Origin of the sequence: Desertivirga arenae, assembly GCF_017355785.1 — a bacterium.
Classification (GTDB): domain Bacteria; phylum Bacteroidota; class Bacteroidia; order Sphingobacteriales; family Sphingobacteriaceae; genus Desertivirga; species Desertivirga arenae.
In genome coordinates this window covers 173,015-230,685 of record NZ_JAFEWE010000001.1, presented here as the reverse complement: position 1 = coordinate 230,685, position 57,671 = coordinate 173,015, and the positions used below count along the sequence as shown (strand labels likewise).

Annotated in this window: 31 protein-coding genes (2 of these 31 running past the window's edge); 26 read left to right on the top strand and 5 right to left on the bottom strand. The window is 41.8% G+C overall.

The features are described 5' to 3' along the window. From J4N24_RS00915 to J4N24_RS00905, 3 genes are all read left to right on the top strand, one after another. Positions 1 to 927, top strand: the final stretch of a protein-coding gene (locus tag J4N24_RS00915) for a SusC/RagA family TonB-linked outer membrane protein (protein WP_207531761.1). Its footprint begins 2,316 nt before the window's first position; 927 of the gene's 3,243 nt are visible here — the last part of the coding sequence; its start codon lies beyond the left edge, outside the window; it ends in the stop codon at positions 925 to 927. Positions 928 to 967: 40 nt separating this feature from the next. Further along, entirely contained in the window at positions 968 to 2,740 is a 1,773-nt protein-coding gene (locus J4N24_RS00910; protein WP_207531760.1) for a RagB/SusD family nutrient uptake outer membrane protein, read from the top strand. A 400-nt stretch (positions 2,741 to 3,140) separates the two neighbouring features. Continuing rightward, complete coding sequence (locus tag J4N24_RS00905) at positions 3,141 to 4,805, top strand: trypsin-like peptidase domain-containing protein (RefSeq protein ID WP_207531759.1); 1,665 nt, start codon at positions 3,141 to 3,143, stop codon at positions 4,803 to 4,805. Between the two features lie 85 nt (positions 4,806 to 4,890). Here J4N24_RS00905 and J4N24_RS00900 read toward each other — a convergent pair whose 3' ends face one another. The 5 genes from J4N24_RS00900 to J4N24_RS00880 all read right to left on the bottom strand — a co-directional run bounded on the left by J4N24_RS00900 (position 4,891) and on the right by J4N24_RS00880 (position 8,804). Next, positions 4,891 to 5,577: a pirin family protein gene (locus J4N24_RS00900; RefSeq protein ID WP_207531758.1), complete on the bottom strand. Its 687-nt coding sequence runs from the start codon at positions 5,575 to 5,577 to the stop codon at positions 4,891 to 4,893. After that, positions 5,574 to 6,065, bottom strand: coding sequence for a hypothetical protein (locus J4N24_RS00895; protein WP_207531757.1), 492 nt, complete (start codon positions 6,063 to 6,065; stop codon positions 5,574 to 5,576). Before J4N24_RS00895 ends, J4N24_RS00900 begins: the two co-directional genes overlap by 4 nt. A 24-nt stretch (positions 6,066 to 6,089) precedes the next feature. Further along, positions 6,090 to 6,821 (bottom strand): dioxygenase family protein, encoded by a 732-nt coding sequence (locus J4N24_RS00890; protein ID WP_207531756.1) that lies wholly within the window; start codon positions 6,819 to 6,821, stop codon positions 6,090 to 6,092. Between the two features lie 100 nt (positions 6,822 to 6,921). Then, on the bottom strand, positions 6,922 to 7,659 hold the full coding sequence (locus tag J4N24_RS00885) for a LytR/AlgR family response regulator transcription factor (protein ID WP_207531755.1): 738 nt from the start codon (positions 7,657 to 7,659) through the stop codon (positions 6,922 to 6,924). Further along, on the bottom strand, positions 7,659 to 8,804 hold the full coding sequence (locus J4N24_RS00880) for a sensor histidine kinase (protein WP_207531754.1): 1,146 nt from the start codon (positions 8,802 to 8,804) through the stop codon (positions 7,659 to 7,661). The genes J4N24_RS00885 and J4N24_RS00880 overlap by 1 nt, the downstream gene beginning before the upstream one ends. A gap of 334 nt (positions 8,805 to 9,138) precedes the next feature. Here J4N24_RS00880 and J4N24_RS00875 point away from each other — a divergent pair, with 334 nt between their 5' ends. From J4N24_RS00875 to J4N24_RS00765, 23 genes are all read left to right on the top strand, one after another. Then, positions 9,139 to 9,990: a PAS domain-containing protein gene (locus tag J4N24_RS00875; RefSeq protein WP_207531753.1), complete on the top strand. Its 852-nt coding sequence runs from the start codon at positions 9,139 to 9,141 to the stop codon at positions 9,988 to 9,990. Between the two features lie 357 nt (positions 9,991 to 10,347). Then, complete coding sequence (locus J4N24_RS00870) at positions 10,348 to 13,470, top strand: glycoside hydrolase family 2 TIM barrel-domain containing protein (protein WP_207531752.1); 3,123 nt, start codon at positions 10,348 to 10,350, stop codon at positions 13,468 to 13,470. A 284-nt stretch (positions 13,471 to 13,754) separates the two neighbouring features. Then, on the top strand, positions 13,755 to 17,870 hold the full coding sequence (locus J4N24_RS00865) for a hybrid sensor histidine kinase/response regulator transcription factor (protein WP_207531751.1): 4,116 nt from the start codon (positions 13,755 to 13,757) through the stop codon (positions 17,868 to 17,870). A 43-nt stretch (positions 17,871 to 17,913) separates the two neighbouring features. Then, positions 17,914 to 19,962 carry a DUF2264 domain-containing protein gene (locus J4N24_RS00860; RefSeq protein ID WP_207531750.1) on the top strand — a complete coding sequence of 683 codons (2,049 nt, stop codon included), beginning with the start codon at positions 17,914 to 17,916 and terminating at the stop codon, positions 19,960 to 19,962. 211 nt (positions 19,963 to 20,173) lie between these two features. After that, positions 20,174 to 22,525, top strand: a complete 2,352-nt coding sequence (locus J4N24_RS00855) for a beta-galactosidase (RefSeq protein WP_242691452.1) — start codon at positions 20,174 to 20,176, stop codon at positions 22,523 to 22,525. A gap of 511 nt (positions 22,526 to 23,036) precedes the next feature. Further along, positions 23,037 to 26,192, top strand: coding sequence for a SusC/RagA family TonB-linked outer membrane protein (locus J4N24_RS00850; protein WP_242691451.1), 3,156 nt, complete (start codon positions 23,037 to 23,039; stop codon positions 26,190 to 26,192). A 13-nt stretch (positions 26,193 to 26,205) separates the two neighbouring features. Next, positions 26,206 to 28,206, top strand: a complete 2,001-nt coding sequence (locus tag J4N24_RS00845) for a RagB/SusD family nutrient uptake outer membrane protein (RefSeq protein ID WP_207531747.1) — start codon at positions 26,206 to 26,208, stop codon at positions 28,204 to 28,206. A gap of 85 nt (positions 28,207 to 28,291) precedes the next feature. Further along, positions 28,292 to 29,410, top strand: a complete 1,119-nt coding sequence (locus tag J4N24_RS00840; RefSeq protein ID WP_207531746.1) for a glycoside hydrolase family 43 protein — start codon at positions 28,292 to 28,294, stop codon at positions 29,408 to 29,410. A gap of 170 nt (positions 29,411 to 29,580) precedes the next feature. Then, a complete protein-coding gene (locus J4N24_RS00835; RefSeq protein ID WP_207531745.1) occupies positions 29,581 to 30,963 on the top strand; it encodes a DUF6055 domain-containing protein in 1,383 nt (460 codons plus the stop codon). A gap of 165 nt (positions 30,964 to 31,128) precedes the next feature. Further along, complete coding sequence (locus tag J4N24_RS00830) at positions 31,129 to 34,143, top strand: SusC/RagA family TonB-linked outer membrane protein (protein WP_207531744.1); 3,015 nt, start codon at positions 31,129 to 31,131, stop codon at positions 34,141 to 34,143. Between the two features lie 13 nt (positions 34,144 to 34,156). Continuing rightward, on the top strand, positions 34,157 to 35,542 hold the full coding sequence (locus J4N24_RS00825) for a SusD/RagB family nutrient-binding outer membrane lipoprotein (protein ID WP_207531743.1): 1,386 nt from the start codon (positions 34,157 to 34,159) through the stop codon (positions 35,540 to 35,542). Positions 35,543 to 35,621: 79 nt separating this feature from the next. Further along, positions 35,622 to 36,572 carry a bifunctional Delta(1)-pyrroline-2-carboxylate/Delta(1)-piperideine-2-carboxylate reductase gene (lhpI, locus tag J4N24_RS00820; RefSeq protein ID WP_207531742.1) on the top strand — a complete coding sequence of 317 codons (951 nt, stop codon included), beginning with the start codon at positions 35,622 to 35,624 and terminating at the stop codon, positions 36,570 to 36,572. 179 nt (positions 36,573 to 36,751) lie between these two features. Further along, positions 36,752 to 39,154: a glycoside hydrolase family 127 protein gene (locus J4N24_RS00815; RefSeq protein WP_207531741.1), complete on the top strand. Its 2,403-nt coding sequence runs from the start codon at positions 36,752 to 36,754 to the stop codon at positions 39,152 to 39,154. Between the two features lie 15 nt (positions 39,155 to 39,169). Beyond that, on the top strand, positions 39,170 to 42,715 hold the full coding sequence (locus J4N24_RS00810) for a family 43 glycosylhydrolase (RefSeq protein ID WP_207531740.1): 3,546 nt from the start codon (positions 39,170 to 39,172) through the stop codon (positions 42,713 to 42,715). 308 nt (positions 42,716 to 43,023) lie between these two features. After that, complete coding sequence (locus tag J4N24_RS00805; RefSeq protein ID WP_207531739.1) at positions 43,024 to 46,785, top strand: DUF6055 domain-containing protein; 3,762 nt, start codon at positions 43,024 to 43,026, stop codon at positions 46,783 to 46,785. A 119-nt stretch (positions 46,786 to 46,904) separates the two neighbouring features. Next, positions 46,905 to 47,804 (top strand): PorP/SprF family type IX secretion system membrane protein, encoded by a 900-nt coding sequence (locus tag J4N24_RS00800; RefSeq protein ID WP_207531738.1) that lies wholly within the window; start codon positions 46,905 to 46,907, stop codon positions 47,802 to 47,804. Positions 47,805 to 47,852: 48 nt separating this feature from the next. Then, entirely contained in the window at positions 47,853 to 50,993 is a 3,141-nt protein-coding gene (locus tag J4N24_RS00795; protein ID WP_207531737.1) for a SusC/RagA family TonB-linked outer membrane protein, read from the top strand. A 10-nt stretch (positions 50,994 to 51,003) separates the two neighbouring features. After that, complete coding sequence (locus J4N24_RS00790) at positions 51,004 to 52,497, top strand: RagB/SusD family nutrient uptake outer membrane protein (RefSeq protein WP_207531736.1); 1,494 nt, start codon at positions 51,004 to 51,006, stop codon at positions 52,495 to 52,497. Positions 52,498 to 52,507: 10 nt separating this feature from the next. Next, positions 52,508 to 53,158, top strand: a complete 651-nt coding sequence (locus J4N24_RS00785) for a hypothetical protein (protein ID WP_207531735.1) — start codon at positions 52,508 to 52,510, stop codon at positions 53,156 to 53,158. 21 nt (positions 53,159 to 53,179) lie between these two features. Continuing rightward, the gene (locus J4N24_RS00780; RefSeq protein WP_207531734.1) at positions 53,180 to 54,121 is read left to right on the top strand and encodes a hypothetical protein; all 942 of its coding nucleotides are present in this window, start codon (positions 53,180 to 53,182) and stop codon (positions 54,119 to 54,121) included. A 103-nt stretch (positions 54,122 to 54,224) separates the two neighbouring features. Continuing rightward, positions 54,225 to 55,160: a dihydrodipicolinate synthase family protein gene (locus tag J4N24_RS00775; protein ID WP_242691450.1), complete on the top strand. Its 936-nt coding sequence runs from the start codon at positions 54,225 to 54,227 to the stop codon at positions 55,158 to 55,160. Between the two features lie 73 nt (positions 55,161 to 55,233). Further along, positions 55,234 to 56,814 carry an aldehyde dehydrogenase (NADP(+)) gene (locus J4N24_RS00770; protein ID WP_207531733.1) on the top strand — a complete coding sequence of 527 codons (1,581 nt, stop codon included), beginning with the start codon at positions 55,234 to 55,236 and terminating at the stop codon, positions 56,812 to 56,814. Position 56,815: 1 nt separating this feature from the next. Next, positions 56,816 to 57,671 carry the 5' portion of a 4-hydroxyproline epimerase gene (locus J4N24_RS00765; protein ID WP_207531732.1) on the top strand. The gene runs 146 nt beyond the window's last position, so 856 of the gene's 1,002 nt are visible here — the first part of the coding sequence; its start codon is at positions 56,816 to 56,818; its stop codon lies beyond the right edge, outside the window.

Below are 57,671 nucleotides of genomic sequence, written 5' to 3'. Positions count from 1 at the left end.
AAAACCAATATCGGGCATTTACGCGTATGGGGTTGGGACCTTTCTTTAAACTGGAAGGACAAGATTGGTAAGTTCAAGTATTCGATAGGAGGAACCTTGTCTGATAATGATAATAAACTTGTTTCCATCGGTGGCCAGCTATTAACCAAAGCAGGATTTACAACGGGCTCTGCGGCAGATCCTCATGTTGAAGGCTATCCGATAGGGTCCTATTTCGGACTGGAATATGCCGGCCGTATTAAAGATGAAGCTACGCGTACCGAATATAATACACGTTTGCAGAAGGCAAACAGCAATATTGCCGTGCCGATACCCACAACAGGGGGAGGTGCGCGTATAGGGGATAACATGTTCGTGGATCAGAATGGTGACGGGGTTTTAACTGTCCCGGATGATATCATCTACCTGGGAAGGAATGATCCAAGATATACTTATGCAATAAATTTAAGTGCAAGTTATGGACGGTTTGATTTCCTTGCAATCTTCCAGGGAGTGGGCAAAAGGACAATTTTCAGGGATGGAAACTGGAGAGTTCCTTTTGGAAACATTGGTCAGGGCGTAACAAACCAATGGGTGGGAAAAACATTTACCCCTGAAAATCCTGATGCTTACTATCCATTACTGTCAGTTGGGACGCCTAACAATCCGAATTATAACGGGTATAACTACCAGATCTCTTCCTGGTCTGTGGAGAACGGAGCTTACTTGCGCCTGAAAAATATCTCCCTGGGATATACCTTCCCGAAGGCTTTAACCCAGCGAGCCAAGATTGAAAATTTGAGGCTTTATGTTTCTGGAAGCGATATCTGGGAATGGAGTAAGATAAAAGATGGATGGGATCCTGAACAAACCAGAACTATCTCAGGTGGTATTCAACGTTATCCATTTTACCGGCTGGTAAACGTAGGTGTTAATCTTACATTGTAGTGTTTGAGGCAATTGCAAATCTTTTACTGAATCAAATCAGATGAAAAAATCACTTTTAAATCATATAATAATACTTACTGGAGCATTCATTGCAATAAGTCAGTATGCATGTAACAAAAGTCTGGAGCTTGAACCGCTGGACCGTATCTCTGACGCTACTTTTTGGAAATCGCCAAACGATTTCAAGCTGGGGGCCAACAAGTTCTATACTTATTTAAGGACTTTTGGAACGGAAGGACATCACGGCCCTAATGACCTGGGGACCAGTCTGGATAACGTGAGCAGAGGTATAAATACAAAAGGGGTTATAGATGCAAATTTCGACAGCGCATATTCCTATACCCGGTCAATCAATTACCTGTTGGCCAAGGCTGAGGCCTATCCCAACCGTGAAGAAATAAAACTTTATGTAGCTGAAGCAAAGTTTTTCAGGGCTTATGTTTATTTCGAATATCTGTTAACTGCTTATGGGCCGTCCGTAATTGTTGAGAAACCCTTGAATCTCGGTTCGCCAGAGCTCAATGCAAGTCGTAATTCAAGAAGCGAAGTAGTAGATTTCATTATTAAAGATTTGGAGGAGGCCATTCCAGATCTGCCTGTCGAATCAAAAGTTACTGAAAAAGGCCGTATTACCAAAGGAGCTGCACAAGGCTTCCTAAGCAGGGTAGCCCTATATGAAGCAACCTGGCAGAAGTATACTGAAGGGAATCTGAAGGAGGGTAAGCCTGAGGGAGCTGCAAGGGTATCCTTATTACTTGATAAGGCAATTGCCAGTAGTACTGAGGTTATTGCCAGTAACGAGTACGAGTTATTTGCACCACCTGCCTTGGGCGATTCGGCCCAGAAGTATTTGTTTATACTGGAGAATCAAAAATCAAACCCCGCCAGTATTGGAAAATCAGCTAATAAGGAGTATATACTTGCAAATCGGTATGATCAGACCTTAAGACAGATAAGGCGGAATGTAAGTTTCGCCAACTTTGGATCGGATGCAAGTAAGAAATTTGCCGACCTGTTCCTTGCTCAGGATGGTTTGCCCATAGAAAAATCGGCAGTTTTTAAGGGCTATGGTACTTTGAAAAGCGAATATGAAAACCGTGATAACAGAATGAAGTATCAGTTTCATATGGACGGAGGCTATTACTGGAGTGGTAATGCGAATTGGCAGATAAATTGGAATTGGAGCCCTCAGGATAAACAGAATGCGCGGGAATCCCCTTTTGATCCTTTTAACAACAGTACTTCAGGTTATAATACCTACAGGTTTGTAGCGGAAAGGCAGGTTCCGGATAATCAGGAGGGGTTCGATTATCCGGTTATTCGTTATGCTGAAGTTCTTCTAAATTACGCTGAAGCAGTTTTTGAAAAGAACGGTGCTATTGCTGATGCCGACTTGAACAGATCATTGAACCTGGTGCGCAATCGGGTTAACAAAACTATGCCGGCACTGAGCAATGCATTTGCTGTGGCGAACGGCCTAGATATGTTGACAGAGATCAGAAGGGAGCGAACTGTGGAGCTGAATGCAGAAGGATTCAGACTCGACGATCTTAAAAGATGGTTTAGAGCTCATATCGAATTGAAGGAGCCTGTATTGGGGGTAAAGTTTAAAGGAACTGAATTTGAAACAACATATACTGGTGCTGCAGGAAAAAGGAAAAAGCTGACACCCGTTGTAGATGCGAACGGATTCATAATAGTGGATCCCATTGCAAACAGGAAATTTGATAAAGACAAGAATTACCTGAACCCGATCCCAACAGGGCAGATCCAACTAAACCCAAACCTCGGACAGAACCCGGGTTGGCAGTAGATCAGGTGGATTCGAATACATATATCTGATACTTTAGGGAGGAGAGTCAATATTTAATGCGGTTTCGTAATGTTACTTTGTAATACCCACTTCTTAATCTAATTGAGGCTTACCCTCCCGTTTTTTTCGGCGGGAGGGTAAGGCCATAAAAGGGTTATTTTTATAATGGAAGCCTGATTTGGAAGACAAATTTAGGCTAGACTGATACAGAAAATGAACTTTAGGAGCATAATGAATATCAATGCGCTTTTGGAAGTGAACATGTCGAGTGATTATTAAGCGTATAAGGATATGAGTAACATGTGCCGGGCGGAGGGTAGAGCCAATTGTGCAACATAAATGATTGCAATGTCCAAGTTATAATCCAGTGTTGTTGTTATGTTTGTAACCGGACCAAACTGTGATTATACTAATGCTTGCTGCTAAGAAACTTCTTTTTTCGTTAGTTTTTGTTTTTCTACAACTCGGCAATGCTGAATTTGTAAAAGCACAAACGGGTGATATTCAAAGCGTAATTTACAAAGCTATTGAAAAAGCCAGACCTGCGAGTGTAAGGATTTGGGGCTTTGATACGGTTTCAAAACAACAGAATAGCGCTCAATTTAGTGGAGTAGTAGTTTCGCCAGAGGGCCATGTTCTTACCGTTGCACATACGGTTAAACCTGGGAATACCTATAAAATTTTATTTCCGGATGGGCTGGAAGTGTTAGGAGTGGCACACGGACGAATAGGTATGACTAATGATGCCAACCGGCCCGATATGGGAATGATTAAAATTCAACAGAAAGGAACATATCCCTTTGCAGAAATGGCTTGGTCCGGATCTCTTAAACCTGATGAGCCTTGCTTAAGTATTGCTTATCCGGAGAAGCTGAATCAGCTTTTTCCAACAATAAGATTTGGCGTGATTGCAGATACTCAACTTCATTATGGATTTCTTCGTTCTACTTGCAAAATGGAACCTGGTGACTCCGGCGGCCCGCTTTTCGATTATTTGGGCCGGGTGATTGCATTACATAGCCGAATTGATACTCTGGAGAAGGATAACTACGAGGTGCCGGTGGATCTCTATAGAAAGTACTGGACCGCCCTGAATGAAATTAAAGATTACGAAACTTTACCCTCAACCTTAGATAGCATTGGAACGGATTCTTTGAAAGATGAGATTCTTACCATGGCAGAGCTCGGGCCTTTACCAGCTTTTAAGCATTCCGCCAGTGTGGTTAGTATCCGTACTGTTGCCCATGGAAAAGAGACAGCTATTCTGGGAACAGTTATTCAATTTAAAGGATCCTTGTACGTCCTAAGCAAAAGTTCTGAAGTGGGTGACAAGGGATATATCCTTGCCGCTGGTAGAAAAAACAACTTTAGTATCGTAGCGAGGGACAAGGATAAAGACCTCGTACTGTTAAAGGTTAAGGGGAGCTTGCATCGTTCTATTTCAGCCCTGCTGCCAGGTGCACTAAGACAGGTGGAGCTTAAGTCCGGAGCACCATTATCTGCTCAGGTAGGAGGACATAAGGTAATGACCGGTGCTTTAAGCAGTGGAGCATTCGATCTGCCCTTAATGTTTAGTAGGGGATTTTTTGGAGCAAACGCTGTTTTTAGAAACAGTAAAGTTGAATTGTCAAGTATTTACCCGGGCAGTCCGGCTGAAACAGGAGGCCTGCAATTAGGAGATAAAATTCTGGAAATAGGGGGTGTTCCCATGACTGCCCCTATCGATTATGGGAGAACACTAGGGGGATATATTCCAGGAGAAGATGTAAAAATTAATTTGGAGAGAAATGGTGCGAACCTTGTTAAAGTAATAACAATGAAAAAAGTGCCTGAAACGTCGCACCCGGCAGGCAAATTCGCCGGAGGTAGTAGTACACGTTGTGATGGCTTCAAAAATGTGTTTGTTCATGATATTGCAGTGCGGGCGGATGAATGTGGGAGTCCAGTCTTTACGAGTGAGGGTAAGTTTATGGGCATCAATATTGCAAGGTTCTCCCGTACCGCAACTGTGGTGATCAAAACATCAGATATTCAATCCTTTTTGGAAACTTCTGTAAAAGAATAAGGGTTTCCGTGTGCAAAATTCTAGTATTTCCCAGGTTGTTTCAACCATGCCCTTTGGTGCAGAACGAAGTATTAAATTTGCCTGGTCAATTAAATAGCTCTAAAATTATCAAGACTGCGTTATTACTTAAAGCCTCCACCTCCACCGTTTCGCAATCCCAAAGAGAAAGTCCGTCCCCAACCTCTAATAATCTTCCTTCAAACTCAAATGCGCCTGCAAGAACATGTGTAAATAGCAAAGAGCTTGAAGACTGCAGGTCATAGTCTACTTCCTGCCTACCTGCAAAACTTCCAATACTTAATTTAAAAGGTGCTGACGCGTCTTCATTTAATTGAACCAATGGAGAGGCAACAGGAGTACTAAAATTAAATCTCCTGGCAGAGGGCGGGAAATGAGTAGGCTCCTGTGCTCTAATTCTAACGTGCAGATAATGGATTAAATGCTTATTTTTATTTCTGATGGAATAGGTTTGCCCTTTTTCGAGACACATCATGATGATCTCTTCAGGACCTATATTTACTTCTGTCGTTTCCTGTACAAGGCCCAGATCCCCGGTAACCGGTAAGAGAAGAACCCAACAGGACTCATTTAATTCCACCTCAAGGTTAGCGTCGCTATTCAGCATCTCCTCGCTAAAAAACGCTAATTCAGATGAGGAATTTACCTCATCTTTTTCTCCAGTACAATCGAAAGTATGGATAAATATGCCGCTATTGGTCTCTACAGTTCTTCTGTTACCTGCAATTAAGATTCTCCCAGGTGCTGTTTTCATACTTTCAAGGTGTCAATAGATAAAAAAGGGATTAACTTTAAAAGATGTGTTTGAAAGCTCTCGTCCTGTTGAATTTCTTCTGATATTAAAAGCTGATCTGCTACAGTATCGTGCCATACCAGCTTGTTAGAAAAGAAATTAATGGCCACCTGATGTTTCGAGATATCCTTCATACTTGAATTAATGATCTCGAAACGGTAATTATGAAATTTTAGAAAACGCCTGCCTTGATTATCCAGAACATCAGGAATAAGGCTGTTTAGCTGGGTAATATAACCGGTAACAGAAGCGCTAACTAAAAAGTGTAATCTCTCAGCACCTGGTACGTTCTGGATTAACTCACCAAAGTGCTGATATTTTTTCTCTTGATCAAAATATTGCGATTGCATTCTGAATTCGGCGTAGGAGTCTTCAAAAACCATTTTTTCCCAAAGGGTCTCAGAAGAGCTATCTATAACTTTTCGGTAACAGAGAGTAATTACTTTCATTGATTTTTGGTCCCCATAGTTTTATTACGCGCTTACGCTTAGTCTGATTGATAGTTCGAATCCCTCTGCTTTACTGCCCGTTACACTAGCAATTTGCAAACCCGTAGAATCATCACTAAACACATTGTCCGACTTATTATAGGTGTATCCGCTCATTCCTTTTGAATAACCATTCACCAATGCAACGGCACTTCCAGAACCTTCAGGGAAGGCTATTTGAGTAACTTTTAGTGAAGTGCCGTCAGCTTTATAAATATGCACATGAATATGGGTGGCCCTGCCTTGATACCAGCCAGGGAAAATGCTTTTGAATGTCACCAGCCCATTCGTATCAGTTACCTGACGTCCACGAAGAAAATGTACAGATTGATAATTAGTTGACTGCATTTGAGTTCCACCGTATTCTGAGTAATTTCCTTCTGCATCACAATGCCATATATCTACCAGTGCACCAGCCAGTCCCAAACAACTGTTGTTTACATTCGCAATGGTAATTTTTGCGGTCATTGCGTAACCGGTCTTGCCATCGGTGATGTCGCTGCGTAGGTAAGAAGAAGGACTTTTGGTAGGAAATGGACCTTCGGTTTCGGTAGGGGCAACCGTACATGAAGAAGTGCTGGTTCCACTACCTGTATTAGTGGCCGAGGCGGTATCCTCCGCTAATTCGGCTGCTGCATCTTTTTTACAAGCTTCGAACACAACTGGAGCTGAAACGGCCCCAACTAGCAATGATTTAATAAACCCTAATCTTTCCATTCTTTGATCTGTTTGTTGATACAAAAGTCTGTATCGCTTAGGAAATTTAGATCTATTTATCGACGAAGGTTAAAAGAACGCCGGAGAAGGAATGCGATTATTAAAGGCAGCCTTCGTCTAAGATTTTCAAGCTAAGCACTTTCGTCAGATCTTTTACAGAATCTACATAGCTTTTACCTATCGGCAGCTCTATGCCTGAATTTAAAACAAGCCTCTTGCTGAAAATAAATTTAATATGAGCAATGGGGACCATATAGCTACGGTGAATCCTTATAAATCTACCCATGGGTAATTTTTCTGATAAGGCTTTCATTGTTAAAAGTGTAAAGATGGTTTTTGATCCCTGCAGGTGTATTTTAATATAGTCTTCCATGCTCTCCAGGTAATCGACCTCTGAAAGATCTATTTTAACCAGTTTATATTCCGAAGAAACATAAATAAAGTCATTAGCTGTTTTCCCCACTGCATAATTAGCATCCTTTTTTGTCTCAACTGCTCTTTCTATGGCTTTTGCGAATCTGTCAAATTCAAATGGCTTCACGAGATAATCAAGCGCATTTAATTCAAAACCCTCCACCGCATAGTCCCTATAGGCGGTTGTAAAAACAATCAAGGGTTTATCATTAAGCGAAAAGGCAAAATCGATTCCACTGATGTCTGGCATATTGATATCTAGAAATATCAGGTCGACCTTTTGACTTTTAAGGAACTCTTTTGCCGATAATGCGTCCTCAAAGGTTTTTACCAGGTTGATTGCAGGAAATTTGGAACAAAAGTCTTCTATCAAATCCAGAGCCAGTGGTTCATCATCTATCGCTATACATTTTATTGCTGCCATTATACGCTCAATACTAAATTTACTTTATACAAATTATCTTCGGTGTTAATTTCCAGACTATGCCTGTTGAGATAGAGATGTGTTAATCGTTTTCGCGTATTTGATACACCAACTCTTGTACTGCTTTGTTCTATATTTTTAAGATTATCCGAAATCTTATTCTCGCTATAGAACAAAATTGATTCCTCATTAATCGTCACCCTGATAGTTATGGGATAGGGGTCTGATTTACTTATGCCGTATTTAAAAGCATTTTCTACAAAAGTCATCAATATCAGAGGGGGAATAGATTTACCATGGGGCTGCCCGATCACGGCAAAGCTGGTTTCGATCTTTGGACCCAGACGCAGCCGTTGTAAATCAATATAATTGGAGACCGATTTCAGTTCCTGTTCCAGGGATATAAAATCTTTAGAAACATCTTCCGTTAGATATCGCATGATATTAGAAAGCTTTACTACCGTTTCTGCAGTTTTATCACTTCTCATAACCGCCAGAGAATAGATGTTATTTAAGGTGTTGAACAAGAAGTGTGGGTTAATCTGAGCCTTTAAAAACGAAAGTTCAGCCGTTACTTTATCTGCCTCTGCATTTGCTTTTTCAGTTTCCGCTTTAAGAATTCTATTTTCAATTTCCCGCCAACGATCTGAAAGACTTAAGGTAATAGCGCCTGCTATAACGGTGAGAAATAGATAAATGCTGATAATATCAAAGTGTTGGATGGGTCTAATCTTAGGAGGATGTTTTTGAAATAGAGAAGGCTCGTTAGTTGTTGTTGTGGGAGGCGGAGGCCGCCTTAAAACTTCTGGTCCTGGGCCTGCCCGCAAACCCGAATGTACTAATCTATCATAGGGGCGCAAAACGATCACGAAAATTAGCATTACAAAAACAACCGAAAAGAATAGTCCTTTCTTTTTGCCGAAATATAAAACCGGTATCAAATAACGCTTTATAATTAAAAAAAGCAGGATGTAGGTAAGGCAGAATAGAAGGTAGGGGATTGACAGGGCTATTAATACTAGTTCCTTTAAAGTCATTTCGGAACTTTGGAAAGCGAGAGGAAGGGCCAAAAACAGAGTCCAGCCAGCAGCCTGAAAAAGCCTATCTCTGTAAGAGGAGTTCTTTGCCAAATCAATATTCATCATCGTTACGTGATACCTTTTATTAAACCAGTTTCTTTATATAATAATGTTTTCATCATAAAACCATCTTTGTCGCATGTTAAATCTCCGTAATTAATTTAAGACCTTTTAGACTTTATCGTTAAACAGTAGATTCATATCGTTAAAAGGACTTTCCGGTTTAAGAATAAAACCATGAACGACTAAAAAAACATGGTTCTAAAGAAGGTTATTTCCATTCGTCGGTTTTCATAGCACATTCACTCGTTGTTCAGGTCAATTGATTAAGAAGAGAGTGAGTTCTTTTTTTGAAGAACTAGATTCCTAAAGAATTGTTACCTACGTAAATATACTTGCTTTGAATAGATTTGATTTTGAGGACTTTTTTAATGCTGCTCCTCCAACGGTTATACTAAGGGCAAATGTACCTGACTTTACTGTAATCGATATCAATAGGGCGTTCTTGGAGGTATCCGGTGCCAAACCTTCGGATATCCTGGGAAAGGGGATTTTCGAAGTCTTTCCTGAGAATCCAAAGGATTCTAATTCTAAAAAAAATCTGGAAGCGCTTAGGAATAGGTTAATCGAGACTGTATTAAATAAAAACAAAACAGAACTGCCTTTGCAGAAGTATGATATTCCTATTCGCGGGACTAAAGAATTTGATATTAGATACTGGCAAGCTAGTAATTCCCCAATTCTAGGTGAGGACGGAGAAGTAGAGTTCATCGTTCACGTAACTACAGATATTACCAAAGCCATTGTACTGGCAAAAAAAGAACGGATCTCTTTTGAGGTGGCAGAGGGAAAAAGACGTGAACTGCATACGCTGTTTATGGAAGCTCCTGGCGCTATCTGTATTTTAAGCGGTCCTACATTTGTATTCGAGTTGGTAAATCCCACTTTCCAGGGAATTCTTCCTGGACGTGACCTTTTGGGAAAGCCTGTGTTAGAAGCTTTGCCTGAAATGGGGCAACATCCTCTCATAGAAGTATTAAAAACAGTCTATGAGAAACAAGAAACCTTTGAAGGAAAAGAAGTCTTAACCCGCATATCCCGCCATGCTGATGAACCTGTAGGAAATATTTACTGGAATTTTATTTACAAGCCCAGGTTCGATTATAAGGGTAACGTTGATGGCATAATGGTATTTGCCCATGATGTAACAGAACAGGTTGTTTCAAGAAAAAAACTTCAGGAGATTGAATGACCGGCATCGCTACATCTGTTTGCTAGCAATTTCTATATAGAAAATCATTATCCAATAATGTGAACGTTTAGCTGATGATGGAAGGAAGAAATGAGATATTAGAGGTGGACAGGGAAATTGGTTATTAAAACACAACTATCTCTAATACTCAGAATTTGTGCGTTTATCATGAATGTTGAGATCTATTTAAGAAAAATGGTGATGGAGGGAGTTGAGCAGCCTTACTCCCATGTGGTCGGTTAATTTATGGGCACTTTTCGTTAAGATCCGGCTAAAACTCAAAAATTACGTCTGCTACCTTTAATCGCAAGTCATTTGCCCTTTGCTCATCTGGCGTACTAGTAATAATATTTGTATATGAGGCTCCTTCCGATCTTTTTTCTTGTATTGATCCTTTCTTATAAAACATTTTCTCAGGTTCCTATGTGGCTGGATGAAACCAGGAACGAGGAAAATCGCTTGCCAATGCATTCTTCATTTTTTGCCTTTAAGTCCGAGAATGAAGCTCAGCTAAATGACTGGAAGCAAAGTGAGAACTACTATAGTTTGAATGGCGACTGGAAGTTTAAATGGTTCGGATCCCCTGATTCCCTTCCTGCTAATTTTCAATCAGCAGAGTTTAATGACAGAACTTGGGAAAACCTGCAGGTGCCGGGAAACTGGGAATTAAAGGGCTACGGTTTTCGATCCTACAACACCTCAGGTTTTGAATTTACCTATCTGCTGAAAGGCGAACCTCAACCTCCTATGGTTCCAACCCATTATGATCCAACCGGAATTTACAGACGAGAAATACAGATCGATACTAAATGGAAAGATTGGAAGAGTAAAGAATTGATCTTGCACATCGGTGCGGCCAAATCAAATCTTACCGTTTATGTTAACGGACGATATGTAGGGTATGGCGAGGATAGCAAACTTCCTTCAGAATTTAATATCAAACCTTTCCTGCGGGAGGGAAAGAACACTTTGGTTCTTAAGATAATGCGCTGGTGTGATGGAAATTATCTGGAAGACCAGGATATGTGGAGGTTAAGTGGAATTACACGCGATTGTTATATCGTTGCCCGGAATCCAACTCATATCTACGATCTTGAGATTATCCCTGGTCTTGACAATGCTTACATGAACGGCTCGTTGAACCTTAAGTTGAAACTTAACAGAAATCCTGAAAAGGTATATAAAGCATTATTTCAATTAAAGGAGAATGGCCACCTCATTGCAACTAAAAGCATTTTTTTCAATAACGTGTCTCAACAGTCGCTTTCATTAGATGTTCCTGCTCCGAGATTATGGACTGCAGAAACTCCTAATCTGTATGACGCGGTGATCCAGCTTATCGACCACAAGGGGAAGCTGATAGAGGTGATTCCCCAGCAGATTGGATTCAGAAAAGTTGAAATTAAGGATGGTAAATTTCTCGTGAACGGAAAGCCGATACTTATTAAAGGGGTTAACAGGCATGAAACTGATCCTAAAACCGGTCATGTTATCTCTAAGGAAGCTATGATAAGGGATATTAAACTTATGAAGCTTTTTAATATTAATGCTGTCCGGACCAGTCATTATCCTAACTCTGAGCTTTGGTATGAGCTGTGTGACCGCTATGGCTTATACGTGGTAGGTGAGGCTAATATTGAATCTCATGGGTTGGGCTACGACATTACAAAAACGCTGGCGAATAGGCCTACCTGGGTAGATGCGCATTTGATGCGGGTACAACGAATGGTGGAGCGGGATAAAAATCATCCGAGTATTGTGATCTGGAGTATGGGAAATGAGGCTGGTAACGGTTATAATTTCTATTCCTGTTACCTCTGGATGAAAAAGCGGGATCCTAGCCGGCCTATACAATACGAAAGGGCAGTGGCTGACTATAAGTCTTTGAGCTGGGACTGGAATTCTGATATCGTTTGCCCGATGTACCCTTCGCCGGCCGCCATGAACAATTATGCAAAAAATAATCCTCATCCCTCGCGCCCCTTTATTATGTGCGAATATGCCCATGCAATGGGTAATTCTCTAGGCAATTTTAAGGACTACTGGGATGCTATCCGAAATAACAAGCATGCTTTTCAGGGGGGATTCATATGGGATTTCGTCGATCAGTGTTTTCAGGAGGTGAATTCCAAAGGAGATACTGTTTATACTTACGGAGGAGATTATGAACCGAAGGAAGCTATTACCGACTGGAACTATGCATCGAAGGGGATATTTTATGCTAACCGCAGCCCCTATCCCCATGCATGGGAGATGAAAAAGGTTTATCAGGATATTCATACGAGCCTTGTTGGCAGCCAGAAAATAAGAATTTTCAATGAAAAGTCCTTTACGGATCTGTCGAATATCAAGCTTTCATGGGAACTTGTTTTTAACGGGCAGAGGATGCAATCAGGAGAGCTAAGCTCTTTGTCTGTACCGTCTCTGGACTCTGCAACTATTCTGATTCCCTATAAAATTATCGATAACGGTGAAAACTATTTGAACCTCACTTATTCTTTAAAATCAGATGAGCCACTTTTACCTAAAGATCACATTGTGGCTACTGAACAACTTAAGGTGGGAGGCGATTATAAGTTTGAACTGGCTATTCAGAAAAGCGGAGATTTGAGAAAGGTGGAGACTTCAGAGAATGTAGACTTCACTTCTTCATCGCTTCTTCTTCAATTCGAGAAAAGCAGCGGTTGGATTCGTGCTTACCGTGTTGGTGGAAAACCTATTGCGGATGAAGGTTTTAGAGTTCGTCCAAATTTCTGGCGGCCTCCAAATGATAATGATTATGGTGCCCAGCTACCGCAGAAGCTGGAGGTTTGGAAAAATGCTGGACTTAAACCTGAATTGAAAAAATTTGAAACAATTCTTAAGGACGGGATTGCTTACATATCGGCTACATATAAATTGTTAGGGATAGGGGCTTTCCTTAATTTGAAGTATCAGGCCAATGCTAATGGCGAAATTCTTATTGAAGAGCAATTGCAAATAAGGGATACTACAAAGAAAGCTGAAATTCTTCCCAGGTTTGGGATGCAAGTAATCCTTGCGCCTGGTTTCGAGGATGTTGAATACTATGGGCGTGGTCCTCATGAAAACTACCAGGACAGAAATTTTAGTGCGCATTTTGGGAAGTATAGCCAGACCGTAAATCAACAGTACTTTCCTTATGTAATGCCCCAGGAAACTGGAAATCATACTGACATCAGATGGTTTAGAGTTAAAACGTTAAATAGTGGTTTGGAAATAAGCTCTGATGTTCCCTTGAGTGTGAGTGCCCTGCATTATTTCGATAGTGATCTTGATGACGGGATAAAACGTCAGCAAAGGCATGCAGCTGAACTTTGTCCCCGCAAACAGACACAGGTTAATATTGACTACAAACAAATGGGAGTAGGGGGGATAGATAGTTGGAGATCAAGGCCCTTAGAACAGTATCAATTGCCACTTAAGGAATATTCTTTCCGCTTTAAAATCAAGCCCATATAAAATATTAATGAATTTACCACCCTATAACAGTTAATACCCCCCTTGGGGATCTGAAAATTTTATTCGAAATTGCGGGCTTTAACCAATTTGCGTTAGTAGTCTCCAAGAAATGCTTTAACTTTCCAGATTTTCCTATTGCTGTTTCGGTACATATTCATATGTCTGATAGTGCTTGTTTCGCCCTTGATATTTAATTGGAAGGAAAGTTCAGGATGTCATAAAAGACGGGAAATTAAAGTATAATAAGAGGTGCAGTTTTTGGCAGCAAATGGTTTTATACGATAATGATAATTCAAACCATTAAGGTGAATAGTTCAAGGGGAGTACTTACGTTAATTTTTACATTGTTAATAACTGTTATTGGTCTTAAAGCCTTTACAGCAGAGACTCCTCAACTTACATATTTGGGAATAGAGGATGGACTTTCCCATAACTCTGTGCAGAGCATAGCCCAGGACAGTAAAGGCTTTTTATGGTTCGGTACCTATGACGGATTAAATCGATTTGATGGGTATGATTTCAAAGTTTACCGGAATAAGCTGAAGGATTCGAGCTCATTACCCCATAATTATATATACTGTTTACATACCGACTATCAAAGAAACCTTTGGGTCGGCACTGGGCAGGGCGCCTGTTTATATAACGAACGTTCGGATAGTTTTTCTCCTTTTTATTACTACGACCTAAGTGTGGACGGGCGTCGGAAATTATCAGTAAGCATTAGCGAAATTACAAGTGATAGACAGGGAAATGTATTTATTGGAACCAATGGAAGGGGATTAATTGTTAGATATAAAGGGAGCAAGGACGGCTCTCATATTCCTCTTTTCGATAGACATGGAAAAGAGTTACTAAGCTACAATGTCCGGGCGATCTGTGTGGACAAAAAGGGGCGGGTATGGGTATTCGTGAGCGGCATGGGTCTATATCTTTTCGATAAAAGCAAGAAGGTTTTTCGACAAATCCCGGGTTCCCCTGAAATTGTTTACGAAATTGTTGCCGATTCAAATGAAGGTCTTTGGATTGGGTCAATAAGCGGGCTTTATAAATATCAAATTTCTTCAGGAACCTGGTCTAGTCCCTATAATGAGGAAAACAAAAAGCTAACTGCAAATATCGTTTCCAGTCTTTCTCTTGACAAGCAGGGAAGTTTATGGATTGGTACTAAGGGGGGAGGTGTAAATGTTTTGAACCTCACTTCAGGCAAACTTATCTATATCCGCCCAGGGAAAATAAAAAATTCCTTGTCCAGTGAATATATAGCGGCAATTTTTCAAGATCGTGAAGGTCGTAATTGGATTGGAACAGTGAATGGGGGGCTCAATATTGTAAATCCCGGAAAAGCAAGGTTTCGTACGATATCTCATGATCCCCTTAACAAAAATAGTCTTGTTCATAATTTTGCTTCTTCTTTTTGCCTTGACCAAAATGCGAATCTTTGGATTGGTACTGACGGTGGAGGAATTAGCGTTTGGAATCGTCGAAATAACAGGTTTTCAACCTTCTCTCATGAAGCAGGAAAAAGTGGTTCGCTAAGAAGTAATTGGGTCAGCTCAATACTTAAAGATCACGAGGGAAAGATCTGGGTGGCAACTTTCGAGGGTGGAATTAATAGATTAGATGAGGCAACAGGGAAGTTTAAATTTTACTCTTGCTACAATGACATAGGGCACTTTGAAAACAAGAATGTGTGGCTCCTTTATGAAGATAGGAGCAACGTTTTGTGGGCCTCTACTTTCTCTGCTGGAAAATTGTATCGATTTAATCGGGTGACCGATCGGTTTGAAGTATTTGATCAGGAGATATATGACCTTAATACGTTGACAGAGGATAGAAAGGGCAGTCTTTGGGGCGGAGATTATCACGAACTTATTAAACTCGACAAGTTCGCTAAAAAGCATACTTACTTCGAGATTGGGAAACCGGTGCGAGCCATTCTTGAGGATACTAAAGGGAATTTTTGGATAGGAACTGAGGGGGGAGGGCTTTTGTTATTTGACAGGCGAAGAGGCAAGGAAATCAGACGTTTTTCTACTTCTGATGGACTTGCAAACAATTCTGTCCTGACAATTTTAGAAGATAAAAAAGGTATACTTTGGATGAGTACATTCAATGGTATTTCATCTTTCAACCCCAGGAGCAGGAAATTTAAAAACTTTTACCAGGAGGATGGCCTGCAGAGCAATCAATTCCTTTATCGCTCTGGGGTTCGTCTGCCCTCAGGAGAAATGGCTTTTGGGGGGATTAAGGGCTTTAGTATTTTCCATCCCGACAGCATTACCCTGGGGTTAAATGCTCCTCCCCTTTTTATTACGGGCATACGCATAATGGGAAGCCCGGTGACAACGGAAGGACCTGAGGTGGCCGGAGTAAAGGATAATTCTATTAAAAAGTTGAGACTCTCCTATGATGAAACTATGCTTTCTTTTGACTTTGCGGCTCTTGAATATTCATCTCCAAAAGCTATAAATTATGCCTATTTCCTTGAAGGTTGGGATAAGGCATGGAATTATTGTGGTAAGCTTCGCTCAGCTAATTACACAAAACTAAGAGAGGGCCGTTATGTACTTCGAATTAAATCTACTAATGCTGAAGGGGTCTGGGTGAACAATGCACAATCTTTGGAGATTATTGTACTTCCTCCCTGGTGGAGATCCTGGTGGGCCTATGGGTTCTATCTTTCAGCTTTTCTGGTAATTATCCATCGTTATAATGTTTATCAGCGAGAACAGGAGCGTTTGAAATACCAGATTCAGCTTGCCGATGCAAAAGTTATTCAGGAAAAAGAACTGAATGAGAAGAAACTTAGTTTCTTTACCCAGATATCGCACGAGTTCAGGACTCCTTTAACCTTAATTATCAATCCTATTAAGGAGTTTCTGAATAGTACAGACAGCCAGGTTGAAACAAAAGAACTTATTGTGGTTTACCGTAATGCTACACGTTTGCTAAGTCTGGTTGACCAACTGCTTCATTTTAGAAAGACAGATGCTAATCAATTAAAGATATCGAAATTTAACGCTGCCCTCTTCTGTAAAGAGGTTTACCTCTGTTTCGTTCAACAGGCAAGGTTAAAGGAGATCAAATTTGACTTCATTTGCGAGAAGGAGGAGGTGGACCTTTGGGCTGATAAGGAAAAAATAGAAATAGCTCTTTTCAATCTTATCTCAAACGCTTTCAAGTTTACTCCTGCCGGAGGTACTGTTCAAATTATATTAGAGGATCTTGAAATGCAGATCATAATTAAGGTTAAAGATACGGGCTCAGGGATAGATGCGGGAGTAGGAGATCGAATTTTTGAGAACTTTTTCCAGATTTCAGAAAAAGGGAAGAGCAATAACACTGGCTTCGGAATTGGCCTCCACATGGTCAAGGAGATTGCGCAAGTTCATAAGGGGAAGCTTTTTTATAATAGTAGGAAGGGAGAGGGAAGTGAATTTATATTGGAACTGCCTCAAGGCTACAAGCATTTCGATTCCGTACACCTGTCTCAGGAACAAAATGAGACTCCTGTTTTTATTGGAAACTTAATTAAGGAGTCTGAACACAAATTAATTCAGGAAAGCGTTCCCGTATTTGAACCCTCCCTGGAGGTGATCACAGAAAAAAACTCAGTGTTGGTTGTTGATGACAATATTGAAATTAGGAATTATGTAAAAGGAATATTTCAGGGAAGCTATGTTGTTTTTGAAGCCGCTTCAGGGGAAGACGCACTTAGAATAATCAACATAGAAATACCTGATATCGTTATTACTGATGTGGTTATGGGAGAGATGAGCGGTGTTGATTTGTGTGCGAAAATAAAGGAAGATCCTGCCTTAACCCATATTCCTGTTATTTTACTCACCTCTGGTTCTTCTGCTGAGATCAAACTTAAAGGAATTGAAAGTGGAGCAGATGATTTTATAACTAAACCTTTTGACAAGGAAATATTAATAGCAAGGGTAGTTAATTTATTGAAGAGTAGGAACAACCTGCAAAAGCACTTTTTTAATCAAATAACCTTAAAGTCTGATGATTTTAAGGTGTCTCCTGATTTTAAGGAATTTCTTGAGAAATGTATTGAAGTAACCGAGAATCATTTGGATGACCCTGGCTTTAATGTTAAGATCTTGGCAGAAGAGCTGCATTTGAGCCACTCGGCTTTATATAAACGCATAAAGCTAATCTCCGGTCGCTCTGCCAACGAGTTTATCAGGTTTATCCGACTTAGAAAGGCTGCGCAGCTTTTTATAAATACAGACTGTAATATAAGTGAGGGAGCTTATCAATGTGGTTTTAATGATGTAAAGTATTTCAGGGAGCAGTTCTCCAAAGTTTTTGGCATGAAGCCATCTGAGTATATAAAGATTTATAGGAAGTCTGTAAAAAAGCCTTATAAAGTAAATCGGAACCTCTGATTACAGCGATTTATAGATACCTTAATTTTAGTAGATCTAGTAGATGAATTTAGGATACAAGCTATGGTGCACAGCGATATTTTGTGTACTTTGTAATATTTCACGCTCTCAGATTCTTACATCTGATAGTATTTTCACTTTGAAACAACCCGGTAACAGGATATTCAACGTATCTAATCCGGATTTCAAGTTAAGTCCGTTTACGGGTATGACCAGGAAGCATTGGAAAGAGGCCGGATTATATTTGCTGAATGGAGCTTTTAGTTATATAGAGAGCATTGAAGATCCAATGAAATTTCCAAAGCAGAGTGGCAAGAGTTATCCGAGAGATGGTAAACCTAATGCTACGGAGAATATGGAAGGTTTATGTCGAACAATGTTCATTGCCGGACCCTTGCTCAAAGAACATCCTGATCTTGAAATAAATAGGGTGAAAGTTGGAGATTACTATCGGTACCAGATAGAAAAAATGCTCGTTCCGGGAAGTGATATTTACATAGAGCCTTTGGGGGCAAAAGGAGGCCCAAGCCAGAAACTGGTTGAGTTTGGGGGCCTTGCTGTATCATTGCTTACTGCTCCTGAGATTTTCTGGGATCCTTTGCAACCTAAGACCAAAGATGCTCTTGCGAAAACAATGTTAAGCTATGGCGAAGGACCTACAATTGGAATGAACTGGCGTTATTTCAATATTATGATTCTCAGTTTCTTTAAGAAACAGGGCTATAAGGTGAATGAAAACTATTTGAAGGATCTTTTGCAAAAAACGCTCGATCAGTATAAGGGACAAGGATGGTATCATGACAGCCCTTATTACGACTACTATAGTATGTGGGCTTTTCAGATGTATGGAAAGATATGGTCTGAGTATTTTGGTCAAAAGTATTATCCCGACTACGCGAAACAGCTTGCTGTAAATTTTGATGATCTTCAGGACAACTATCCTTATACGTTCTCCAGAAAGGGAGAGATGATCATGTGGGGAAGAAGTATTTCTTACCGGATGGGGGCCCCTGTTCCATTTCCATTAATGGGTTTTACCAATAGAGCTGAGATTAACTATGGATGGATGCGTCGTATCGCTTCTGGCTCTATCCTCCAGTTTTTGCAAAATCCCGACTTCTTAGAAAATAATATTCCTACCCTTGGCTTTTATGGTGCTTTTGAACCTGCCGTTCAAACCTATAGTTGTCGTGGAAGTGCTTTCTGGCTTGGTAAACTTTTTCTTGGACTTCTGGTGCCGGAAAACAGTTCTTTCTGGAACCAAACGGAAAATGAAGGACCTTGGGAGAGCAAATTCGAAGAAAATAAAGTTTATAACAAGTTTGCCTCTTCATCAAATATCCTCATTACAAATTACGCCTCAATAGGGGCTTCTGAAATAAGAGCGTGGTGTAATAGTAAAAGCGTTGGAGTTTATCAGGGAACGGAAAACTACAACAGACTTTCATATAATAGCGCTTTTCCCTGGCAAGCGGATGGAAAGAATGGGGAGGTCTCAATGAACTATACTTTCAAAAATAGAAAAGGCGAGTGGGAAGCCTTACGCGTTTTTAATTTTTCCAAGTATGAGGATGGATTTTATTTTCGTAAGTCGGTTCTGGCTTCTGATTCTACCGTAAAAATTGATCTCGCAGAGATGCCATTACCAGGGGGAATTCTTAGGGTTGATCGGCTTATTGGCTCAGACTCGATCGACCTTCGGCTGGGACATTATTCATTACCTGCAATTAACGGTAAAATTAACATTAAGACACTTCGAGTTAAGCGAAGGCAAGTAAAAGTAGTTGATAATGGGATATACCAGCTTGCTATGATTCCTTTAAGTGGTTGGAACAAATTGGCTGTTGTAGAAACAACTGGTTTGAATCCGGTAAAGGATAGTAGTTCGGTAATTAATACTTCTGATACGTTTACTGGAAACAGGAATGAGGGAATTATTTACGCAAGTTTATTGTTATGGAAGCGATCAGGAGAGAAGTGGAAGAAAGATGAACTTTTACCTGTTCGTAAAGTTGAGCGTTCGCAGGAAATTGGAAATCAAAAAATTCAAATTACATTTCGTGATAGAAGGACTCAGGTATTGAATTATTAAGGCAACACTTGTCTTATTTTTTTGTGCAAAAGCCGCAATAATTAATCTCCTGATAGGCGGGAATTAACTAACAATCTATATAAAATACGAATATCACCCCTCTTTGAAATGATTCGATACCTGATTTATTGTATCGGATTGGGTTAATATTGCCCTGGGCATTACAAGCTATGCCTTCCTAAGATAACCCTTTACCAAAGTTGAATTTTAAATGTTAAATCTAAAGTTAGCCCCCATAAGGCTGGGCTTGTGTTTTTTGTTGATTGTTATATTCAGTTCCTTTAAAGGGGATAAGGCCCGACAAACTTTTGAAATTGGGAAGGAACATTTTTTGTTGAATGGAAAACCATTTCAAATAAGATGTGGTGAACTTCATTTCGCTCGTGTCCCCAAGCCTTACTGGCGACACCGGCTAAAAATGATGAGGTCTCTTGGGATGAATACCGTGTGTGCCTACCTTTTTTGGAATTTTCACGAACGCAGCCCTGGCACATTTAAATGGAATGAGGAAGCAGACATTGCCGCATTTTGTAAGATGGCGCAGGAAGAAGGCTTATGGGTTATTCTTCGTCCCGGACCCTACACCTGCGCTGAGTGGGAAATGGGCGGACTGCCTTGGTGGTTATTAAAATATGATGACATCGCATTGAGGTCTAAGGATCTAAGATACATAGCCGCTTGTCAAAATTACCTTAAACAAGTTGGAAAGGTACTAGCTCCACTGCAGATAACTCAGGGTGGTCCGATATTGATGGTACAGGTAGAAAATGAGTACGGATTTTATGCGGACGACGCCGATTATATGGGTATAATGCGTAAAGCCATTTCAGATGCTGGGTTCAACGTACCACTATTTGCATGCAATCCGCCCTATCACCTAAAGAAAGGGTTTCGAAAAGATCTGTTTCAGGTGGTGAATTTTGGAACAAATCCTCAGGAAGCATTTAAATCTCTGCGTGAAGTTCAGTCTGAAGGCCCTTTAATGTGCGGAGAGTTTTACTCGGGATGGTTCGACACATGGGGTACTCCTCATAATTACGGAAAGATCGACCAGTATCTGAAAGATATGGAGTACATGCTAAAGAACGGTAACTCTTTCAGTATTTATATGGCCCATGGAGGCAGTTCCTTTGGATTTTGGGCAGGGGCTGACAGGCCCTTCAAACCCGACGTCTCCAGCTATGATTATGGAGCACCTGTAAGTGAAGCAGGGCTACCGACAGAGAAATTCTTCAAGACGAGGGCCCTTATTTCGAGGTATCTCATGCCTGGAGAACCAGCTCTCCCACCACCACCTTCTACAGATCCTGCAATTACTTTCAAATCTGTAAGCCTTACGAATTTTGCACCATTGTTTGAAAACCTTCCTGCGCCTACAACTACAACTAGTCCTAAAACCATGGAATATTATGACCAGGCACAAGGAAGTATTCTTTATCGGACAACTTTACCTTCTGGACCTGCTTGTACCCTTAAGATCGGAGCTGTTCACGACTTTGCCTGGATTTATATCAATGGCGAGAACCTTGGTGTAATGGACAGAAGAAAAAGAAATTTTCAGCTAACTATTCCTGCCAGAGCTAAGGAGACAAGGGTGGATATTTTGGTACATGCTATGGGCCGGATAAACTTTGGACCAGAAGTGCATGATCGGAAGGGGTTAGTATCTCCTATTCAATTTGTGGATAGTCAACAAAAGGTTTTGATGGTAGGTGATTGGAATGTGTATAATCTCTCTTATTCAGAGGAAATGCTGAAGGGCCTTAAATACGGAAAGAAAATTGATCAGGGTGTTACCCCGGGAATATGGAAGGGAGAATTCAGCTTAAGTAAGACTGGTGACACTTACCTGGACCTAAGCAAATGGGGGAAAGGTGTTGTTTGGGTTAATGGTCATTGCTTGGGTCGTTTCTGGAATATTGGGCCCACACAGACGATGTATTTACCGGGACCGTGGTTGAAAAAAGGAGTCAATGAGGTGAGAATACTTGATCTTTTGGGACCAGAAGTTGCTGAATTAAGGGGGCTCGAGCAGCCAATTTTAAATGACTTGCATCCTGAAAAGGATTTTACCAGGTCTAAGCGACCTGAGGTTGTATTTAACCAGGAAAATATTCTTCCTATATACCAGGGAAAGTTCCCGGATTCAGACAAGATGCAGAGTATTAGCTTTCCTCAATCTGGAAAAGGTCGTTATTTCTGTTTTGCTGCTTTAAGTTCTTTTAGCAATGACGTAGCTACTATTGCCGAGCTTGATTTGCTTGATGCAACAGGTAAACCGATAAGCCATCAAAATTGGACTATCGGATATGTAAGCAGTGAAGAATTGATAAAAGAGAATGGTGGTGCTGAAAATGCGATAGATGGACAGACTTTTAATTTCTGGAGTTCAGAGTGGAGTTATAAAAAGGCGCTTTATCCTCACTATTTGGTGATAGACCTTGGAAGAGAGGAGGTAGTAACAGGGTTGAAGTATATTCCAAAAGCAGGAAGCTCTTCGGCCGGGAGAGTAAAGGAATACAAGATTTTTCTTGGGAACGAGATTGTCAGGAAAAAGAACTAAGAGATTAGGTATTTCGTATGATTCTATCCCCTTTCTTTGACGATTTTCTCCCTATTCCTAATGCATTTCGACGCTAATATTGCTTCAATAAGCAACAGAAGGAGGATGATCTTCATTCTATATTGCATTTAACCAATTATTACTAACCTATAATTAAAGCGCGAGCTCAGTCAATTTTGACTGATGGAATTGTGATTTGACCAAGTACAAATTTTAAGAAAAGGATCTGATATGATAATGTTTCGATCTCATTTTATACTGGATTTTCCGGTATTCAAATTACCGGTGTTTTACTCATTGAGGTTAGCAAGGGCAAGTCCATGCTATTCATATTGCGAAAAGCGTCCAATGAAGTATCCTTTAGTCACTAACCAAGTTAATATTTAATGACAAGATCATGATAAGCCAGAATTTATTTTTTAGGGAAAACAGAGCTACAAGAATTATACGCCTGTTTTTAATATCCTGTTGTTACCTTTTATTGCCAGTAGTTGGGCTTGCCCAAAGCAGGATGATACGAGGTACGGTAACGGATGCAAAGACCGGAGAACCCCTTATAGGGGTAGCCATAAAAATCCAGAATACCTCTGCCGGAACAAGCACTGATGTGAAAGGCGCATTCAGGTTGCAGGTGCCTGATCCGGCTGTATTAATCGTTTCTTATATGGGGTACGATTCTCAAAATATCAACGTCGGGAACCAGACTGAATTACTGATTAAGCTTAATTCAAATTCAAAGGCCCTTAACGAAGTTGTGGTAGTTGGATATGGTACCATGCGTAAGAAGGATCTGACAGGGGCAGTGGTTCAAATCCGGCCGGATAACATCGCAAACGAAAATCCACCTACCGTACAGGATATTCTTCGGGGAACTCCTGGGGTAAGTGTGGGTATGGATCCTTCGGCAAAAGGAGGAGGTAGCATTCAATTACGTGGACAGCGTTCAGTTTATACTGCAGGCGGGCATAACGATCCCTTAATTGTGGTGGATAACATGCCGTTCTTTGGTGAATTGTCGGAGATCAACCCCGATGATATTGGTCAAATTGACATTCTTAAGGATGCTGCCGCTGCCGCAGTGTATGGATCTAAGGCTGCTAATGGCGTCCTTATCATTACAACGAAAAAAGGACGACAAGGGAAACCTGTAATAAACTTTACCTCCAATTTTTCTTTAAATACGAAAAGCGCCTATCCAGAGTCATTTAATCCTGAACAGTACATGCAGTATCGTGAGGACTGGTATAAAACACCAACTTATGGGCTTAACACAACCACGGGTAATTACGAGGCTCATAAAACTGGTACTACGGCAACTAAGCCTGGTTACTTTGACCGCCCCGATAGATTGCAAGGCATAACCCTTGATCAATGGAAAGCCTATACTACTAATACTACAGGTGAATCGGAATGGAGCATTTATGCGAAAAGACTTGGTTTAGAGGATGCAGTTCTTCAAAATTATTTGTCTGGCAAAACATTTGACTGGTATGACCAAACATTCCGGGAGGGTTTTAATAAAGATTATAACGCCAGTGTATCAGGTGCAAGTGACAGAATTAATTATTATATGTCTGCTGGATATCTTAGCAATGAAGGAGCTGTACAGGGAAATGTTTATAGGGCGATACGTTCTAATTTGAAGGTAGACGGGAGGGTAACTGACTGGCTTCAATTTGGAGCAAACGTTAATTTCCAGGATCGCAGTGATGGTGATTTACAACCAGGCCTCTCAACCAACTATTGGGAGAATAATCAACTACGCAATAGTCCATATGCAAATTATAGAGATGATGCAGGAAATTTGGCAATGTTCCCTATGGGAAATACTGTGAAGAGGGGATATAATTATGAATTCGAACGACAGTATTTGGATCTTGAAAAGGGATACACGGTACTTAACAGTATTTTTACTGCTCAGGTGAAATTTCCATTCAATATTACCTATTCATTTAACGCGCAACCACGTTACCAATATTTCTACGATCGCTACTTCGAATCTGCACAGCGTCCTGAAACGCTTCCTACAAATCGGGGAGTGAACAGGGAGCAGGCAAAGCGTTTTGATTGGTTAATTAATAATACCTTTAATTGGGAGAAAACTTTTGCTCAGAAGCATCGCTTGGTCGCTACCGCTGTTTATGAAGCTGAAGAGCGCAGGTATTGGCAGGATAGGGTAGAGGCTCGTAACCTTCAACCTACAGATGCCCTGGGTTTACACTTAACCAATGGTGCCGGAAAACTAGAAAGTTCTTTCAGTTCTAACGACATTCGGCAAACTGCAGATGGATTGATGGGACGCCTAGTTTATTCTTTTAGCGACCGCTACAATGCAAGTGTATCTGTTCGACGTGATGGTTATTCGGCCTTTGGAGCTTCTAACCCATATGCTACATTTCCGGCAGTAGGTGCAGGTTGGACCTTTTCTAATGAGAAATTCTTTAATTGGAAACCAATGAGCTATGGTAAATTACGACTTAGTTGGGGGCGGAATGGAAATCGTGCCCTTGCTGATCCATATCTTCAATTGGCAAATCTGGTTAAAGGCGGCAGCCAACAGTATATTAATTCTTCAGGAACTTTAGTTGACATTCCTTATTTAAGAATCGATCGTCTGGCAAATCCGAATTTAAGATGGGAGCAGAGTGATCAAATTAACGGAGGGCTGGATTTTGGTTTTCTTAATGGAAAAATCTCTGGAAGCATAGATGTTTACAAGACCAATACAGTAGATATGATTATGAATCAACGACTTCCTGGATTTTCAGGTTTTACGTCTATAGCAACAAATCTTGGGGAGGTACAAAACCGGGGTTTTGAAATTGGATTAACGACCCAGAACATGCAAAGGAATAATTTTACCTGGAGTACAACCTTGAATTTTTCTTACAATAAGAACGAGATTAAACACTTGTACTACCAGTATGAAAATGTAGTTGACGCAAACGGAAATGTTACCGGTACAAAGGAAATGGATGACAGGGACAACGGATGGTTTATTGGGCATCCCATTAGTGCAATCTGGGACTATCGCGTTACCGGTATCTGGCAGCCGTCTGAGATCGAGGAAGCCAAAAAATACGGGCAAGTACCGGGAGACCCGAAAGTTGCCAATAACTATACTGCAGATGATATAAAAAATGCTAACGGGACAGTAACACCAGTATATAATAATAATGATAAAGAATTTTTAGGACAAACCGCTCCTCCAGTAAACTGGTCATTGCGAAACAACTTCACGTTCTATAAAAATTTCGACTTATCATTCAGTATCTATTCTTACATGGGACATAAGAGTATAGATGGGAGATATTTAAATGGAGATAATGGTGGTTCATTAATTACTTATGGATTCAATACTTTCAGGAAAGAATACTGGACTCCTGAGAATTTAACTAATGATTATGCTCGTCTGGATGCCCGTGGTCCGGTAGGAGCAACTGGCGCTGGTAAACTATTTGATCGCTCGTTTATTCGTCTTGAGAGCATAGCTTTTGGCTACTCCTTACCAAAGTCAGTAATTTCAAAATTACATATGAATAAAGCAAAAGTATTTGGGTCCATCCGAAATGTAGGAGTTTGGAACAAAGACTGGGAATACGGGGATCCTGAAACAGGTGGACTTGCCACCAGAATGTTCAGTATGGGACTAAACTTCACTTTATAATAGAAATCAAAACATGAAAACGATATATACAAGGTCAAATAAACTGTTTTTAGTGAAAAGCCTTTCTATCGGCTTACTGAGCTCATTGCTATTGGGTGGCTGTAAAAGAGAGTTCTTGGAACCCGACCCTTTATCATTCTATGAACCGGCTGCAACATTTACTTCAGAATCTGGATTGCAAGCAGCACTGGCAACATCTGACAGACATCTTCGTAACTACTGGACAGTTGGGGCTAACATTTCTACTCCTATTATGACGGAGTATACTTTTTCCGAACTCGCAGTTAGTTCGAAAACTGATATGGATTTGTTAGATAATGTAAATCTTGAGCTCACTCCTACTAGCGGAGCTGCAAACAATGATGATAATCGTATCAGTTATTTCTGGGACGAAGGATATGCCGGAATCAAGTATGCCAATACAGTGATCAGTTATGCAGATAAAGTTGCAGGATTGAGTGAAGCAACAAAAAATGCGTATTTGGGGAGGGCTTATTTTCATAGGTCGTTCCGCTATTTGTCTCTTGTTTTTCAGTTTGGTGATATCCCGTTTATCACTAAGTTATTGGAGGTGCCAAAACAAAATTACCGTTCAACTAAAAAAGAGGCGATCCTGAATAAGATTACGGAAGATATGGAGTTTGCAGTGCAATGGGTTCCAGAGCAAGGCTCCTCCCCATATATTGGGACTGTTAACAAAGGTGCTTGCAGGCAGTTACTTATAAAATGCTACCTCGCTACCGGGCAATTTCAAAAAGCAAAAGATCAGGCCGATATTCTTATTAACCAATCGGGGTATCAATTGATGCAGAATAACTTCGGTACTTTCAATCCTGGTGGCGAACCTGAAACCTGGCCAATTACCAGAAATGTTATATGGGATCTGCATCGTCCTGAAAATAAACTGATAGCAGCAAATAAGGAAGTTATTATGGGCATGCCCAATCGTGGTACTTCTGAGTCCTTTACAAACTTTTTGACGATGCGGATATTTGGTCCGTTCTGGAATAGTGGTGATGTGAAGAGCCCAGATGGTAAAACTGCAGTCAATAACTACGCTCGTAACAATAGCAATTACAATAAAGCATACGATTATGTGAGGGCAATTGGGCGGGGTATCGGAACCATTCGTCCAACTTATTTTGCTCAGAACGCAATGTGGGGAGTAAATGGTGTGATGGATGCAGGAGATTTAAGACATAGCAGTGCTGTTGGTAACTGGGTTTCTATGACTTCACTGAAGTATAACGATAAGACATCAACTTATTTCGGTCAGAACCTCAGATTAAATCATCCTACCACCAATGCCCTGTTGTCTGCAGACACACTTCGTACCTGGTTTGATTTTCCACATTATAAAATTTTCCTGAATGATGTACAGGCTGAAGCTACCCCTGGCTCTAATCAGTTTAATGGTGCAACTACAGGTGGTAATGCCGACTGGTACCTTTACCGCTTAGCAGAAACTTATCTTCTTCGGGCTGAGGCAAAATTCTATTTGGGTGATCCGGCAGGGGCGGCTACAGATGTAAATGAAGTTAGAAAAAGGGCTAAGTGTCAGCAACTGTATACTACTGTTACAATAGGCGACATAATGAATGAGCGCGCCCGGGAGCTATATCTAGAAGAATGGCGTCACGTAGAGCTGAGCCGTGTTTCTTACAGTCTTGCCCTTAGTGGCAAACCTGATGAGTGGGGAAATGTATATAATGTGAATACTTACGATAAGCAATCCGGTACCGATCCTGATGGTGGAAGTTACTGGTATCAACGAATTGTCCGCACAAATAATAATGGCTTTTACAATTCCGGAAAGCAAATAAAAGTTGGAAATCGGACATATACTTTCACGATGGGCAAACAGAATCTCTACTGGCCTATTCCAAATTCTGCAATAACAGCTAATAATAAAGGTCAACTCAGCCAGAATTTTGGATATCCCGGATATGATCCAAATACTCCTAAATGGGAAATTTGGCAAGAGGCAGTTGAAGATGAAAGCCGCACTCAATAATAAAACGAGACATTGTATCAGGGGCTCATGGAAGTCCCTGATATTTTTTATGGTGAGATCATGAAATGCAAATAAGATCAGGAATTTGAAAAAGATAATTTTATTCATTGCCCTATGCCTAGTTAACCTGCGCCTTTATTCACAGTACAAGGAATTTCATCCTGGTGAAATATGGAAAGATAACAAGGGTATTCATATTAACGCACATGGCGGTGGGGTGCTTTACCATCACGGGACTTACTATTGGTATGGTGAAAACAAAAGCGAAAACTCGAATAATGCATTGGTGGGTGTAATGTGCTATTCCTCCCAAGACTTGTATAATTGGAAAAATGAGGGTGTGGCGCTGGAAGTTTCGGATAGTAAAGAGAGCCCGATAGTAAGGGGTTGTATTATTGAACGCCCGAAAGTAATCTTTAATGAGCGCAGCAGAAAATTTGTGATGTACTTCCATTTGGAACTACTGGATAAAGGATACGCAGCTGCTAATGTAGGAATTGCTATCGCAGATTCACCAACAGGAAAATTCACCTTTCTGAAAAACTCGAGGGTAAATGCGGGGAAATATCCTCTGGACATGACTAAAGAACAAAAAGAATCAACCTCAACCGTTGCTGACTTTAAAGATTGGTGGACGCCTGAATGGCGCAAAGCTGTTGAAGATGGCTTATTTGTACGACGCGATTTTATGGGAGGGCAAATGAGTCGCGACATGACACTGTTTGTTGATGATGACAATAAAGCTTATCATATTTATTCTTCAGAAGATAACCTTACCTTGCAAATTGCTGAGCTTACAGACGACTACCTGAACTACACCGGAAGATATGTGCGGGTGGCACCGGGTGGACATAATGAAGCCCCGTCCGTTTTTAAAAAGGAGGGTACGTATTTCATGATCACCTCTGGTTGCACAGGATGGGATCCTAACGCTGCCAGACTTTTCACGTCCGACAGTATATTCGGTCCGTGGAAGCAACACTCGAATCCCTGCAATGGAGATGGTGCCGATCTTACTTTCAATTCTCAAAGTACCTATATTCTGCCTGTAGCCGGAAAAAAGGATGCTTTTATTTTCATGGCAGATCGATGGAAACCAAAGAAACCGAGTGATGGAAGATATGTATGGTTACCTATCAAGTTTGAAAACGGCTTACCCGTTTTAGGATGGTTAGATCAATGGGGTTTGAACGTCTTTAATTAGTGCTTTCAATTGAAATTCCTCGCAAAATCTTCAAGCTGCTTTATCTTTCATTTGTTTTGGCTATCTCAGCTTAAGTTAAAATTGTGCAACTAATTGGGAACATCTAAGAAGACACCTTAGGCTTTATCTGCTTGCTTTGTAGAAGGACATCTCTTCAAAGCAAATCATCAATGACAATAAGCCAGGTTCAAAGACTTTTATTACCCTTACTATTTCTGCTTCAATTTAACCCTGATCTGGTAGCAGCCAGTTACATTCATCCGAACGATTCTCTAAAGAAGGCCGCTGAGAAAGAATTGTACCTGCCAAAAAAGATATGGCGGGTGCCCGAGAATAATAATTATAATAATAAAGATAGCGAGTACTGTATCCAGAGAATGGTGCAATCTGATAATGTTGCAATATTCTGGGCGAGGGAATTTGGAGAAAATCCTTTGAGCAATGCAGATGGTCGCTTTCGATTTGATGTCTATGCACTGTTGAAAGATTGTGAAAGGTTCTATACCTATTATGTCGATACTTTGAAGTTTGTTGACAAAGGACATTCACTCACCGATAAATACAAAGTATTGTTCTTCATATTTCCCGGGAACGAAGGTACTGCTTTTGGCGGCGGCGAAGAGGATAAGGTGGGAGTATTATGGTCACCTGCTGCAAGGGTGGCTAAGCCTCCCTTTGGGGCTTTGGCTCATGAGTTGGGGCACTCTTTCCAGTTTCTGGTCCACTTCGATGGTCCCTGGGGCTTTTCTACCGCTCCTGCTGGGGCGCATGGTCAAACTATTTTTGAGATGACCTCACAATACATGCTCTGGCAGGTGGAGCCAGAATGGCTGACCTTTGAGAATTATCACCTGAGAGACTATCTGAAAAAAACACATTATGCTTTCTTACATGAGACCAATCAATACCACTCACCCTTTGTACTGGAGTATTGGTCAAATAAATTTGGGAAAGACTTTGTAGGGAAACTCTGGAAGCAGGCTAGGCCTGGGGAAGACGTTGTAATGGCCTATAAACGAATTACATCGAAGTCCCAGAAAGCGTTTAATGATGAGATGTTTGATGCTGCCAGAAGATTTGTAACATGGGATATGAAAAGGATTGAGAAGGTTGCAAGTAAGTATGCCAACCAACATTCAACTTCTCTAGTGGCTGCAGATAAGGGCTGGTACACCGTGTCTCCAGTAAATTGTCCTCAAAATTATGGGTATAACGCCATCTCCTTAAAGGTTCCAACGGGTGGTGCGAAGGTGAAACTGAGTTTTGAAGGGATGCCCGGAGCTGAAGGTTTTCGTAAAATTCATTTGGAAAGGGCTGGATGGCGATACGGGTTCTTAGCGGTGAAGGCAGACGGAGCCCGGGTGTATGGTAAAGTGTTTTCTGACAAGGATGGCAATGCCTCATTTAAAGTTCCGAAAGATGCCAAATGGCTATGGTTGATTGTTAGCGGCGCTCCTGAACAGCACTGGGAACATCTGGCCGATGGGAAAGAAGAGAACGATGAGCAATGGCCTTACAAAATTAAACTAGCAGGTACAGCTCCCATCCAGTAGAGTCTTTGCCGGGTTATAATTATAAATAATGTCTCTTCAGGAAGCATTTTCTATACTGGTTAATATCCGGCTCCTTATTGATAAATTCTAAGAATATCCACAGTTCAGTTTCATCTAATTTTATACAAAGGTGACAACCATTTTTCTAACCAACCCAGTATTATTATGAGATGCAGAATTTCTCTTCAGACAATTCTATTCACCGTCCTCTGCTTGTTGTATAGCATGACAATATCTGCCCAGACCCTTTTAAAAGGGCAGGTGATAGGATCAGACGGTCAAGCAATTCCTGGCGCCAGTATTAAGTTGAAAGCAACGAATACAGGAACTAATACTGATCAGAACGGAAATTTTAATATTTCCTATACGGGGCAGGCAACCCTCGTAGTCTCTTCGATCGGCTATGAAAGTCAGGAAGTTTCAATCAACGGTCAAACTTCGCTGCGCATTACCCTGGTTGAGGCAAGCCGCTCTCTCAATGAGGTTGTGGTAACTGCAATTGGAGTAAAACGGGAGAAAAGACTGCTCACTTATAGCACGCAAGAAGTGAAGGCTGACGATATTGCCAGGGCAAAGGAACCCAGCTTGCTGAACTCTCTGACGGGAAAGGTTGCCGGTGTACAGATAACTAATTCAAGTGGTGTAGCTGGTTCTGCTTCCCGTGTTGTTATCCGTGGAGATATTTCGACAAATAGTTCCAATCCTCTTTATGTTTTGGACGGTGTTCCAATTGATAACTCTGAAACTAGTGTAGGTGGAGATCCTGCGGGATCAGGAGTGAGCCGTATCATTGATATCGATCCTAACAATGTGGAAAGCGTAAATGTGCTTAAAGGAGCTGCTGCAACTGCATTATACGGATCAAGAGGAGCAGGAGGCGCTGTTATTATAACTACCAAGACTGGTGGTTTAAACAAAAGACCGTCTATTAACTTCATGTCTGACTACTCGTTCGAAAACAGTATAAACCCTAAACGTCAGACTATTTATGCTCAGGGAAATAATGGGCTATTTGCTAACGGCGAAGATCAGAAAACCAGTACTTCCTATGGTCCCAGGATGGATACTTTAAGGATTAACGGTGCGCCTGCACCTTCCTATGATCCCTACGATTTCTTCAGGACTGGTAAAACCTATAATAATAGCTTGAACATAAGTGGAGGTGGAGAAACGGCTACTTATTACCTTTCATACTCCCTCTTCAACCAGGAAGGTATAAATCCCGGCAACGATTTTAAAAGGCATTCGTTCCTGGCAAAATATAGTGCAAAGGTTTATAAGAACTTAACGACAAGCTTTCAGTTGGGCTACAGCAATTCTACGCAGCACCGATTACCAGAGGGAAATTCTCAGGGGCCTATTGCCCTGGTGCTTTACCAACCTGTCTCTTGGAATCCCTATCCAATTTATGATGTTAATGGGGCAATGCGGCTGTTCCGCTTCTCCAGAAATGCTCCTTTGTGGACGCTCGACAACATGAATAATAAGGACCTGGTTAATCGTTTTCTCCCAGTTACTACAATTAATTATACCCCAACTAAATGGCTTACTATTACAGAAAGGGTAGGTGCAGATGTTTCGGTTGAACAAATCAAGTTCTGGGAAAATCCTAGTCCCGCAATTGGTAAAGTTGGACTGATCCGGGATCAGAATATTAACTACCGTCAATTGAACCACGACCTTATTGTTAGTGCCAGAAAGCAGTTTGGAAAACTAGACGCAGACTTATTATTGGGAAATAACTTTAATTCTATTTATTCGCAAAATACTTCCATAAATGCCAATGGCCTTCAAATAAAAGGTTTTTATAATGTGAGCGCCGGCTCAACAGTAACCAGCTCTGAAGCAAATTATCTGGAACGAAAGGTTGGCTTTTATGCCCAGGGTAATCTCGAGTACGATAAGTTTTTAGTGCTTTCTCTCACAGGGAGATACGATGGCAGTTCAAAATTGTACAAGGAAGAACAGTTTTATCCTTACGGGTCTGCTGCACTCGGTTTTATTTTCACTCGTTTTATGCCTGAAGCTTCAAAAGTATTGAACTTTGGAAAACTAAGGTTTTCTTATGCTACTGTAGGAAATGACCTTATTGGACCATACGCTTTGACCACTCCTTACTATTCTCCCGGAAGAGGCACCGCAATTGGTTATACAGATTTTCCGTTTCAGGGGCAGGCCGGGTTTATGCAGGGAGGTACCTTATCTAACCCTTATCTGATGAATGAAACTCTTAAAGAATTTGAGACCGGCCTGGAATTAAAGTTCTTCGATAACCGTCTATCTCTTGAGGGATCTTACTTTAACAGGAAGCAAACCGATGGTATTATCCCAAGCGTCGAAATCTCTGCAGCTTCCGGATTTAGTGGAACTACAGTAAACTCAGCAAGTATGCGCAACAAGGGAATCGAACTCTTTTTGACAGGAACACCTGTGAAGACAAAGGATTTTAACTGGGATATTTCTTTGAATTTTTCTCGTATTCGTAATGAAGTGCTTCAAATAAATGACGAAAAAGGTATAACATCTGTCGGAAGGTTTATGGTGGGGTACCCTGCAGGGGTCTTCTATGGGCCGAAATATGCGAGGGATGCGAACGGTGAATTGCTTATCAACGATATCGGACTTCCTTACAGTGATGGATTAGGTGTAGTGGGCGACCCTAACCCTGATTGGCTAGGAGGGCTTAATAACACCTTGCGCTACAGGCAATTTGGTTTAAGCTTCTTCTTCGACGTGAAAAAAGGTGGCGACATTCAGAATGATTTTGAAGGCCTTGCATTGTTTTATGGAACGTCAAAACAAACAGAGAATCGTGCTCCCGTAGTTGTTCCGGGAGTTAACGCAGCAACAGGTTTGCCTAATACAAAGGAAATATCGGCTCAGCAATATTATCAGGGGATTAGCGGTATTTATGAAGAGACGATTGAAGATGGCACCTATATCAAATTAAGGAACGTAAGTTTATCCTACAATCTTTCCCCTTCCTTATTTAAAAAATCGCCGTTCAAAAGTGCTTCTTTAACGGTAACGGGTAGAAATTTATGGATCCATGCACCTCATTTCAACGGTCCCGACCCTGAGGTAAGTACTTACGGAACCTCAAATGGTGATCGTGCTATCTATTCATTTACCACACCAACGGCCCGTTCCATTGGCTTCTCTTTAAAATTAGGATTCTAATCAGTTTAAGACCATGAAAAAGTTAACACTTTATATGCTATTATTTGCTGTTGTCGTCTTAGGCAGTTGCAAGGAAACCCTGGATATTAACGATAACCCTAATGCTCCAATCGATGTTCAGGAGTCTCTTCTTCTTCCACCGATCGAATTGAATATTGCAGATCAGGTTTATGGAGGAAGTGCAAGTATTATTCTGCAGTACTGGTTGCAGGAAGTTGCAGCAAATCAACCTAATCCAGGTTTCTGGAACTACCAGATGTTTAACCGGGATGTGGATGGCGACTGGTACAATTATTACGTGAACATTCTTAAAAACGCAAAGCTGATGAACGAAAAAGCAGAAGCAAGCGGTAATTCGAATTATGCGGCAATTGCCAAGATCCTCAGTGCCTATACTCTGGGCTGTGCCACTGATCTCTGGGGTGATATTCCATATTCGGAAGCGTTCAGATCTGCTGATAATTTTAAACCTGCCTACGATAAGCAGGAAGATATTTATAAAACGCTTCAATCGCTCCTTGATAACGCCATTTCAGATATTAATAAGAATTTTCCGACCAAGCCCGCTGGTAATGATTATTTCTATAACGGAGACATGGCCAAATGGTTACGGCTTGCTTATACCTTAAAGGCCCGTTTCTATATTCATTTGACTAAGGCTCCTGGTTACAATGCTCAGACACAGTCTGACCTTGCTCTTGCAGCGCTTGCCAATGGAATGCAGTCAAATAATGACGACCTGAAATTTCAGTTTACGGGTGCGGCGGGCGCAGAGAATATACTTTTCACAGTTTTTAACCCAGTATCTACTATCGTACTCAATGAGACTTATGTAGAAGGCTTTAAAACCAGGAATGATCCGCGCCTTTCAAAACTGGTGCAGCCAGCTGAAGGAACGGGATTATACAAAGGCAGAAGAATAGGTACTGCTCCTGGAACTCTCTCTGAATACTCTTATCCAACAGAATTTTACGCCGGCGTTGGCTCTGCTTCGTATCTTGTTAATTATACTGAAGCACTCTTTATAAAAGCTGAAGCTACCTTTTGGAAGTCGGGAGCTGTAGCGGCGCAACCGATCTATCAGGACGCCATCAGGCAGCATATGTTAAAGGTGGGGGTACCCGAAACACAAATCTTAGCTTATCTTCTTGCCAGAGGTACCTTAACGGAAACTAACGGTCTTCAGCGGATAATTGAAGAAAAAAGTATTTCGAATTTCTTCAACCTTGAAAACTATAATGACTGGAGAAGGACAGGTTTTCCCACTACAACAGCAGTTAATGGTGCATTGTCAGCTATCCCGAGACGCTTATTGTATCCTGAAACGGAGCTGAGAACAAATCCGCAACCTCAACATTCGGCCAAGCTGACTGACCGTGTGTGGTGGGATGCCCAATAGTTAAAATAAAAATTGGTTGTTAGTATAATTGGTAGGAGTGGGCGTAACGCCTCCTCTTGTTTATGGCCGCACTGTCTTTATGTTAAACATTAGTCTCGATACCCTTATCGCTGTTTTAGATTATTCTTCAGTAATAGAAGCACTTCAACAAGTATTTGTAAGTGATTTTGAAATGCCGCTGAGGCACCACCATTTCTACCACTCTAGAGAAGGGACTGAAAATACGCTTATTCTGATGCCTTCCTGGACTAGTGAGTTTTTGGGAATAAAACAGGTTGTAGTTGCTCCTGATAACCCCGCTAAGAACCTTCCGTCCATAAACGCTCAGTATACCCTGCTTGATGCCAATACGGGGCAGGTACTGGCAGTAATGGGAGCTGCATATTTAACTTCAGTACGAACAGCCTGTACTTCAGCTTTGGCGGCAAAATACCTGGCACGGCAGGATGCAGAAACTTTGCTAGTGGTTGGAACGGGTAAGGTTGCCTTTCATCTGGTGCAGGCTCACTGTAAAATAAGGAATTACAGGAGGATCATCATTTGGGGGAGGAACGTCGACAAAGCCAGCAAAATGTCTGCGAAATTGCTATCCCTTGGTTTTAAGACAGAAGTGGCCAATTCTTTAGAAGATGCGGTTGATGAAGCAGATGTGATATCCTGTGCAACAATGTCAGCGGAGCCACTAATTGAAGGAAAGTGGCTTAAACCAGGACAGCATCTGGATCTGGTTGGTGCTTATAAACCTCATATGCGGGAAGCAGACGACCTTGCTATAGAACGTTCTTCTTTATTCGTCGACTCTCGTGATGGAGCTCTCCATGAAGCGGGTGAGCTAGCTATTCCACTGAAGAATGGCCTAATTTCCATTGATTCTGTACAGGCCGACATTGTTGAGCTCTGTAGTGCCAGGCATAAAGGAAGGAACTCGAAGGAGGAAATTACATTATTTAAGTCAATGGGGCTGGCCGTAGAAGATTTGGCTGCTGCAACCCTGGCTTATCGCAGGTTAAAAGACGGGAATTTGCAATAGAACGTTAGGTTATTTTATCAAGAGATCAATCTCTTCGAGGATTTGAATTAAGTTAATATTTAACGCAATAAGGCTAAGATCAGATCAATAGGAAGATTGTAACATCGATATATTTGAGTAACGAAAGGTGGAAGTTCAGACCGTAATTAATTCGTACACAACTTAGCTGACATATAATTATGAAATTAAACAGGAAAAGATTTGTTGCCATTGTTTGCACTTCAGGCTTAAGTATTCTGAATGCGACTGGTCAACAGCGAGATTATCCCATACAGCCCGTCCCCTTTACTAAAGTTCATGTCCATGATAAATTTTGGGCACCTAAGATGGAGGTGAATGTTAATACAACAATTCCCTACACCTTGCAAAAATGTGAACAGAACGGACGCGTGGATAACTTCCTCAGGGCAGCAAAGTTGCTGAGTGGAGATAAATTGTCTGAGTTTACTTTTGATGATACTGATATATACAAAGTCATAGAAGGAGCTTCTTACGCTATGCAGGTAAAGAAAGATCCAAAGCTCGAAAGGTATGTTGATTCACTGATAACGATCATTGGGGCCGCCCAGGAAAAGGATGGGTACCTATTCACTTTTCGTACAGTTAATGCAGCAAAACCGCATCCCTGGATCGGTAGTAAAAGATGGGAAAAGGAGGAAGATTTAAGTCACGAACTTTACAATTCTGGACATTTATTTGAAGCGGCAACAGCTCATTACCTGGCAACAGGAAAAAAGAACTTCCTGAACATTGCGATAAAAAATGCCGATCTGCTTGTGAAAGACTTTGGTTTTGGAAAGGAAGAAAGATATCCTGGTCACCAGGTAGTGGAAATTGGATTGGTCAAGCTATACAGGGTAACAGGGAATAAGAAATACCTTGATCTGGCGAAGTTTTTCCTAGATGTGAGAGGACCAAAGGGTGACGCCTATCATCAAAGTCATGCAAAGGTGGTAGATCAACATGAAGCAGTAGGGCACGCCGTACGTGCCACTTATATGTATACGGGAATGGCCGATGTAGCTGCACTCACGGGAGATGAGAAATATTTGAAAGCGATTGATGCTATCTGGCAGGATGTGGTAAATAAGAAGCTTTATATAACAGGAGGAATTGGTGCAACGGGAGCAGGTGAAGCCTTTGGTGAAGCTTATCAGTTACCTAACATGTCGGCTTACGCTGAAACCTGTGCAGCAATAGCTAATGTTTACTGGAATAGCAGGATGTTCCAACTACATGGGGATTCCAAATATTATGATGTGCTGGAACGGACGCTCTACAATGGATTGCTTTCTGGTGTGTCTCTGAGTGGCGACCGCTTCTTTTATCCCAATCCTCTGGCTTCAATGCACCAGCACCAGAGAAGTGCATGGTTTAGCTGTGCTTGTTGTATTTCTAACATGACCCGATTTATGCCTTCTGTCCCTGGGTATGTGTATGCTCAGAATAAGAACGACCTCTACGTGAACCTTTTCATGAGTAATGACGCAGAAGTAGAGTTAGCCGCTGGAAAAGTAAAGCTTAGTCAAACCACCGACTATCCATGGAACGGTAAGGTAGATCTGCAGGTGAATCCAGAGAAGGCCCTGAAGTTCTCCTTGAATATCCGAATTCCGGGCTGGGCTCAAAAACAGGTTGTTCCGGGCGACCTATATTCCTATGTTGATACAAAAAAGAGTCCAGTGGTTATTTTAGTTAATGGAAAGGCTGTGGATTATAAACTTGGAAAAGGCTATGCCGTACTTGACCGTACCTGGAAGAAGGGGGACAAGGTGAGCTTTACGTTACCTATGGAAGTGGAAAAAGTAGTGGCAAACCCTAAGGTGAAGGATGATATCGGGAAATTTGCTTTTGAAAGGGGCCCGATAGTTTACTGCCTGGAAGGACCGGATAACAAAGACAGCCTGGTGCATAATATAATGATCGAAAAGGATGCGCCAGCAAAGGTCTCTTTTGCGTCTCAAAAGTTAAATGGCATAGATGAATTAACCATTGATGGTATCAGTGCCAGAAGGCAACTGAATAGCGCCGGGATCCTAAAGACTAAGCAAATGGTTAGGGCGATTCCATATTACGCCTGGAATAACAGAGGTCATAGCGAAATGGCAGTATGGATACCTTATGAAGAATCGGCAGCTAAACCTCAGCCCGCTCCAACAATTGCATCACGAAGTGCTGTTTCGGCTTCGCTGAAAAATGAAAGATTGATTTCTGCAATTAAGGATCAGTATGATCCGGTGGATTCTAAAGACGCTAGTTATCCTTATCTCCACTGGTGGCCTAAGAAGGATACCAGGGAATTTGTGCAATATAATTTTGAGAAGGAAGAGACTGTGTCAGAATCAAAAGTTTATTGGTTTGATGATGGTCCCTGGGGTGGCTGCCGAATTCCGGATTCTTATCAGGTATTGTATCTAAAAGATGGGAAATGGGAGCCTGTAAGTCAGCTAAGTTCTTCAGGGATTGAGAAAGATAAATACAATGTTCTGAAGTTTAAACCAGTGAAAACGAAAGCTCTTAAGTTGGAGTTAAAACTACCTGTTGATAATGCTTCAGGGATTCACGAGTGGATAGTACAGTAAATTCTGATCGGGTCTATGAGTATTAGATATGTAATTGTTTCTATCCTGGTTCTTTTCAACACTGCATTTGCTCAAAGAAAAGCACATACTGATCCAGGTGCTGGAAATCCTGTTCTGCCAGGTTATTTCGCTGATCCGACGGTTAAGAAATTTGGCGATACCTGGTATATCTATGCAACTACTGACGGTAACGGAGGAGGGTTTGGCCCTTCGCAGGTCTGGAAGTCTAAAGACTTCGTTAACTGGAGTCTTGATGATATGAACTGGCCCACAACCCGCCACTACTGGGCTCCCGACGTTACGAAGGGAAATGATGGAAAATACTACATGTATTACTGTCAACCGGTCGAGATCTTTGGCGCTTCAGGCAGTACCCCAACGGGTCCCTGGACTTCATTGCTTCCCACAGGGCAACCTATTATTCGCAATTATTATGTTCCTGATGTGATCACTTTGGACGGGCAAACGTTCAGGGATGATGATGGAAAGTTTTACATGTTCTGGGGGACCTGGGGTATTTACCCGAACAGCGGATGCGGCGTAGGATTACTGAATCCGGATATGAAATCTTTTGCAAAAACAGACAAGATACCAAATACTGTAGCGAAGGACTTTTTCGAGGCACCCTTCATGTTTAAAAGGAACGGTATTTATTACCTCACCTATTCTTCTGAGCGCTGTGAAGATGCCAGCTATAAAGTCCGTTATGTAATGAGCAAAACAGGACCGATGGGGCCTTTTGTTGAGGGCAAGAACAACCCCATCCTGGTAACAAATTCAGATGGCTCTGTTCATGGTCCCGGCCACCAATCGGTATTAGAGAATGGTAAGGATTTTTATTTGATCTATCACCGGCATAATAATCCTCATAACAATGGAGGCTACCATCGTCAGGTGGCTGCAGACAAACTGGAATTTGATAAGGAAGGTAATATAAAAAGCCTCGTCCCCTCACATGAGGGGATAGGATATTTAGGTAAGAATGTAAATCCTCACACTGATCTGGCTTTTGGTAAGAGAGTAACCGCCTCATCTTCTTACAGTGATGAATTTAAGGCTGCCTACGCTGTTGACAATAACAACGGAACTTTGTGGAAACCGGGAAATAATACGAGTGATGCCTGGCTTTCTATAGATCTGGGAGCTGTTAAGAATGTCAAAAGCGTACATACCCAGTTTGAATATGCAACCTGGTACTACCAGTACATCATCGAATATTCTCTGAATGGTACCGATTGGAAAGTATTTGCAGATAAGTCTGAAAACACCATCCATGGAAGTCCTATGGTGGATGTTAGTAATGTATCTGCCCGATATGTCCGCTTAAAGATTGTAAATACCGAATACCCGGGATTAAACAAAGCAGTCTGGAACATCAGGGTTTTTGATAACGATTCTTATCAGCCTGTGGCAAAGACGGTCCCTGGAAAACCTGTAGAAAAACGGCAGGCAAAAGGATTACTTGTTCATCTGAACGCCGAGGAAATGGCCCTTGGTTCAGTGGTATCCTCCTGGAATAACTCTGGCAGCCTGAAGGGAACATTTACCCCTGAATCTGCCAGGAAACCTATTGTAAATATTATTGAAGGAAGGAAAGCAGTGGTGTTCCCTGGTGGAATCTCACTTCAGTCTGACTTTGTGGCGCCTTCTACTCTCAGCGGAAATAGCAGCTTCACAGTGTCTATGTGGTTATTTAACCCGGAAGTACAATCAGAAGAACCTGTGATATCCTGGACAGAAAGGGGCGGCGTTGATATTACAAATGCCACTTTCGGTTTTGGCAGTCACAGGCAATGGGGTGCTGCCGCGCATTGGGGCTGGCCTGATATGAGTTTTAAGAATATCCCTGAAGCGGGAAGATGGCATCATATTGCATTTACCTTCGACGGAACCTATGAAAAGATCTATGTTGATGGAAACCTGGATAAGCAGGATCTGAAAATGTTGTTCCTTGCAAATTTAAGGAACTTCGTCATCGGAACTACTTCAGATAAAAACGCTTATTTCAGCGGAGCCATTTCTTCCTTGAAAGTTTATGATGTGGCACTTTCTGAAGATGAGGTTAAGCAGCAGACCCAGGAGAAAAATACATCCAATGTGGCAGTTTATTTGGATGCCGCTCAGCTTCCCTACGGCCCATTGACGCAGTGGAAAAATGAGGGTTTTGAGAGGGGAAATTTAGTCGCGCATGGGGTCTCTCCTATAGTAAGGGATGTTGAAGGAAAGATTTGCTTGCAGTTTGATGATAATGCTTTCTTATCAGCATCAAAGATAAATGAATCACTTGCCGGAAAGCTGCCTTATACAATGGTTGCCATCGTAAATAATAAAGGCAGAAATGACAACCGCGTAATTAGCTGGCCAGTCGCCGGCGGCTCTACTTTTATGATGCGTTTGCCCGCAAAGTTCAACGATGGAAAATGGCATCAACTGGTTTGCACTTTCGATGGGAAAGACCATCAGGTGTATATAGATGGAATGCCGGGATCAGCACCTCTTATTAAGAGTATGCAACTAGAGCGGACCGGACTCTCCCTGAATGCAGGCGGTTTTAAGGGTGCAGTAGCTTCTCTTACTGTATTTTCAGAAAATTTTAGTCAAACAAGGATAAAAGAACTTTATGCAAGCTGGATAGGTACCTTTCCTAAATCCATTCCTGCGGCCATTAACTTTAAAAGGAAGCCAGTAGCCATCAGTCCGGAAATGATAGTGCTGGAGGCTGGACGGCCTAACCTGCCAGGCGAAAGCGTAGAATACTGTATTGTTGGCAGAAGAACGGGAGATGCAACCGTAAGCCAACAATGGAAAGATGATCCTCGGGCGATAGACGATGGCAAGACTCCAAATACCACGTATTCCTATACCGTTAAAGCCAGGGATAATTATGGCAATGTTACTTCACCTTCAGAAGTGGCTGCGGTAAATACGAATGCAAGTTCCTTCCGCATCGTTTCAAACCTTTTTTCTGCAAATGCAGATTTGTTAAAAGTAGATCCTACGGCCGCAGGATGGGACGGGATGCAAGGGGGGGCTGCACGGGCAGAAATATCCGGTAAGGAACTCATGCTGGAGTCAGTCAATACATTTTGGGATGGCAACGAGCAAGAAGGCCCCTTTTTGTACAAAGAGCTAACAGGAGACTTTGTTGCTGAGGTAGAGGTGGCTGATGTTATTGGTTTAAAGGAAAAGAAGGCGAGTGGAGCTAATGAGTGTGGGTTAATGGTTTTGGCCAAAAACAAAAAGGGAAATCTTATCCAAAGCGGTATCATGCCTGGATGGGGAGTGGGAAATATCATTACTGAACTTGGAAGAGAAGGTCGAAAACAAGTGAATAATCAGGCGGGATGGAAATATTTAAAGTTTCTCCAGATCCAGCGAGATGGAGATAATTTTTATCTACGCGGCAGCGATGACGGCAAAAGCTGGCAGCCATTAACGACAGAGGCGATAAAGAAAGATCTGGGAGCGACAGTACGGGTAGGTCTGTACCATGCAACTTACGGGAAAAATGCAGGTTGGGCGAAATTTAAAGATTTCAGGATACTGCAGAGAAAGAAATAATACCGGGATGATGAAAGCCGCAACGAGTTTGCGGCTTTTTTATTTATACACCTTTGGTTAACCTTATTACCATTAATCTTATTGATCTGCCGCAATCCTTTATTCGGTTAATAAAATGCAAGAAGTGGTTAATTTCCAAAGGGAATTCGATATGCCGAAAATTTAACTTTATGATAACAATAAGGGCAAAAAAACAGATTTGCCGCAGGGCTGCCGGGTGATTCGATACAGGCAGGCCAAGAGTAACGGACATCGTAACTCTGGCTGAGTGACTAATAAGCAAAAGGATATTTTATAAATTTTTTACTATGAGAAAAGTTCTACTATTTTTCTTTGCCGCCATGGTGAGCGGAACTATCATCTCCCAAACGATGAGTTTCAGGAGAGATAAAACAGAAAAAAGGCCGGGTAGCGAAGCTGTAATAAAAGCAGGGAAAGATTTTTCCCCCGTTATAACTAAATCCTTGCCCGTTCCGGTTGCAGCTGCTTTGCCAAGTTTAGAAAATGTGGCTCCTGAGGGTACCGCTACTACCGATAAGGTTTCTAGTTGGGAGAAGCTGGCAGCAGTAAATGACGGTTTTGATCCGGCAAACTCTGAAGACAGAACCAACGGCGTTTATGGAAACTGGGACTCGCCAAACACTTTTCGTTGGGTGGAGTATGAATGGGTTGTTCCAATCGTACTGGCCGGAACAGACATTTATTGGTTCAGCGATAATGGTGGAATTCTTCTGCCTACTGAAGCCTACATTGAATATTTTAACGCTGCTACCAATGCCTGGGTTAAGGTCGGTGATATTGGGAGGGATGGAAATAAGTATAACTATCTGGATCTGGGTGGGATTACAACGACCAAACTCAGGGTAAGCATGAAGAATACTACCCAATCCACCGGTATTATTGAATGGAAGGTTTATGCCAGTCCTGTAAATATAGCTCCGCGGGCTTCGGCAAGTACCAGCTTTGTTTCGGGCTGGGAAAAGCTTGAGGCTGTTAACGACGGATTTGAGCCCGCAAGTTCCACAGACAGAAGCAAAACGGTATATGGGAACTGGGATTCGCCAAACACATTCCGTTGGGTGCAGTATGAGTGGGGCAGTCCGGCCAAACTAAGCAGTACCGAAATCTACTGGTTTACAGATGACGGAGGTATCATGATACCGACGGAGGCTTATGTAGAGTATTATGATGTACTAACAGATTCCTGGGTGCGTATAGGTAATATAGGTACAGACCGGGATAAGTACAATGCATTGGACCTAGGCTCTATTTCTACTACCAAATTACGGGTGAGTATGAAGAACAACGTTCAATCTACCGGAATTATTGAGTGGAAAGTGTTTGGTAGGATAAGTTCAATTGGGACCAAGACAGTTTATATCCCAAATGAATGGAAATCATCCCCATTAAAAGAACAGATCGATCTTACTAATCGCTCTCTGGCTTCTGAGAACTTTATAGTAGTTTGGGGGCCATTGGCTGGTAATGATCCAACAAAGGCCAGCAATCCCGACCTTGTATTTAAGCCGCAGGCAGTTCTTGACTCCATGGAAGCCCTTTATGATTTTATGATCGACGATCAGAAATACGTTGAGGAAACCGGAAATCTAAAGAAGTATAAAACCATTGTAGTAATGAATAACACCTGGAACCAGGATCGTTATACAGGCTGGGCATTTGGGGGAGGCTTTGACAACGTGATCAATGCTATGTATATCGACCCTAGAACGGTAAGAGAGAATGCCTGGGTGCTGGCTCATGAGATCACCCATGCCTTTCAATACATGATTCCTCTCCTTTATCCTGGTGCGGGCTTTACTGGTGTCGCACACTCAGGATTTTTTTGGGAAACGCATGCTAATTTTATGGCAATTCAGCGCTATCCAAATCTGCTCGGCAATACAGATTATCCCAGGGCCTGGAATTTTACTAATTACCATTTCGGTTCAGCCAGAAAACATTACTCCGACTTCTATCTGCTGCAATACCTGAAAGACAAGCATGGGATAGAATTCATAAATAGGATCTGGAGAGAAGCAAACCCTGCGGCAAAAGAGCATCCTACTGAAACCATCAGTCGCTTGCTCGGCCTGGATCAAAGCAAAATGAACGATATGATGCTGGAGTATGCTATGAGAAGGGTGAAAGGAGATTTTAGTAATAAGGCTGATATTCAGAAACTGGAAACAACGATTGATCCTTTCTGGGATTTCAGAAAAACCGTGATTCTTGATTCCATAGGTAAGGATCATTACGCCATTCCGAATAACCTCGCACCACAGCAGTACGGCTTCAATATTGTTCGATTGCACGTGCAGCAGGGATACTCTAACTGTACCGATAATTATGTGAACCTTAAATTTAAAGGTCATGCGGATGTGAATGCTTTCGCAGGCTGGAGATATGGATTTGTAAGTGTTGATAATGCTGGAACTGCCATTTATAGTAATGCTCAGGCCGGAGATGCAGAAATATCTTATAAGGTTCCTGCAGGTTCAACTGAATTATACCTGGTGGTTCTGGGAGCTCCTTCAAGCTATCAAAAACATACCGATCTCTTCGAAGCTGGTTTCCCAAGACTATACCGCTTTCCTTACGAAATTTCTCTTCAAGGTGCAGTGCCTGAAGGATATCAGGCAGGGTTTCGTCAAACAGGATTACCGGCAGGTTCCAGACACCGCAATGGAGGAGGCTTTGTAGCCTCAACTGCCAGCGTTGCCTCTTCGGTATATGTCGGCCCAAATGCCACTGTTCTGGGGAGGGCACAACTCTCAGGAAATGTAAGGATTGAAGGAAAGGCTTTGGTTAGAGATGATGCCAGTATTTCAGGTAATGCAGTTATAAAAGACTTTGCGGTAGTATCCGGTAACTCCAATATTTCGGGGAATGCCCAGCTTTCCAATTACGCCTATGTACATAATACCACAGTAAAGGAAAACGCAAGTATCAGCCAGAATGCCGCCTTGTTCTGGAATAATATAACAGGCAGTGCGAAGATTTATGGAAATGCTTTCTCGCCGAACTCTCAAAACCTTGGAGGTACAATTGAAATTGGTGGGGATGCTGAGATTGGAGGAACTTGTAGTGCTGGTAAATATTTGCAAAGCCCCGGGATTATGTTTAGCCCTACATCTACACCCAGGAGTGCCTGCGACGGCCTGGTAAATCATGAACTGAATAATGATATTAATAAACCTGTAACTCTTTACACTGCAGCAGAAATGAATTTCTCTAAATTTTTAATGTGCGGTGCAGAGGCTGGAAATCTTCCTGAAAGAACTCTTAGCTTTCCGGAGCTTGCAACAAAAAGATATGGCGAGGCTGCTTTCAGCTTGGGAGTTACATCAAGTTCAAATGAAAGCATCACTTATACCAGCTCAAACACGAGTGTTGCCGAAGTTGATCCAAACGGCACGGTGACTATTAAAGGAGTTGGGACTGTAAAGATCACTGCCGTAACGCCGATCAATTCTAATTACCGCAACCGGGCATTAGCTGAACGGATCCTAACCATAAATAAAGGAGTTCAATCCATTAGCGCTGTCGATCCTGGTGTATTAAAGCTCCAGAATGGTTCAGCAATACTCACAGCATCCAGCACGGTTGGCTTGCCCCTGTCGTTCGAAATTACAAATGGGTGGATAGGCTGGTTGGACGGTTCGAACTTAAAGTTTAAACAGCCTGGAACAACTGATATAATCATTCGTCAGGCAGGAAATAACCTTTATGATGCAGCTCCTCCCGTGAAATTAACGGTCACAATTGAAGACGATGCCAACGGACCGGTTCTGGTTAATAAAGCCATCTCTCCAAATAATGATGGTATTAACGATTATTTCAATATCCGGGGCATTGAATTGTATGGAGACAACGCTGTATCAATTTTAAGTTCCAATGGAGTTGAAGTCTACAAGGCCAAAGGCTATGACAATGCCCGCGTTTTATTCGATGGCAGAACAAATGAGGGGGCCAGGCTTCCTGCCGGTACTTACTTCTATGTAATAAAGATCAGGGACAAGGACCAGGCCTGGAAAGTGATGAAGGGATACTTCGCTCTGGGGTATAATTAATCGAATTCAAAAATCTTTAATAGGAGCAGATGAATCATCATGAGCATTACTCACACACTGGAATCAATAAAAATTGCCCAAATGATAGCTTCATTTCCATTAAAAAAAAAATTATTCCAATGAAAAACACACTTGTCTCATTGCTTGCGTCAGCATTATGCTTTTTGGCCTTCCAATCATCATTGGCTCAGCAACTAACTACATACAACCAGTATAGCAGCAATCTATCACCATTGAACAGTGCTGCCAGTTTAATTAATCCTGATGGTCAGGTCAGTTTAGTTTCCAGGCAACAATGGTCGGGAATAGAGGGAGCACCGGTTTCGTTCTGGGGAAACGCCTATTTACCTTACAGATCCTTGAAGGCTACCCTTGGTGTAAATTTTCGATATGATAAAGTTGGAGAGGAGCAGAATACTGATGTTTCAGTTTTTGTAGCAAAATCCGTTCAGCTATCAGAAAATAGCTATTTCGCTTTGTCTGTTAATGCTGGTCTGAATTCCTTTAGTAGTAATTACTCCAATTTGGAACCCGGAGATCCGGTTTTTGCAAACGGCAACAAGGTATCAAAAGGAATAGTTGGAGCTGGCATTCTCTTGTACAACCCTTCAAAATTTTATGTAGGTGTTTCCATGCCCAAATATGTTTTGAGTAACCAGGATCAAAACAGCTATTCCTATAGTTTGCGGAATCAGTTCCTGGTGAACGGCGGACTAATTTTAAAGATTGCTGATGATTTCAAATTAAGGCCATCGGGGCTTATTGCTCTAAGTCAGGATTCGGAAGTTCAGGCTGAAGCATCAGGTATGGCTTTTATAAAAGACTTAATGGGATTAGGCCTAAATGTAAGATCATACGGTGGTCTGGCAGGTATTGCTCAACTGGACCTTAAGAGTTTCAGGTTAGGTTACAGCTATCAGTTCAACAGTTCTAAATATGGCCTCGGTCAGATAAACAATAATACCCAGGAATTTCTCCTGAGCTATAGATTTGGTAAAGGTGAGAAGAGCCTTTTCTAATGTCAAAATTTAAAACAACTCAATCTCATTCTTAATAATAACCTCAATATGATGAGTATTAACATTACTTACAATCGAAGCTTACGGTTTCTGATGTTACTTTTTTGTATCGGTATTCCCTGGCTTGCATTCGCTCAGAAAAGAATTTCAGGAATCGTGGTTGATGAAAAGAATCTCCCCTTGCCTGGAGTTTCTGTTAAGGAAAAGGGCTTAAAGGTCGGAGTAAGCACTGATGTTCAAGGCAAATTCTCGATTTCAGCAAGCAGCTCGAACCCGGTATTAGTGTTTACGTTCGTTGGCTTTAAAACGAAAGAACTGGCGGTCGGCGACAAGAGCTCGGTAACCGTCAAATTGGAAGAAGAAAGTTCACAGTTAAAAGATGTTGTGGTAATCGGCTATCAGAATATCGAAAGAAGGAAAAATACCGGTGCCATTGCATCAGTAAAGGGGAAGGACTTTGAAAATACTCCCTATGCTACCATAGACGGTATGCTTCAGGGAAGGGTTCCTGGTTTAACCGTTTTAAGTACTTCCGGTGAACCGGGATCTAATAACATAGTAAGTATCCGGGGAAACAGTAGTGTGGATGTTGGGGGCAGAAGTACTCCTCTTTATGTAATTGATGGTGTTATATATGACGTAAATGACATCCAGTCTGCTTATGGAAACAGTAGTCCACTTCAAGCGATCAATCCGAATGATGTAGAATCGGTTGACGTGCTAAAAGATGCTTCGGCCTCTGCAATCTATGGAGCAAGAGCTGCAAATGGAGTTATCATTATCCGCACGAAACAGGCAAAGCCCGGGGTGCCGCAAGTGCGGGTATCGGCTTATGGTGGTATATCGGATAAACCAGCCATGAAGCCCATGTTGGTAGGTACAGCAGAGCGGAGACAGAAAATGGGATTGCTTTATGCTTCTGGACAGTATGCAAGAATGGAGAATTTGAGCATGATGCTTACAGACAGCTTAAATCCGGCATTTAACAATAATACAGACTGGCAAGGGTTGTTCCTTCAGGCTGCGCCTATTAATAACATTGACGCAAGTATTGCATCATCTACCGAAAAATTCGGCTACCGTGTCTCCTTCGGACATTATTACGAAGAAGGCGTAATGATCGGTTACGATACCCGCCGCATTTCTCCCCGTCTGAATATTAATGCCACCCCATTTAAAAACTTGCGCTTTGAGTCAAACCTATTTCTAGGATTTACCAAATCGAAACATGGTCAGGGAGATGAGAGTAAATATCCTTTCGATACCTGGGGCTTCCCATCTTCATTCTGGCAAATTACGGAGGTTGAGAAAGAATTATATACAGGGCGTTATGAAGATTTGAGAGACGACGACCGGACAAGTAGTATTAATGGCAATACATCAGTTCAATTAACTATCCTGCCTGAGTTGAGTTTAAAAAGCCAACTGTCTTATAATATGTATAACAATACTCGTAACTATTTTAAGCCGAGTATTTTAAGTGGTTCTGGTAGAAATGAGGCTTATAGCTGGATCTATCAAAACAGAAGATATGAGTTGGAAAACTACTTTAACTATTCAAAGACAATCAAAGATCATTCTGTTACAGCATTACTGGGGCAGGGAATGGAGCAGAATAATCAATATGATAATTACACCTACAGCGTTGGTAATAAAAATGCAATTAAAACACCAGCAGGAGTACCTTCCGGTGCAGACCTTTTCGCCCGCGGTGCTGAATCTATCCGGACACGCCTCTCTTATTTTGGCCGGGTAGGTTATGATTACAAATCAAAATACTTGGCTCAGTTGAGTTACCGTGTTGATGGTTCATCAAGGTATAGCAAGACTAATCGATGGGGGGCATTCCCGGCGGCATCCGCAGCGTGGGTACCAAGTGAGGAAGCATTTTTTGAGAATATTAAGAACGTTGTTCCTTACTTAAAGTTTAGAGCGAGTTACGGTATAACGGGACTAGATCCCGGAAGTTACTATGCTTATTACAATAATTTGATATCGAATGCCGCTTACACAGGATCTGTGTTAGGAAATGGAAATGGCGGCGATGCAGGGACCTATAATGGGACCACAGTGATGTATCCAGACTATGAACAGCCTGCAGCCGATTCTAATTTAGGTTGGGAAAGAAGTCCCCAGTTAAATATTGGAACAGATATCGGTCTATTTAATAACAGAATTTCTTTAACTGGCGACTGGTATGTCAGGGACTCCAAGGAAAAGATATTTGACGTGCCGGTTCCTGTTACAACGGGTTACACAAGCGTTAGAAATAACTTTGTAAGTGTTCGTAATACAGGTTTTGAAGTTGCAATCAATACTAGAAATTTATCGCAGAATTCTAAGCTTCAGTGGACTACTAACTTTAATATTGCCTATAATAAGAACTACGTTACCAAGCTTCCAAGTGGCGGGCGAGAGTTTAGATTTGGACCCAGCTGGATGGAGCGTACGTTAACCATTGGTCAGCCTTTATATCCATTCTCAGTCTGGGAGGTCGGAGGAATCTATTCAACTAATTCGGATGTACCTATAGATCCATTGACCGGACGAAGAATAACATGGCTAGGTTCTTCAACGCAGTTTTCTGCAGGTGATCCTGCCAGGAGAGACGTTAATGGCGACTATACAATAGATCACTTAGATAAAGTTCCATACGGAAATCCAAATCCTGATCTTACAGGTGGGTTAAATAATACCTTAACTTATAAAGGTTTTAGCTTGAACTTCCTCGTAACATTTATTTCGGGAAGAAGCTTATGGAATGGATATTTATCCGACAAGATGCAGGATGCGGGAACTTCTGATCCTTATGCATTATGGGGACCGCGGTCGGGGCCTTCCTCTGATTTTAACATGTCTGATTTTTGGCAGAAACCTGGTGATGTTGCCCGTTACCCAGGTCTAATTACTAATACCGTTGATAAATGGCATATCGCTCAATCTTTCTATGTGGAGGATGCCAGCTTCATTCGACTTAAAAACATTCGTATGGGCTATGCAATACCATCCAAATTAACCAAACGGTTTGGAGTAAAATCAATGAACATTTATGGTATTCTGGATAACGTTCGCGTTTGGTCAAATGCAACGGTACCTGACCCCGAGGCCGTAGGAGTTGATGGGTATTCGAGCGGAAATGACTACCCAATTCCAAAGAAGTACACCTTCGGTCTGGACATTACCCTTTAAAAAAATCAAGATGAAAAAAATATTTCTATGTATTTTAATTATTGCTGGTTTTAGTTCTTGTAGCAAGTTCTTAGACCAGGAGCCTCTTAGCACATCAACCGATGATTCCTTTTGGAAGGATGAGGCAGAAGCAGAATCAGCTATTGCTGGTAGTTATGCCTTAGTTAGACAGGCATTTAATTTAGTGGAAGGCGTTAGTTTTTTCGCGTATGGAGATTTAGTGAGCGACGAGATCTTGAGTTCAAATCTTTCAGATTTAGGACCAGTTGTACAGTTAAATCCAACCGGTTATGTTCCTTCTGGTGAGCCTTGGCGCAACCTTAGAAGGTTAAGACGGTTTGACCTGTTTTACCGTGCTATTGACCAGGCAAGCAGGTGTATTGCATTTATTCCGAATATCCCTGCATCAGAGTTCAGCTCAGAGGAAGAAAGGAACAGATTAATCGGTGAGGCCTATTTTCTCAGAGCTTTCAACTATTTCTATATGACCAGGATATGGGGAGATGTACCTTTAGTCTCAGGTGCTGTTAATGTGAGTTCTGCTGTGAACTTGCCAAGAACTCCGCAGGCTGAAGTATTAAGTTCTTGCATAAAGGATATTGAGACAGCTATTTCCTTATTACCATGGCAATATGCAAGCGCTTCCGATAAGGCAGTAAGAGCGAACAAAGGTTCTGCTTATGCCTTATTAGCTCATCTTTATGCATGGATGGGTGAGTATGAAAAATGTGCGCTCGCTGCTGACGAAGTCGTCAAACAGGAAACGCTATACGGCTTCGTTTCCCGGGATAGTTTGAGCTATAGGGGTATTTATAAAGGGGGATCAAACGAAGGTGTCTTTGAAATTGCTCAGTCAGGTGAAAATGAAGGAACCATATTAGGTATTGGCAGATTCACTTTAGCTGCCCCCTATATTACAGGTAAAACAGGTGTTGAAATTGTTATTGATTCAAATACTGTTTATAGAATGTTTCCTAAAGGAACAACCGATAAACGTTTCAGATCTTGTTTTAACCTTTCTAATACTGCTGCGCCAATGTGTACCAAGTATGCTAATATCAGCTATGTTGGAGGAGGACAATCATCGGCAGCGACACCTCTTTTCAGAAATAATATTGTGGTTTTCAGATACTCGGATATTTATCTTTTGCGAGCTGAAGCTCTGGCAGCTACTGGTCAATATTCCGCCGCCAGAACAATGCTCAACAAAATTAGGTCTCTTGCAGATGCTACGGCAGTTAATATCCCAGATCATCTGCTGTTCGAGGAAATAATAGAAGAAAGAGGAAGGGAATTGTTCCTGGAGGGACATCGCTTCTACGATGTAATAAGGTTAACGCGCAAGGATGTTTCAAAGGTTAGCTTTTTTGGAACTACCGCTATTGGTCCTAAAATGACTACTACTGATTTTCTTCAGGGAAAGTATTACTGGCCTTTAGACCCATCTCTTCTTAATGAAAACAAACTTCTTACCCAGACGCCATTTTGGAATTCGAAGATTTAATCATTTGTATATGAAATCATTATATAATATAATTTTAATATTACTGGCGGCGGTCGTTTTTACTTGTTGTAAAAAGAGCGACTATCTTCAAGATGGGGGAGTTCATACCCCAAATACTCCTCTTAGCGCCTTTGATTATTTAAATCAACATCCCGGTAAACTGTTTGATACCCTTTGCGTGATCATCGATAAATTAGACATGAAGAATGAAGTGAATACTGCAGGTACATTTTTCGTTCCTACGGACTATGCAATTAAACGATTTATCGACACCAAGAAGCTGCGACGTGACGAAAATATCCCTTACACCCTGGATACTCTTGTTAAGGAGATCTCCCGTGATTCCCTTGCGCAGTACTTATTTAAGGAAAACGTTTCGCTTGGTACCGCACCAACAACTTCTACCCCAATAACAAGTGTCACTAATGAAGTATTCGATTATCGAAAAGTTCTTCAACCGCGGGCGGGAGAGTCGTGGTCTGGCGCAGAGGTATATTATCTATATCTTACTAAAATTAAAGGAAGCCGGGATGTTGTGGGGGTACCTCCTCCTCCAAATCAAACCGATATTGCAGTACAGTGCCAAACTACAGGGATTGTGACATCCTCTGGCACCACTATCAACGTCTTAAGCAACAATCACTTTTTTATAAGATTCTAGTTTACCCTCATCGATATTTTTATGCAAAGGAAGATAAAAAAAATGTTGTTCATTGCTTCGTTCACAAGCATGTTCATATATTCTTGCAAGCCAGAAGAAGGCTATATCAGTGACTATATGTACTATCGTCCGAAAGTACTTGTAGCATTGCAAGGGGTAACAACAGCCTCAACATCCATTGAACTAGATGGCGGAACCGGGCCTGCAAGTGTTAAACTTTTAGAAGTGAGAAATAAAAGGACAGGGAAACCTGCTCCCGAATTTACGCAGGAATATGAGGTCCCCCAGTACTTGTCTGAAGTTACCCATGCTGATTCTACCCTCGAGCTCTTGTTTAAAAAAATTGCGCTTAAACCCACTCCTGCTTTAAGTGTCAATGAAGTTGGCGGACGAATCGGCTTGTCTCCAGCCACAGCTAACGTAGATACTGGAATGTATACATTGGATGTGCAGGTTTCAAACCTTAAGGGGACACGGATACTCCGGAATGCTATAGACATTCATCTGGTCCCGATGGAGAGCTACCGGTTTCAGGGGGCTCCTTTTGCGAGCCATTCTAATTTGGGCAGCGAAGACGGTTTTATTAATGCAGAAACAAGCGTGAACGTGCGCCGGGTGCCTAGTGGAGAAGATAAAATAATACTGAAATTTGTTGATCGCAACGGAAATGTGTTCAATCCTAAAAATGGAGAAGTAGTTCACCGGGGCGATAGAGGAAATCTGGCTAAGATGAACCCCTACTATCCGGAAGAAAGAACAGATACAGCTTTAGTCTACAAATTTCCTAAAAAGTTCCCGTTCCCCTTCTTAACCTCTACAAATGGATTTTTATCCTACTATAGAGTGCCAGGGCGTTTTGTGGATATTAACAGGAATGCAAATGTTGCTTTCGAGTTTTATATCAATGGTCCCGGAACCTATGTTTTAACTGTTAATCTGCCCTTTGTAGGTAGAAAACCTTAGCCTTGCGATTTAGTTAAAATCAAGCCACTATGTGCTAATTTCTAATAAATGCACGGTTTGCACAGTCTGTATTTTTGAATTAAATAAAATTAAAGTTGAGATTATGAATGTTACCTGGAAAGGGGTTTACCCGGCAATTACAACAAAGTTTAATGAGAACGATGAAATAGATTACGAAGCTTACGAAAAGGGATTACAAGGTCAGTTGGATGCTGGTGTTGATGGAATAATTGTAAGTGGTTCTTTGGGTGAAGCAAGCACGCTTTCTGATCAGGAGAAACTTGATTTAACAGAGCACACAGTAAAATATGTAAATGGTAAAGTTCCGGTAATATTCAGCATTGCAGAGCAATCTACCAAGGTTGCAGTATATCTGGCTGAAAAGGCTCTTGAAAAGGGAGCAAGTGGCCTCATGATCTTACCCCCACTACGCTATTCTTCAAGTGTGGAGGAAACCATTCAATATTTTGCAACTATAGCCGAACGTACTCCCTTACCTATTATTATATATAATAACCCTGTTGATTATAAGACTACAGTTACTTTAGACATGTTTGCCGAATTGTCTAAGTTCGATAACATTCAGGCAGTAAAAGAATCTACCCGGGATATCAGCAATGTAACCAGAATGATTAACCGCTTTGGGGATCGTTTTAAAATTCTTTGCGGGGTTGATCCCTTAGCCCTGGAGAGTTTGTTTATGGGAGCTGATGGTTGGGTTGCAGGTTTGGTTGATGCTTTCCCTAAGGAAACGGTTGCTATTTATCGCCTTGCCAAAGCAGGTCGCTATGAAGAGGCCTTGAGCATTTATCGCTGGTTCCTTCCTTTGCTTGAGCTTGATATTGATCCAAAACTTGTTCAGAACATCAAGTTAGCGGAGGTTTACACAGAATTAGGAACAGAAAATGTGCGAGCGCCCCGCCTTCCACTTAGCGGTAAGAACCGTGAACGTGTGATTAAAGTGATTGAGGATTCTTTAGCTACAAGACCAGAATTACCTGAAGGAAGCTGGGGACGAAGAGAAACAGTTTTGGCATAATTGATCGCCTCAACAAAAGGAAGTGTCTGGCGTAGTAAAGATGCCAGACATTTCAACAACCTTAAAAACACACATGAACACTAAAAATATTATTGCACTCAGATATGTTGAGTCTGTTGATAGTCCCTTCAGGGCTGTTAATCCTTTTACAGGCCTGGAGCTTGATGGAGAATTTTACCAGGCCGACTCCAATCAGATTAACGCCGCTTTTGATTCAGCAAATGCGGCTTTTTCTGTTTTTAGAAGTATCGGCAAATCTAAAAAAGCTGCATTCCTCCGTGCAGTAGGTGAAGAGATTTTAGCTCTTGGTGATGATCTGATTAAAAGGGCTGGTGAAGAGAGCGGACTTCCGGTTGCAAGGCTGCAAGGGGAAAGAGGCCGAACTATCGCCCAATTGAATATGTTTGCCGATCAGGTAGAGGAAGGTTCCTGGGTTGAAGCAATTATTGATTCTGCTTTGCCTGATCGTCAGCCTGTTGCCCGTGTGGATCTACGGCGGATGTTAGTGCCGATCGGGCCGGTGGTGGTTTTCGGGTCCAGTAATTTTCCTCTGGCTTTTTCTGTTGCGGGCGGGGATACTGCTTCCGCCTTTGCAGCCGGATGTCCTGTAATTGTTAAAGCTCATCCTGCTCATCCGGGTACAAGTGCCCTTGTAGGTGCTGCGATAGTAAAGGCAGCGGAAAAGACTGAAATGCCTGCAGGTATCTTTTCCCTTGTTTACGGAGGGGGACATGAAATTGGTGGGATGCTTGTTAAGCACCCGGTAGCTAAAGCTGTCGCTTTTACCGGTTCGTTTAACGGCGGTATCGCTTTAAGTAAATTAGCTGCACAACGCACACAACCCATTCCGGTTTTCGCGGAAATGAGTAGCATTAATCCGGTAATTCTGTTACCTGAAGCTTTAGAGGAAAGAGCTGAACAAATTGCTGAAGAATATGCTGCATCCATAACACTTGGTGTCGGGCAATTCTGCACTAATCCAGGATTGCTTATTGGAATTGAATCTCCTGCATTAGAACGTTTTAAAGCTGCATTGCAAAAGGCAGTAACTGATTCTGAATCCTCCACTATGCTCACGGAGGGTATCTGTAGAAATTATCACTCGCTTTTAGGCAAGATGCTGGAGCAGGAAGGAGTTAAATTACTGAGCAAATCTGATAAATTAAATCAGAGTGCCAGGAACCAGGCTTTAGCAACTGTAGCTGAGATATCCTCGGGCGAGTTTTTACAAAACAGGGAACTTAGGGAAGAAGTGTTTGGTCCCTGGTCTTTACTGGTTACGGTAAAGGAAACGTCAGAAATAGAGACAGTGTTAGATTCTGTTGGCGGGCAGCTTACGGTTTCCATAATGACAGGTTCCGGCGGAACTCACAATTATAGTTCTATCTTAGACAAAGCAAGTGAAATTGCCGGCAGGGTGCTGATGAACGGAGTTCCGACAGGGGTAGAGGTATGCCACGCAATGCAGCATGGCGGACCTTTTCCATCCACTACAGACAGCAGATTCACTTCGGTTGGAGCAACTGCTATTAGGCGCTTTGTTCGTCCGGTCTGTTGGCAGAGCTGGGAACATGATCTCCTGCCGGAAGAGTTGCAAGATGGCAATCCCTTGAATATTTGGCGATTGAAAAATAAGCTTTGGACTAAAGACTAATATGCGGAATAAAACTTTTTTTTGTATTGATGCTCATACCTGTGGCAATCCTGTACGCCTGGTGGCAGGGGGTGGGCCGAATCTGTCAGGGGAGAATATGAGCGAGAAAAGGCAGCATTTTTTGAAAGAATACGATTGGATAAGGAAAGGCCTGATGTATGAGCCCCGGGGGCACGATATGATGTCGGGTAGTATACTTTATCCGCCCCATGATCCTGAAAATGATGTTGCTGTTTTGTTTATCGAAACGAGTGGTTGTTTGCCGATGTGCGGACATGGTACTATTGGAACAATTACCATAGCAGTAGAGGAAGGACTTATCACACCGAAAGTACCCGGAATAATCCGCATGGAAGCTCCGGCGGGTCTTGTTCTGATTGAGTACAGGCAGGAAGGACGAAAGGTTAAATCAGTTAAACTGACAAATGTAGCTTCGTTTCTTGCTGCTGAAAATCTCGAAGTGGAATGCCCTGATCTTGGTTTGCTTCGTGTTGATGTATCTTACGGAGGGAATTTTTATGCCATTGTTGACCCCCAGGAAAATTTCAAAGGGATCGAGAATCATTCGGCGGATCAATTGATATCCTGGAGTAGAACACTCCGTAAGCGAATTAATGAGAAGTATACTTTCGTTCATCCTCAAAATCCCACTATTAACGGTTGTTCGCATATCCTATGGGCTGGAAAAACTATTTCAGAAGAGGCCACCGCAAGAAATGCAGTCTTTTATGGAGATAAGGCTATAGACAGGTCGCCCTGTGGAACGGGTACATCTGCACGGATGGCGCAATGGTTTGCAAAAGGGAAGTTGAAAAAAGGTGACATGTTCATTCACGAAAGTATTATTGGAAGCCAGT

Bases quoted from the DNA above. Each gene is read 5' to 3' on its own strand.
- J4N24_RS00775 (WP_242691450.1), top strand. From the start codon at position 54,225: ATGAATGTTACCTGGAAAGGGGTTTACCCGGCAATTACAACAAAGTTT.
- J4N24_RS00850 (WP_242691451.1), top strand. From the start codon at position 23,037: ATGATACGAGGTACGGTAACGGATGCAAAGACCGGAGAACCCCTTATA.
- J4N24_RS00860 (WP_207531750.1), top strand. From the start codon at position 17,914: ATGAATTTAGGATACAAGCTATGGTGCACAGCGATATTTTGTGTACTT.
- J4N24_RS00890 (WP_207531756.1), bottom strand. From the start codon at position 6,821: ATGGAAAGATTAGGGTTTATTAAATCATTGCTAGTTGGGGCCGTTTCA.
- J4N24_RS00880 (WP_207531754.1), bottom strand. From the start codon at position 8,804: ATGATGAATATTGATTTGGCAAAGAACTCCTCTTACAGAGATAGGCTT.
- J4N24_RS00845 (WP_207531747.1), top strand. From the start codon at position 26,206: ATGAAAACGATATATACAAGGTCAAATAAACTGTTTTTAGTGAAAAGC.
- J4N24_RS00865 (WP_207531751.1), top strand. From the start codon at position 13,755: ATGATAATTCAAACCATTAAGGTGAATAGTTCAAGGGGAGTACTTACG.
- J4N24_RS00885 (WP_207531755.1), bottom strand. From the start codon at position 7,659: ATGGCAGCAATAAAATGTATAGCGATAGATGATGAACCACTGGCTCTG.
- J4N24_RS00805 (WP_207531739.1), top strand. From the start codon at position 43,024: ATGAGAAAAGTTCTACTATTTTTCTTTGCCGCCATGGTGAGCGGAACT.
- J4N24_RS00795 (WP_207531737.1), top strand. From the start codon at position 47,853: ATGATGAGTATTAACATTACTTACAATCGAAGCTTACGGTTTCTGATG.
- J4N24_RS00910 (WP_207531760.1), top strand. From the start codon at position 968: ATGAAAAAATCACTTTTAAATCATATAATAATACTTACTGGAGCATTC.
- J4N24_RS00800 (WP_207531738.1), top strand. From the start codon at position 46,905: ATGAAAAACACACTTGTCTCATTGCTTGCGTCAGCATTATGCTTTTTG.
- J4N24_RS00835 (WP_207531745.1), top strand. From the start codon at position 29,581: ATGACAATAAGCCAGGTTCAAAGACTTTTATTACCCTTACTATTTCTG.
- J4N24_RS00870 (WP_207531752.1), top strand. From the start codon at position 10,348: ATGAGGCTCCTTCCGATCTTTTTTCTTGTATTGATCCTTTCTTATAAA.
- lhpI (WP_207531742.1), top strand. From the start codon at position 35,622: ATGTTAAACATTAGTCTCGATACCCTTATCGCTGTTTTAGATTATTCT.
- J4N24_RS00855 (WP_242691452.1), top strand. From the start codon at position 20,174: ATGTTAAATCTAAAGTTAGCCCCCATAAGGCTGGGCTTGTGTTTTTTG.
- J4N24_RS00790 (WP_207531736.1), top strand. From the start codon at position 51,004: ATGAAAAAAATATTTCTATGTATTTTAATTATTGCTGGTTTTAGTTCT.
- J4N24_RS00770 (WP_207531733.1), top strand. From the start codon at position 55,234: ATGAACACTAAAAATATTATTGCACTCAGATATGTTGAGTCTGTTGAT.
- J4N24_RS00810 (WP_207531740.1), top strand. From the start codon at position 39,170: ATGAGTATTAGATATGTAATTGTTTCTATCCTGGTTCTTTTCAACACT.
- J4N24_RS00895 (WP_207531757.1), bottom strand. From the start codon at position 6,065: ATGAAAGTAATTACTCTCTGTTACCGAAAAGTTATAGATAGCTCTTCT.
- J4N24_RS00785 (WP_207531735.1), top strand. From the start codon at position 52,508: ATGAAATCATTATATAATATAATTTTAATATTACTGGCGGCGGTCGTT.
- J4N24_RS00830 (WP_207531744.1), top strand. From the start codon at position 31,129: ATGAGATGCAGAATTTCTCTTCAGACAATTCTATTCACCGTCCTCTGC.
- J4N24_RS00825 (WP_207531743.1), top strand. From the start codon at position 34,157: ATGAAAAAGTTAACACTTTATATGCTATTATTTGCTGTTGTCGTCTTA.
- J4N24_RS00900 (WP_207531758.1), bottom strand. From the start codon at position 5,577: ATGAAAACAGCACCTGGGAGAATCTTAATTGCAGGTAACAGAAGAACT.
- J4N24_RS00780 (WP_207531734.1), top strand. From the start codon at position 53,180: ATGCAAAGGAAGATAAAAAAAATGTTGTTCATTGCTTCGTTCACAAGC.
- J4N24_RS00815 (WP_207531741.1), top strand. From the start codon at position 36,752: ATGAAATTAAACAGGAAAAGATTTGTTGCCATTGTTTGCACTTCAGGC.